54 protein-coding genes (2 of these 54 running past the window's edge) are annotated in these 57,671 nt (G+C 75.3%); 37 read left to right on the forward strand and 17 right to left on the reverse strand.

Annotated elements, in window-relative coordinates; genetic code table 11:
- Positions 1-428, reverse strand: the 5' portion of a protein-coding gene (gene corA / locus EV188_RS16230; protein WP_133827326.1) for a magnesium/cobalt transporter CorA. The gene continues 667 nt to the left of window position 1, outside the view; 428 of the gene's 1,095 nt are visible here — the first part of the coding sequence; its start codon is at positions 426-428; the stop codon falls past the left edge of the window.
- 303 nt (positions 429-731) lie between these two features.
- On the opposite strand from corA, the gene EV188_RS16235 reads away from it, so the two are divergent.
- Positions 732-1,247: a MaoC family dehydratase gene (locus EV188_RS16235; protein WP_133827327.1), complete on the forward strand. Its 516-nt coding sequence runs from the start codon at positions 732-734 to the stop codon at positions 1,245-1,247.
- On the opposite strand, the gene EV188_RS16240 is transcribed toward EV188_RS16235, so the two are convergent.
- Complete coding sequence (locus tag EV188_RS16240; RefSeq protein WP_133827328.1) at positions 1,204-1,698, reverse strand: NUDIX hydrolase; 495 nt, start codon at positions 1,696-1,698, stop codon at positions 1,204-1,206. The two genes, EV188_RS16235 and EV188_RS16240, sit on opposite strands and share 44 nt — an antisense overlap.
- A 108-nt stretch (positions 1,699-1,806) precedes the next feature.
- Between EV188_RS16240 and EV188_RS31630 the strand changes: the two genes are divergently transcribed.
- From EV188_RS31630 to EV188_RS16260, 5 genes are read left to right on the forward strand one after another with little or no spacing between them, the layout of a single operon-like run.
- Complete coding sequence (locus tag EV188_RS31630; RefSeq protein WP_166659921.1) at positions 1,807-1,965, forward strand: hypothetical protein; 159 nt, start codon at positions 1,807-1,809, stop codon at positions 1,963-1,965.
- 15 nt (positions 1,966-1,980) lie between these two features.
- Positions 1,981-2,532, forward strand: a complete 552-nt coding sequence (locus EV188_RS16245) for a PH domain-containing protein (RefSeq protein WP_133827329.1) — start codon at positions 1,981-1,983, stop codon at positions 2,530-2,532.
- A 10-nt stretch (positions 2,533-2,542) separates the two neighbouring features.
- A complete protein-coding gene (locus EV188_RS16250; RefSeq protein ID WP_133827330.1) occupies positions 2,543-3,400 on the forward strand; it encodes a PHP domain-containing protein in 858 nt (285 codons plus the stop codon).
- A gap of 29 nt (positions 3,401-3,429) precedes the next feature.
- Positions 3,430-4,296 carry a RecB family exonuclease gene (locus EV188_RS16255; protein WP_133827331.1) on the forward strand — a complete coding sequence of 289 codons (867 nt, stop codon included), beginning with the start codon at positions 3,430-3,432 and terminating at the stop codon, positions 4,294-4,296.
- Positions 4,293-4,826 carry a hypothetical protein gene (locus EV188_RS16260; RefSeq protein ID WP_133827332.1) on the forward strand — a complete coding sequence of 178 codons (534 nt, stop codon included), beginning with the start codon at positions 4,293-4,295 and terminating at the stop codon, positions 4,824-4,826. Before EV188_RS16255 ends, EV188_RS16260 begins: the two co-directional genes overlap by 4 nt.
- A 10-nt stretch (positions 4,827-4,836) precedes the next feature.
- On the opposite strand, the gene EV188_RS16265 is transcribed toward EV188_RS16260, so the two are convergent.
- From EV188_RS16265 to EV188_RS16280, 4 genes are read right to left on the reverse strand one after another with little or no spacing between them, the layout of a single operon-like run.
- Positions 4,837-5,667: an oxygenase MpaB family protein gene (locus EV188_RS16265; protein ID WP_133827333.1), complete on the reverse strand. Its 831-nt coding sequence runs from the start codon at positions 5,665-5,667 to the stop codon at positions 4,837-4,839.
- Complete coding sequence (locus EV188_RS16270; RefSeq protein WP_243741749.1) at positions 5,667-6,665, reverse strand: alpha/beta fold hydrolase; 999 nt, start codon at positions 6,663-6,665, stop codon at positions 5,667-5,669. The genes EV188_RS16265 and EV188_RS16270 overlap by 1 nt, the downstream gene beginning before the upstream one ends.
- A 45-nt stretch (positions 6,666-6,710) precedes the next feature.
- Entirely contained in the window at positions 6,711-8,048 is a 1,338-nt protein-coding gene (locus tag EV188_RS16275; protein ID WP_133827334.1) for an Rv3212 family protein, read from the reverse strand.
- A 10-nt stretch (positions 8,049-8,058) separates the two neighbouring features.
- Positions 8,059-9,801, reverse strand: a complete 1,743-nt coding sequence (locus EV188_RS16280) for a DEAD/DEAH box helicase (RefSeq protein WP_133827745.1) — start codon at positions 9,799-9,801, stop codon at positions 8,059-8,061.
- Between the two features lie 300 nt (positions 9,802-10,101).
- Here EV188_RS16280 and EV188_RS16285 point away from each other — a divergent pair, with 300 nt between their 5' ends.
- Together EV188_RS16285 and EV188_RS16290 are read left to right on the forward strand one after the other, a co-directional pair.
- A complete protein-coding gene (locus EV188_RS16285; RefSeq protein WP_133827335.1) occupies positions 10,102-10,782 on the forward strand; it encodes a ferritin-like fold-containing protein in 681 nt (226 codons plus the stop codon).
- A 70-nt stretch (positions 10,783-10,852) separates the two neighbouring features.
- Complete coding sequence (locus EV188_RS16290; RefSeq protein ID WP_133827336.1) at positions 10,853-11,083, forward strand: DUF3107 domain-containing protein; 231 nt, start codon at positions 10,853-10,855, stop codon at positions 11,081-11,083.
- 47 nt (positions 11,084-11,130) lie between these two features.
- On the opposite strand, the gene EV188_RS16295 is transcribed toward EV188_RS16290, so the two are convergent.
- On the reverse strand, positions 11,131-11,712 hold the full coding sequence (locus EV188_RS16295; RefSeq protein WP_133827337.1) for a TetR/AcrR family transcriptional regulator: 582 nt from the start codon (positions 11,710-11,712) through the stop codon (positions 11,131-11,133).
- 268 nt (positions 11,713-11,980) lie between these two features.
- Here EV188_RS16295 and EV188_RS16300 point away from each other — a divergent pair, with 268 nt between their 5' ends.
- The 3 genes from EV188_RS16300 to moeZ all read left to right on the forward strand — a co-directional run bounded on the left by EV188_RS16300 (position 11,981) and on the right by moeZ (position 15,487).
- Complete coding sequence (locus tag EV188_RS16300) at positions 11,981-13,141, forward strand: alpha/beta fold hydrolase (RefSeq protein WP_133827338.1); 1,161 nt, start codon at positions 11,981-11,983, stop codon at positions 13,139-13,141.
- 236 nt (positions 13,142-13,377) lie between these two features.
- Complete coding sequence (locus EV188_RS16305; RefSeq protein WP_133827339.1) at positions 13,378-14,217, forward strand: DUF3152 domain-containing protein; 840 nt, start codon at positions 13,378-13,380, stop codon at positions 14,215-14,217.
- A 94-nt stretch (positions 14,218-14,311) separates the two neighbouring features.
- On the forward strand, positions 14,312-15,487 hold the full coding sequence (gene moeZ / locus EV188_RS16310) for an adenylyltransferase/sulfurtransferase MoeZ (protein ID WP_133827340.1): 1,176 nt from the start codon (positions 14,312-14,314) through the stop codon (positions 15,485-15,487).
- 81 nt (positions 15,488-15,568) lie between these two features.
- Here the strand turns inward: moeZ and EV188_RS16315 are convergent, their stop codons facing one another.
- Positions 15,569-17,005, reverse strand: coding sequence for a cation:dicarboxylate symporter family transporter (locus EV188_RS16315; protein ID WP_133827341.1), 1,437 nt, complete (start codon positions 17,003-17,005; stop codon positions 15,569-15,571).
- A gap of 139 nt (positions 17,006-17,144) precedes the next feature.
- Between EV188_RS16315 and EV188_RS16320 the strand changes: the two genes are divergently transcribed.
- On the forward strand, positions 17,145-17,873 hold the full coding sequence (locus EV188_RS16320; protein ID WP_133827342.1) for a response regulator transcription factor: 729 nt from the start codon (positions 17,145-17,147) through the stop codon (positions 17,871-17,873).
- On the opposite strand, the gene EV188_RS16325 is transcribed toward EV188_RS16320, so the two are convergent.
- A complete protein-coding gene (locus tag EV188_RS16325; RefSeq protein ID WP_133827343.1) occupies positions 17,797-19,473 on the reverse strand; it encodes a sensor histidine kinase in 1,677 nt (558 codons plus the stop codon). The genes EV188_RS16320 and EV188_RS16325 overlap by 77 nt on opposite strands.
- Before the next feature lie 517 nt (positions 19,474-19,990).
- Between EV188_RS16325 and EV188_RS16330 the strand changes: the two genes are divergently transcribed.
- The 4 genes from EV188_RS16330 to EV188_RS16345 all read left to right on the forward strand — a co-directional run bounded on the left by EV188_RS16330 (position 19,991) and on the right by EV188_RS16345 (position 26,462).
- Positions 19,991-23,833 (forward strand): glycosyltransferase, encoded by a 3,843-nt coding sequence (locus EV188_RS16330; RefSeq protein ID WP_279536748.1) that lies wholly within the window; start codon positions 19,991-19,993, stop codon positions 23,831-23,833.
- A 120-nt stretch (positions 23,834-23,953) separates the two neighbouring features.
- Positions 23,954-24,598 (forward strand): GntR family transcriptional regulator, encoded by a 645-nt coding sequence (locus EV188_RS16335; protein WP_166659922.1) that lies wholly within the window; start codon positions 23,954-23,956, stop codon positions 24,596-24,598.
- A gap of 38 nt (positions 24,599-24,636) precedes the next feature.
- Complete coding sequence (locus EV188_RS16340) at positions 24,637-24,948, forward strand: hypothetical protein (protein ID WP_208114228.1); 312 nt, start codon at positions 24,637-24,639, stop codon at positions 24,946-24,948.
- Positions 24,945-26,462 (forward strand): sodium:solute symporter family protein, encoded by a 1,518-nt coding sequence (locus EV188_RS16345; RefSeq protein WP_133827345.1) that lies wholly within the window; start codon positions 24,945-24,947, stop codon positions 26,460-26,462. Before EV188_RS16340 ends, EV188_RS16345 begins: the two co-directional genes overlap by 4 nt.
- Positions 26,463-26,465: 3 nt before the next feature.
- Here the strand turns inward: EV188_RS16345 and EV188_RS16350 are convergent, their stop codons facing one another.
- Complete coding sequence (locus EV188_RS16350; protein ID WP_133827346.1) at positions 26,466-26,831, reverse strand: iron chaperone; 366 nt, start codon at positions 26,829-26,831, stop codon at positions 26,466-26,468.
- An 18-nt stretch (positions 26,832-26,849) separates the two neighbouring features.
- The gene (locus EV188_RS16355; protein WP_133827347.1) at positions 26,850-27,761 is read right to left on the reverse strand and encodes a 1,4-dihydroxy-2-naphthoyl-CoA synthase; all 912 of its coding nucleotides are present in this window, start codon (positions 27,759-27,761) and stop codon (positions 26,850-26,852) included.
- 97 nt (positions 27,762-27,858) lie between these two features.
- On the opposite strand from EV188_RS16355, the gene EV188_RS16360 reads away from it, so the two are divergent.
- Positions 27,859-29,310, forward strand: coding sequence for an HNH endonuclease signature motif containing protein (locus EV188_RS16360; protein WP_133827348.1), 1,452 nt, complete (start codon positions 27,859-27,861; stop codon positions 29,308-29,310).
- Positions 29,311-29,548: 238 nt separating this feature from the next.
- A complete protein-coding gene (locus EV188_RS16365; protein WP_133827349.1) occupies positions 29,549-29,878 on the forward strand; it encodes a TfoX/Sxy family protein in 330 nt (109 codons plus the stop codon).
- A gap of 9 nt (positions 29,879-29,887) precedes the next feature.
- Here the strand turns inward: EV188_RS16365 and EV188_RS16370 are convergent, their stop codons facing one another.
- Together EV188_RS16370 and menE are read right to left on the reverse strand one after the other, a co-directional pair.
- Positions 29,888-31,045: an FAD-dependent monooxygenase gene (locus EV188_RS16370; protein WP_133827350.1), complete on the reverse strand. Its 1,158-nt coding sequence runs from the start codon at positions 31,043-31,045 to the stop codon at positions 29,888-29,890.
- Positions 31,042-32,193, reverse strand: a complete 1,152-nt coding sequence (menE, locus tag EV188_RS16375) for an o-succinylbenzoate--CoA ligase (RefSeq protein ID WP_243741750.1) — start codon at positions 32,191-32,193, stop codon at positions 31,042-31,044. The genes EV188_RS16370 and menE overlap by 4 nt, the downstream gene beginning before the upstream one ends.
- 19 nt (positions 32,194-32,212) lie before the next feature.
- Here menE and EV188_RS16380 point away from each other — a divergent pair, with 19 nt between their 5' ends.
- From EV188_RS16380 to EV188_RS16425, 10 genes are all read left to right on the forward strand, one after another.
- Positions 32,213-33,163, forward strand: a complete 951-nt coding sequence (locus EV188_RS16380) for an o-succinylbenzoate synthase (protein WP_133827352.1) — start codon at positions 32,213-32,215, stop codon at positions 33,161-33,163.
- Positions 33,160-33,612: a cyanase gene (cynS, locus tag EV188_RS16385; RefSeq protein WP_133827353.1), complete on the forward strand. Its 453-nt coding sequence runs from the start codon at positions 33,160-33,162 to the stop codon at positions 33,610-33,612. Before EV188_RS16380 ends, cynS begins: the two co-directional genes overlap by 4 nt.
- Positions 33,613-33,770: 158 nt before the next feature.
- Positions 33,771-34,628, forward strand: a complete 858-nt coding sequence (locus EV188_RS16390) for a TIGR02569 family protein (protein WP_133827747.1) — start codon at positions 33,771-33,773, stop codon at positions 34,626-34,628.
- A 98-nt stretch (positions 34,629-34,726) separates the two neighbouring features.
- Complete coding sequence (locus EV188_RS16395) at positions 34,727-36,079, forward strand: nitrate/nitrite transporter (RefSeq protein WP_133827354.1); 1,353 nt, start codon at positions 34,727-34,729, stop codon at positions 36,077-36,079.
- Position 36,080: 1 nt separating this feature from the next.
- Positions 36,081-38,663 carry a nitrite reductase large subunit NirB gene (gene nirB, locus EV188_RS16400; RefSeq protein WP_133827355.1) on the forward strand — a complete coding sequence of 861 codons (2,583 nt, stop codon included), beginning with the start codon at positions 36,081-36,083 and terminating at the stop codon, positions 38,661-38,663.
- Positions 38,660-39,001, forward strand: a complete 342-nt coding sequence (gene nirD, locus EV188_RS16405; protein ID WP_133827356.1) for a nitrite reductase small subunit NirD — start codon at positions 38,660-38,662, stop codon at positions 38,999-39,001. The genes nirB and nirD overlap by 4 nt, the downstream gene beginning before the upstream one ends.
- A complete protein-coding gene (locus EV188_RS16410; RefSeq protein WP_133827357.1) occupies positions 38,998-39,825 on the forward strand; it encodes a uroporphyrinogen-III synthase in 828 nt (275 codons plus the stop codon). Before nirD ends, EV188_RS16410 begins: the two co-directional genes overlap by 4 nt.
- Positions 39,822-40,496 (forward strand): sirohydrochlorin chelatase, encoded by a 675-nt coding sequence (locus tag EV188_RS16415; protein ID WP_133827358.1) that lies wholly within the window; start codon positions 39,822-39,824, stop codon positions 40,494-40,496. Before EV188_RS16410 ends, EV188_RS16415 begins: the two co-directional genes overlap by 4 nt.
- Positions 40,493-40,855, forward strand: coding sequence for a hypothetical protein (locus EV188_RS16420; protein WP_133827359.1), 363 nt, complete (start codon positions 40,493-40,495; stop codon positions 40,853-40,855). Before EV188_RS16415 ends, EV188_RS16420 begins: the two co-directional genes overlap by 4 nt.
- Positions 40,856-40,904: 49 nt before the next feature.
- Complete coding sequence (locus EV188_RS16425) at positions 40,905-41,165, forward strand: hypothetical protein (protein ID WP_133827360.1); 261 nt, start codon at positions 40,905-40,907, stop codon at positions 41,163-41,165.
- 76 nt (positions 41,166-41,241) lie between these two features.
- Here EV188_RS16425 and EV188_RS16430 read toward each other — a convergent pair whose 3' ends face one another.
- On the reverse strand, positions 41,242-42,246 hold the full coding sequence (locus EV188_RS16430; protein WP_133827361.1) for a hypothetical protein: 1,005 nt from the start codon (positions 42,244-42,246) through the stop codon (positions 41,242-41,244).
- Between the two features lie 354 nt (positions 42,247-42,600).
- Between EV188_RS16430 and EV188_RS16435 the strand changes: the two genes are divergently transcribed.
- The 6 genes from EV188_RS16435 (at position 42,601) to EV188_RS16460 (ending at position 48,593) form a co-directional block, all read left to right on the forward strand.
- Positions 42,601-43,119: an MSMEG_0572/Sll0783 family nitrogen starvation response protein gene (locus tag EV188_RS16435; protein ID WP_133827362.1), complete on the forward strand. Its 519-nt coding sequence runs from the start codon at positions 42,601-42,603 to the stop codon at positions 43,117-43,119.
- Between the two features lie 73 nt (positions 43,120-43,192).
- Positions 43,193-44,290 carry an MSMEG_0568 family radical SAM protein gene (locus EV188_RS16440; protein WP_133827363.1) on the forward strand — a complete coding sequence of 366 codons (1,098 nt, stop codon included), beginning with the start codon at positions 43,193-43,195 and terminating at the stop codon, positions 44,288-44,290.
- A 5-nt stretch (positions 44,291-44,295) separates the two neighbouring features.
- Positions 44,296-45,768 carry an MSMEG_0567/sll0787 family protein gene (locus EV188_RS16445; protein ID WP_133827364.1) on the forward strand — a complete coding sequence of 491 codons (1,473 nt, stop codon included), beginning with the start codon at positions 44,296-44,298 and terminating at the stop codon, positions 45,766-45,768.
- Complete coding sequence (locus tag EV188_RS16450) at positions 45,765-46,649, forward strand: carbon-nitrogen hydrolase family protein (protein ID WP_133827365.1); 885 nt, start codon at positions 45,765-45,767, stop codon at positions 46,647-46,649. The genes EV188_RS16445 and EV188_RS16450 overlap by 4 nt, the downstream gene beginning before the upstream one ends.
- 8 nt (positions 46,650-46,657) lie before the next feature.
- Complete coding sequence (locus EV188_RS16455; protein ID WP_133827366.1) at positions 46,658-47,497, forward strand: carbon-nitrogen hydrolase family protein; 840 nt, start codon at positions 46,658-46,660, stop codon at positions 47,495-47,497.
- A 1-nt stretch (position 47,498) separates the two neighbouring features.
- Positions 47,499-48,593 (forward strand): MSMEG_0565 family glycosyltransferase, encoded by a 1,095-nt coding sequence (locus EV188_RS16460; RefSeq protein ID WP_133827367.1) that lies wholly within the window; start codon positions 47,499-47,501, stop codon positions 48,591-48,593.
- Positions 48,594-48,777: 184 nt separating this feature from the next.
- Here the strand turns inward: EV188_RS16460 and EV188_RS16465 are convergent, their stop codons facing one another.
- A complete protein-coding gene (locus EV188_RS16465) occupies positions 48,778-49,077 on the reverse strand; it encodes an MGMT family protein (RefSeq protein ID WP_208114229.1) in 300 nt (99 codons plus the stop codon).
- 256 nt (positions 49,078-49,333) lie between these two features.
- Between EV188_RS16465 and EV188_RS16470 the strand changes: the two genes are divergently transcribed.
- Genes EV188_RS16470 through EV188_RS16480 form a run of 3 tightly spaced genes read left to right on the forward strand, consistent with a single transcriptional unit; the run spans position 49,334 to position 57,067 of the window.
- Complete coding sequence (locus EV188_RS16470; protein ID WP_243741751.1) at positions 49,334-52,579, forward strand: ATP-dependent helicase; 3,246 nt, start codon at positions 49,334-49,336, stop codon at positions 52,577-52,579.
- The gene (locus tag EV188_RS16475) at positions 52,576-56,058 is read left to right on the forward strand and encodes an ATP-dependent helicase (RefSeq protein WP_243741752.1); all 3,483 of its coding nucleotides are present in this window, start codon (positions 52,576-52,578) and stop codon (positions 56,056-56,058) included. Before EV188_RS16470 ends, EV188_RS16475 begins: the two co-directional genes overlap by 4 nt.
- A 19-nt stretch (positions 56,059-56,077) precedes the next feature.
- Positions 56,078-57,067 carry a pirin family protein gene (locus EV188_RS16480; RefSeq protein WP_133827370.1) on the forward strand — a complete coding sequence of 330 codons (990 nt, stop codon included), beginning with the start codon at positions 56,078-56,080 and terminating at the stop codon, positions 57,065-57,067.
- A 146-nt stretch (positions 57,068-57,213) separates the two neighbouring features.
- On the opposite strand, the gene EV188_RS16485 is transcribed toward EV188_RS16480, so the two are convergent.
- Positions 57,214-57,579: a DoxX family protein gene (locus tag EV188_RS16485; protein ID WP_133827371.1), complete on the reverse strand. Its 366-nt coding sequence runs from the start codon at positions 57,577-57,579 to the stop codon at positions 57,214-57,216.
- A gap of 43 nt (positions 57,580-57,622) precedes the next feature.
- Positions 57,623-57,671 carry the end of a gamma-glutamyltransferase family protein gene (locus EV188_RS16490; protein ID WP_133827749.1) on the reverse strand. The gene runs 1,691 nt beyond the window's last position, so 49 of the gene's 1,740 nt are visible here — the last part of the coding sequence; its start codon lies off the right edge, out of view; it ends in the stop codon at positions 57,623-57,625.

Consider the following 57,671-nt stretch of genomic DNA (forward strand, 5'->3'; position numbering starts at 1 on the left):
ACCATGAGCTCGCCGGACTCGACGATCTCGTTCGCGGTGGTCGGCGACGCGTGCGCGACGTAGCGCATGGTCTTGAACACCGAGAACAGCATGTCGTCGTAGCGCTCGATCTTCGGGCGCTGGTGGGCGTGCACCGCGTCCTCGACGGCCAGCGGGTGCAGCCCGAACACCTCGGCGATGTCCTGGATCTGCTCGGCGTCCGGCTCGTGCAGCCCGATCCAGACGAAGCCCTCCTCGCGGCGGCGGACCTCGTCGATCGCGTCGCGGTGGGTCCAGCGGCCCTCGAGGCGCTTGCCGTCGATGTAGACCGCGCAGTCGACGACGAACGCCGCGAGCGGCACGTGGGGGACCCGCGGATCCTGCGTGCGCGGGCGGCCCGGGCGGATCACGCGGGCTCCGGCGTTGCGCAGCGTGGGCAGGGAAGGCATGACGACCTCCGGGGACCGGACGGTGTGACGGGGGCTCGAGGCGGTTCAGCCACCGCGTCCCTCCCGGAGTACCCAGCGGGCGCTCAGCGCCCGGTCGTCACCGGGAAGGGGACGCGGCCCGTACTCGGGGGCAGGGCGTCGGCCCTGGTGTAGGAGTCGTCCACGTCTCACCTCCCTGGTCTCGCGCGACACGACCTCGGACGATCCGCCATCCTAACGGCCGCCGTCGGCGCTGTCGGTCCCCGGCGTCACACGTCCCGGGCTCGGCGCCGACAAGACCACAGACGTTCAGGAGGCGGATCCGTGCAGTTCGGTCGGTACTTCGAGGAGTTCGAGGTCGGAGCGACGTACAAGCACTGGCCGGGCAAGACGGTCACCGAGTACGACGACCACCTCTTCTGCCTGATCACGATGAACCACCACCCGCTGCACCTCGACGCCCACTACGCCGAGGGCAGCCAGCAGGGGCGCAACGTCGTCGTCGGCAACTACGTGTACTCGCTGCTGCTCGGGATGTCGGTGCCCGACGTGTCGGGCAAGGCGATCGCGAACCTCGAGGTCGAGTCGCTGCGGCACGTCAAGCCGGTCTTCCACGGCGACACGATCTACGGCGAGTCGACGGTGCTGGACAAGAAGGAGTCGTCGTCGAAGAACGACCGGGGCGTCGTCCAGGTCGAGACGATCGGCTACAACCAGGACGGCGTCGTCGTGTGCATCTACCGGCGCAAGGTGATGGTGCCCAAGCGTCCGGCGGCCGAGGGCACGGATGAGGCCTTCACCGCCGAGCAGCCCCGCCGTCCTGTGCCCCAGAAGGACTAGGGAGACAGTCCCACCCGCGCAGCGCCACGGTGAGCCCGGAGACGAGCTCGCCGGCGGCGTCGAGCGCGGCGTAGGCGGCGCCGTCGACCCACCGGGCGTCGGCGGCGTCGTCACCGGCCCGGGGTGCGGCGGCGGGATCGAGCGGGCGGCAGCGGAAGTCGTGGATCGCGAACACCCGTCCGTCCGGCGCTGGCCGGCGCACGTGCCCGACCTCCTCGCCGACGGCGACCTCGAGGCCGGTCTCCTCGGCGACTTCACGGGCGGTCGCCGCGCGCACGGACTCGCCCGGCTCGACCTTCCCGCCCGGCAGCGACCAGCGTCCGGCCTCGGGGTCGTGGGCGCGGCGGATCAGCAGGAGTCGGCCATCCGGGTCGGTGACGATCCCCCCGACGCACGGGATGTCCCCGGACGTGTCCGGCGACGCGCCGCGACGCGCCCCAGGGTCACCCATCGTCACACGAGATCACACTAGTATCACCCGGGTCGCCCGCTGCCCGTCTCGGCACGGACGACCCATACTGCTCACGACCACGGCGACGACCACCGCGAGGGACACCTGGTGAACGCGAAGAAGATCGGCATCATCGCGGGCGTCGCGTTCGCGCTCTTCTTCGTCATCTCCCAACCCCAGGGTTCGGCCGATCTGGTGCTGAGCATCCTCACGATCCTGGGCGATGCGGCAGCATCGGTGGTGCAATTCATCCGCGCGCTGTTCTAGGTCCGGAGGCCCGACGTGCTGGCACCCCGCGAGGTCGACGAGTACGTCCTGCCCACCGAGCGGCGGGTGATCCGCTTCCGGCGCCACTGGGCGGTCATCGTCAGCGAGGTGCTGCAGGCCGTCATCCTGTTCGTCCTGCTCGCGCTCGGGGCGGCGTTCCTGCCGCAGAACGTCGTGCTGGACAACCTGTTCTGGTACGGCGCGCTGCTCGTGCTGCTCAAGACCAGCTACAAGGTCAGCGAGTGGTGGGTCGAGAAGGTCGTCGTCACCGACAAGCGCGTGATGCTGACCAAGGGGATCTTCACCCACCAGGTCGGCATGATGCCGCTGACCAAGGTCACCGACCTGACGTTCGAGCGCACGCTCAACGGCCGCATGCTCGGCTACGGGACGATGGTCATCGAGTCGGCCGGTCAGATCCAGGCGCTCAACCGCATCGACTTCCTCCCCGACCCCGAAGAGGTCTACGAGGCCATCTCCGAGCTGGTGTTCGGCGACAAGCGCCAGACCCGCTCGTACACGCTGCCGGGCTCGGGCTTCGGCGGCGCGCGCGCCCGCCGGCGCTGATACTCGCCGGGTGATCGACCTCCACACGCACTCGTCCGTCTCCGACGGCACCGAGAGCCCGACCGAGCTCGTGGCGACGGCCGCCGGCGCGGGCGTCACCGTGCTCGCGCTGACCGACCACGACACGACGGCGGGCTGGGCGGAGGCGGCCGCGGCGCGGCCACCGGCGTTGACGCTGGTCCGCGGCGCCGAGTTCTCCACCGAGAGCCCGGACGGCCGGGGCGGCACGGTCACCGCGCACCTCCTGGGCTACATCTTCGACCCGTCCGACCCCGCGATCGTCGCCGAGCAGGAGCGGGTGCGGGGCTCGCGGCGGGAGCGGGTGCGCGCGATGGGGGACCGCATGGCCGCGGGCGGGCTGCCGGTCGACGGCGAGGCGCTGCTGGCGCGGCTGCCCCGCGACTCGCCCGCCGGCCGTCCCCACATCGGACAGGCGCTCGTCGACGCGGGCGTCGTCGGGAGCGTCCCGGAGGCGTTCGAGGAGCTCCTGCGCAAGGACGGCCCCTACTACGTCGAGAAGTACAACACTCCGATCGCGACGGCGATCGCGCTGATCCGGGACGCGGGCGGGGTGGCGGTGTTCGCGCACCCGTTCGCGCGTCGGCGGGGCCCGTGCGTCGACGCGTCGGTGATCCGCGACCTCGCCGGGAAGGGCCTCGACGGGGTCGAGATCGACCACCCGGACCACGCCCCCGAGGACCGCGCGGCCCTGCGGGAGATCGCCGCGGGGACGGGGCTGCTGGTCACCGGCTCGAGCGATTACCACGGCACGAACAAGGCGACCGGGATCGCCGTGGAGACGACCGCGGCGGGGGAGCTCGAGAAGATCGTGGGGCGCGCGACGGGCGCCGAGGTGCTCGCGGGCTGAGCCCCCGCACCCGCCTAGGGTGGGGGGCGATGAGCATGCAGCTGGGTCTGGACGGCATGCCCGCCCGCCTGGTCCGCGTGACGCCGTCGCGTCTCGCCACGTGGCAGGACTGCCGGCGGCGGTACCGCCTGACCTACCTCGACCGCCCGGCGCCGCCGCGCGGCGGTCCGCGCGCCGCGAGCACGCTCGGGGCGGTGGTGCACAACGCGCTGCACGCGGTGTTCGGCGAGCCGTCCGCGCGGCGCACCGCGGCCCGCGCCGCCCTCGAGGTCGACCGCCACTGGTCCTCGGAGGGGTTCCGCGACGACGCCCAGGTCGCCACCTACCGCGAGCGCGCCCGGACCTGGGTCGCCGACTACGCCCTGCGCCACGCCGTCGACGGCGCACCGGAGCCGACGGGCGAGGTGGTGGGGCTCGAGCGCTGGCTGTCCGCGCCGGTGGGCGCCATGGTCGCCGAGGGCCGCGCCGACCGCCTCGACCAGCGCGACGGCTCCGCCGGACCCGAGGTCGTCGTCGTCGACTACAAGACCGGGCGCCACGTCCCCGACGCCGACGACGCCCGCCGCTCGCCCGCGCTGGCCCTCTACGTGCTCGCGGCCCGGCGCACCCTGCGGCGCCCGTGCCACCGCGTCGAGCTGCACCACCTGCCCAGCGCGACGATCGCCACCGCCGACCACGACGACGCGAGCCTCGCCGCCCACCGCGAGAGCGCGGAGGCCGCCGCCGTGGCGCTCGGCGCCGCCGCGGACGAGCTGGAGGCGGACCCGCGGCGCGCCGAGGACCTCTTCCCGCCCGCCCCCGGGCCCCGCTGCGGCGCCTGCGACGTCCGGCGGCACTGCCCCGAGGGCCGCGCCGCCGCCCCGGCCGACGCGGCGTGGGCGGGGCTCGCGCCGTGAGCTCGGCCGAGCGCGACCCGGGCCCGACGCCGCCCCACTCCTGGTCGCCCCACGCACCGACGCCGCCCCACGGCGACGAACAGCCCGGCGTGACCTCGACCGGCTCGTTCGTCCCGCCCGGGCGCTGGACCTCGCCGGCGGGCGTGCCCCGCGCCGCGACGCGCCGGGAGCGCTCGCGCGGCGCCGGGCGCCCGACCCCGCCCGGCGGGTTCGCGACGGGCTCGTTCCCCCGCCGACCCGAGCGCCCGGAGCGCCTCGTCGGCACCCGGCGCCGGCTCGTGGCCCTGGCGCGGGTGCTCGCGGGCGGGCTCGTGGTGCTCGCGGTGGTCGTCGTCGTGGCGCCGTGGTTCCTCGGCGGGCCGGGTCCGGGCGCGGACACGGTGATCGGGCACCTGGTCGGGGCCGCCGCCGCGGTCGCCGCGACCGCCGTCGCCGCCCACCGCCGCACCTCGCCCGTCGTGGCCGTCGTCGCCGCGGCGTCGGTGCCGGTGATCCTCTTCCTGGTCCTCGCGATCGTGTGGTGGCGGTAGCGGGGGTCGCTCAGGGCACGGCGACCGCGCGTTCGCGGGCCAGGGCGTCGCGGGCGATCGGGCCGTGGCGCCAGTGCTCGGGCAGGGCGAGGACGGCGGTGCGCAGGGCGCGCAGGGTCAGGGTGGCGCCGAGGTCGGTGGTCGGCACGGCCGGGACACCGTGCAGGCGGCGCGCCCAGCGGGGCTGGAGCGCGAAGCCGAGCGCGGCGACCGCGGTCCACGCCGGGCGGGCGGGGGTGGTCAGCGTGGTGCGCAGCGACATCGGCGGCACGAGCAGGCGCAGCACCGCAGCCCGGCTGACGGGGGAGGCGCGCAGGTCCCGCCGGACGTCGGCGACGTAGTCGGCGACCTCGGCGCTGCTCGCCGGGACGTCGCCCGCCCCGAGCAGCCGCGCGGCGACGACCTGCTCGGCGTAGAACGCGTCGGCCTCGGCGTCGCTGATCGACGCTCCGGCGCGGCGCACCGCCCCGAGGAACGAGCTGACCTCGGTGACGTGCACCCAGCGCAGCAGCTCCTCGTCGCCCGCGGCGTAGGGACGGCCGGTGACGGGGTCGGTGCCGCGCACGAACTCGTGGGCCCGGCGCACGCGCGCGGCGGCGGCGTCGACGCGCTCGCGGTCGGCGTAGGTCACCGTCATGACGTACTCGGCGGTGCGCTGCAGGCGCGGCCAGAAGGCGGTGTCGAAGTCCGAGTGCTCCGAGACCCCCGCCATCGCGAGCGGGTGCAGGGCCTGCAGGAAGAGCGCGGACACCCCGCCGACGCCGGCCGCCGGGTCGGCGAGCACCCGCCAGGTCATGCTGCCCGGACCGAAGTAGCCGTCGGCGGGGTCGGGCGGGAGCATCACCCGAGGATGTCGTCCCGCAGCCACGTCCGCCACGTCGGCACGAGGACGTCGAGCAGCGCCGCCGGGTTCTCGACGTTCGGGGCGTGCGCCGCGTGGGGGACGGCGGCGAACTCGGCCTCGAGCCGGTCGGCCATCGTGCGCTGCATGCTCACCGGCCACGCGTCGTCGTCGGTGCCGCACACGACGAGGCACGGCACGCGCCGCGACCGCACGGCGGCGACGAGCTCGGCGGTGCGGTCGTCCTCGGAGCGCAGCGCGTCGCCCATCCCGAGCAGGCCCGGGAGGGCGGAGCGCCGCAGCCGCTCGCGCAGCAGCTCGACGACGTGCGGGTGGGTCGACGACCAGTGCCCGCCGGCGTCGCGCAGCGCGATGACGGCGTCGACGCCGCGGCGGCGCAGCACGGGTTCGAGCACGTCGAGGTCGGTGCGCCGCCGGCCCATCGGCAGCTCGCCGGGCCCCGAGTCCATCAGCGTCAGCCCGCGCACCGGCGCCCCGACCAGGACGGCGGCGCGGGCGACGAGGCCGCCGTACGAGTGCCCGAGCAGCAGCACCCGCCGCCCCGCCTCGGACTCCTCGGCGACCACCCCGGCGATCACCGGACCGAGCGACGCCGGCCGGTACTCGTGCTCGGTGGCCGGGCCGGGCGACTCGTACTGGCCGGGCAGGTCGAGCGCGAGCACCCCGATCCCGGCCGCCGCGATCGGGTCGATCAGCGGCGCGAAGTCCTCCTTCGACCCGGAGTAGCCGGGCAGCAGGAGCGCGACCGCCGGCGGCCCGCCGACCGAGGCCGACTCGTCGGGGTCGGCGCGCAGTGCCGCGAGCGGCCCGAGCGACGACGCGACGGTGACGGGTCGGGCACCGTGGGGGTGGCGCTGGGCCTCCCCGGGGCCCGCGGACACCGTGACGGGCGTGGCGTCGGGCGGCGCGGTCGTGGCGGGCCGGGCGGCGCCCGACGACCCGGTGCCGTGGTCGGCGGGAGTCTCGGGGCGGCCCACCTCGGTGAGTCTGCCCCATCGGCGCCGGTCCGGGGGTGTGCGCGGTCAGCCCGGCGGCCGCAGCGCCACGACCGTCGAGCCGCGCAGCTCCACGAGCGTGGTGCCCGTCGCGGCGAGGGCGACCGGGGTGCCGGGCGCGAGGTCGCGCCGCACCGGGATGGTCGCGCCGCGCGGGGTGCCGGTGGCCGCGTCCAGCACCGCGAGCCCGTTCGGGACGGGCACGAACGCGACGGTGGCGGGCGCGCTCCCGGGCCACGCGGCGCCGGCCCCGAGCGTCCCGGGCAGCGTCCAGCGCGGCCGCAGGTCGCCGGCGTCGAGCCCGACGGTCGCCGTGCCCGTCCACCACAGCAGCACCGGTCCGACGGGGCGGACCGTGGCCGCGAGGTCGGGCGGGTCGGTGGTGGGGCCGGCCGCGGGGCCGAGGGGGAACACGGTCTCGGGGACGAGCGTCTCCGCGTCGGCCGAGGTGCCGACGACGTGCAGGGTCCCGTCCGGCGCCGCCCAGGCCGCCCGCTGGTCGGTCAGCGCGACGAGCCGGGCGCCGCGCACGCCGAGCAGCGTGCTGGAGCGCTCCTCGGGCTTCTCCGAGCTCTGCGGGTCGGCGTCGAGGACCGTGAGGCGGTCGGAGTCGTCGCCGGGGCAGCGCTGGATCATCCCGATGTTCCCGCCGCCGACGGCGATCGAGCCGTTGGTGCACGCGGCCCGCGGCTGCGCGTCGGGCGGCTGCACGGGCGTGGGGATGCGGCCGGCCTCGGTGGTGAGCACGAGGTCGGAGCGCCAGGCCTCGACGTGGTCGGCGCCGGTGCCGGTGACGTGGTCGCGGTCGGCGAGCAGCCGCGTGCCCTCGCGCAGGTCGGCGTTGCGCGACGGGCCGCGCGCGCCGGTGTCGGGCTCGAGGGCGGCCACGTCGGAGCACCAGGTGCCCAGCGCGCCGTCCGTGCGGTACACCGCGAGGACGTCGCCGAAGCCGGACCCGACGGTGCACGGCGCCTCGGGGCGGGCGTAGCGCCACGCCTCGCGGCCGGTCACCGGGTCGTGGCCGACGACCCCGTCCGGGCCGCCGGTGACGACGGCCGGGCCCACGGCCAGCGGCGCCGGCGTGGCCGGGCTCTCCGCCCGCCACGCCTCGGCGAGCGCCGTCGGCACCGGGCCGTCGGGCATCGGCTGCAACGGCGGGCCGTCGGACTGCAGCTCGGTGTCCTGCGCGTCCCCGGAGGCGAGGACGAGCAGGGTGCCCACCACCGCGGCGACCGCGAGCATCGCGATCGCCACGAGGTCGCCGCGGGTGCGGCGCTCGGGACGCGGCAGGCGGCGGCGTGACGGCCCGTCGTCCCCCGGGTCCGTGGACCCGGGAGACGGGCGGGCCGACGTCGGCGAGCTCACCGGCGGGGTGCTACTCGGTCGTCGATGCCGCGGGCGACGCCTCGACGGGCGTGTCCTTCGGGGCCTCGGCGCCGTCGGACCCGCGCGACGCGCCGGACCCGCGCCCGCCGCGGCGGCGACGACGGCGACGGCCGCCGTTCTCGCCGGCCTCGCCGTTCCCGGTCGACTCCTCGTGGCGCTCGGCGCCGGCGTCGGTGCTCTCGGCGGTGTCGGCCGAGTCGGTCGCGGCGTCGGTCGCGGTGTCCCCGGCGGCACCGTCCTCCGACCCGGAGACGACCTCGCCGTTGCGGCGCCGGGTGCGCGAGCGCGAGCGGCGCTTGCGGCCGCCGCCCTCGCCGCCCTCGTCGTCGGTGGCCTCGGAGGCGGACTCCGTGGCGGCCTCACCGTCGCCGCGGCCGCCCCGCGAGCGCCCGCGCGACCGGTCCCGGCCGCCGCTCTCGCGCTTCGGGCCGTCCTCGGCCTCCTCCTCGGCCGGCCGCCGGCGCCGCGCGACGCGGCCGGTGGCGCCCTCGGGGATGCCGAGGTCGGCGAAGAGGTGCGGCGAGCTGGAGTAGGTCTCCGGCGGCTCCGGGGCGCCGAGGCCCAGGTCGTCGGAGATCATCTTCCACTTGGGGAGATCGTCCCAGTCGACCAGCGTGACCGCGATGCCGGTGAGCCCCGCGCGGCCGGTGCGGCCGATGCGGTGGATGTAGGTCTTGGCGTCGTCCGGGCACTGGTAGTTGATGACGTGCGTGACGCCGGTGACGTCGATGCCGCGGGCGGCGACGTCGGTGCAGACCAGCACGTCGATGCGGCCGTCCCGGAAGGCCTTGAGCGCGTGCTCGCGGGCGCCCTGGCCGAGGTCGCCGTGGACGGCGCCGACGGCGAAGCCGCGCTCGGCGAGCTCCTCGGAGACCTTGCTCGCGGTGCGCTTGGTGCGCGTGAACACCATGGTCGGGCCGCGGTCGGTGGCCTGCAGGGTGCGGGCGAGCAGCTCGACCTTGTCCAGCGCGTGGGCGCGGTAGACGAACTGCGCGGTCTTCTCGCCGATCGCGCTGGCGTCGACCTGCTCGGCGCGGATGTGCGTCGGCTGCGTGAGGAACGTGCGGGCCAGCGTGATGATCGGCCCCGGCATGGTGGCCGAGAACAGCATCGTCTGGCGGCGCTCGGGCAGCATGCCGAGGATGCGCTCGACGTCGGGCAGGAAGCCCAGGTCGAGCATCTCGTCGGCCTCGTCGAGCACCAGCCCGCCGACCTTGGCGAGCACGAGGTGGCCCTGCTGGGCCAGGTCGAGCAGCCGGCCGGGCGTGCCGACGACGAAGTCGACGCCGCGCTGCAGCGCCGCGATCTGGCCCTCGTAGGGGCGTCCGCCGTAGATCGAGACGACGCGCGTGCCGAGGTTGGCCGAGGCGCCCTCGATGTCCTTCGCGACCTGGACGCAGAGCTCGCGGGTCGGGACCACGACGAGCGCCTTCGGCGTGCCGTCGCCCGGCGCGCCGAGGCGCTGCAGCAGCGGAACGCCGAAGCCCAGGGTCTTGCCGGTGCCCGTGCGGGCCTGGCCGATGACGTCCTCGCCGGCGAGCGCCAGCGGCAGGGTCAGCTCCTGGATCGCGAACGTGCGCTCGATCCCGGCCGTGGCCAGCGCGCTGACGATCGCGGGGTCGACGCCGAGCTCGGCGAAGGTGGGGGAGTCCTCGGTGACGGGGGCACCGGCCTTGAGCGGCTCGGCGACCGGTTCCTCGTCGGTGGGGTTGTCGGGAGTGATGGTGGTCAGGGGTCTGCCTCTCTCGCGTCTCGCGCGCGAGGCTTGACAGCTGCTCGACCACGTCCGGGGTCGGCGACGATGCACGGTTGGAGCCGGAGCCCGCTCCTTCGTCGGAGCGCTGCCCACCGTCACCGGACGCGGGAGAGCCGGCAGAGGCGCCCGCACGCTCGGGTGCGTCTCGCGGCGCACGACGGCGACCAGGCCGGTCGGCGACGGTGCATGCCACCGCGGGACACCGTGATGATACCGGGCGACCCTTCACCGCCGCGTCACCGCCGGGTGCCTGGGGTGCCCCTAGGGTGAGCGCCCGTGACCGAGCACGACAGCGGCCGCCCCGCCCCCACCGCGCCGACGGCCGCGCAGGACCCGCCCGTCGACCTGCTCGGAGCGGTCGCCTACGGCGCGCTGACCGCCTTCACCAGGCTCGCCGCGGACGCCGCGCTCGCCCCCGACCTCACCGGCCGCGCCGAGATGGCCGCGCTCGCCGCGGTCGAGATGGCGCACGTCGAGCGCATCCGCGAGCACCTCGACTCCCGTGGTGTGGACCTCGTCACGTCGATGGCGCCGTTCGCCCCCGTGCTCGACTCCTTCGCGGCCCGCACGGCGTCCCGCGACTGGGGCGAGGCGCTCGTCGGCGCCTACGTCGGGCGCACGCTCGCCGTCGACCTGGTGGCGGCCACCGGCGCCGCCGACGCCCCGGGCGGCGAGCTCCTGCGCGGCCCCGACGCGGGCCGGGAGGCCGGCGGCGAGAGCGGGTTCGACGCGTTCGCCGAGCGGGCGGTCCGCGAGGTCGCGGTCGACGACCAGACCCGCGGGCGGCTCGCGATGTGGGGCCGGCGGCTGCTGGGCGAGACCCTGGCCGCGGCCGCCGAGGTGCTCGACGAGCACCCGCAGGCCGCCGCGGCGCTGCTCGGCGGGACGGGGCGCGCGGTGGTGTTCAAGGCGCTGAAGTCCCGCCACACCAAGCGGCTCGCGGCGCTCGGGCTGTGACGGCGACCCTCGGCCGCCCGGTGGACTAACCTCGCGCGGGCACAGAGCACCGGTCCGAGCGGAGGAACGCGTGGAGGTCAAGATCGGCGTGGCGGAGAGCCCACGCGAGCTGGTGGTCGCGAGCGACCAGACGCCCGACGAGGTGCAGGGGCTCGTCGACACGGCGCTGGCCTCGAGCGGCGGCACCCTCGTGCTCTCCGACGACAAGGGCCGCCGGTACGTCGTCCCCGCCGCCCGCATCGCCTACGTGGAGATCGCGCCCTCCGAGGGCCGCCGCGTGGGGTTCGGGGTCGGGAGCTAGGGACACGGTCGGGCGCCGGGGCTGCTGGAACGACAGGGCCCCGGCGCTCACTCCTGGCGGGGAAAGCCGCCGATGCCGCGCCAGGCCAGCTGGGACATCAGGGTGATCGCGTCCTCGCGCGGCGGCGTGAGGCCCGCGTCGAGCCAGTAGCGCGCGGCGGTCGTCGACAGGCCGACGAGACCCACCGCGAGCAGGCGCGCCCGCTCGGGCTCGAGACCCGCGTCGGTGGTGACGGCCTCGGTGACGGCGTCGATGCAGTCCGACGTGGCGCGGTCGACGAGCCCGGCGATCTCCGGCGTCGCGCGCGTGTCGGTCTCGAACACCAGGCGCATCGCGCCGTCGCGGGACGACACGACGTCGAAGTAGGCCTGGATGGTGGCCTGGACGCGCGCCTTGTTGTCGGTGGTCGAGCGGATGGCCGCGCGCACCGTGCGGACCATGTCGTCCGCCGCGCCCTGCACGAGCGCCCGGTAGAGGTCGAGCTTGCCGGGGAAGTGCTGGTAGAGCACCGGCTTGCTGACGCCCGCCCGCTCGGCGATCTCGTCCATGGCCGCGGCGTGGTACCCGCGGGACCCGAACACCTCGCGGGCGGCCTCGAGCAGCTGCGCCCGGCGCGCGGACCGGGTCATGCGCGGCCGGCCCGCGGCGACGCCCGGGCTGTCCGGAAGGCGCGCCTGCCCGCTCAATGCCCCCGCCCCCAAGTCCGCATCACGTGGCGGCACCGGTCTCGGCCGCCTCGAACGCACGACCCTACCCATCGGGTGACATCCGTGCGGGTCGGCCACGCCGGATCTCTCCCGCCGCGGGGCCCGCGTCCGCCGCCACGGGTCCGGTGACGCCCGTCGTTCACCGGGGGGACACCGTGACGTCGTCCGCAGGACACCGCATCATGGACCGGTGATCGTCCGCCGCCCCGTGCCGTCCACCGGAGTGTTCCGGCCCGTCCGCCCCGACGACACCCGCACGTCGCCCGAGCCCCCGCTCGCGGACGTCACGGCGCTGGGCCCGACGGGTGACGCGAGTGCCCCGACGCCGTACTGGCCGGGGCGCGAGGTGGCGGTCGGTGACACCACCCTCCACGTCCGCGAGACCCCCGGGCCCGCCGGTGAGACGGCGGTCTACGTCCACGGTCTCGGCGGCTCGTCGAACAACTGGACCGAGCTCGCGGGCGCCCTGTCGGCGCGCTGCCGCGGGCTCGCCGTCGACCTGCCCGGCTTCGGGCGCACGCCGCCGCCGGCGTCCGGCGACTACCGGCCCGCGGCCCACGCCGCGACGCTCACCGCCTACCTCGAGGACCTGCGGCGCCGGGGCAGCGGGCCCGTGCACCTGCTCGGCAACTCGCTCGGCGGGGCGGTGTCGCTGCTGGCGGCCGCGCAGCGCCCCGACCTCGTGCGCACGCTCACCCTCGTCAGTCCGGCGATGCCCGACTTCCGCCCGCTGCCCTCGCGTCTCGGCGGGCGGCGCGCGGCGCTGGCCCTGCTGCCGCTGCTGGGCGCCGGTGCCCGTGCCGAGCAGGACGCCCGCACGCCCCGCGAGCGCCTCGCCCGCACGATGGCGCTCTGCCACGCCGACCCGAGGCGCGTCGGCGACCGCGCCTTCGCCATGGCCGCGGAGGAGGCCGAGGAGCGCGCCGGGCTCGCCTGGGCCCCCGAGGCCCTGCACCACTCGTTCCTGGGGCTCCTGGGGACCTGGCTCACGCCCCGGTCCGGCTCGCCCCGGTCGCTCTGGACGGCCGCCGCGCGGGTCACCGTCCCGACGCTGGTCGTGTGGGGCGAGCTCGACCGCCTCGTCGGCGTGTACCGCGCCGCCCAGACCGCGGCCGCGCTGCCCGCCGGACGTCTGCTGCGGCTGCCCGACGTGGGCCACGTCGCCCAGATCGAGCGCCCGCAGACCGTCGCCCGCGCGGTGCTGGGCCTCCTCGACGCGGCCGCCGACGGGTCGTGGCCCGCGGCCGAGCCCGCGGTCCGGACGATCACCGCGGACCGCGCCCGCGCCTGGACACACCGCCTGCCGCTGGGCGTGGTCCGGCCCGGGGCGTATGGCACAGTGCCCGTGTGACCCGGCCGGCCAGGCGCCCCGCCGACGGGGAGGAGGCACCGGCCGACTCCTCCTCCGACGCGTCGCCGGCGGGCGGCGAGGGTCGGGCGAAACGTCCCGGACGTCCCGATTCGACGACGGCGCTCCGGGACCGGCCCCGGTCCTCCTCCCGCAGCGGCCCGACGCGGGCGCGCAGCGCGCCCGGGCCCGGGTGGGGCCGGTCGCGGCCCCCGGGCGGGCGCGGTCCCGGCTCGTCGGTGCTGCGGTCGTGGCGCACGTGGGTGATCCCGGCGCTCGTCGTGCTCACCGTGCTCGCCGTCGTCGAGGCGGTCTCGCCCGACGGTGACGCGGGCTCGGCCTCGCCCCTGCTCGCGCCCCCGTCCGCGAGCCCCTCGCCGGTCGTCACCGAGGCCCCGCGCGGCGCCGGGCAGAACGTCGACATCCCGTCGGCGGAGCTGCCCGCGGGCGGCGCCTTCCCGGTGACCGGCAGCGGCTCCTGGCACGTCGTCCCGGGCACGACGCCGCAGGCCGGGACGGGGCGCGTCTACACGTACACCGTCGAGGTCGAGGACGGGATCGTCGTCCCCGAGGGCGAGCAGGCCTACGCCACCGCCGTCGACGCGACCCTGACCGACCCGCGCAGCTGGATCGGGTCGGGGCAGATCGCGGTCCGGCGCATCGACGCCGGCGTCCCCGACTTCCGCGTCAGCCTCTCGGCCCAGCTGACCATCCGCGGGCAGTGCGGCTACTCGCTGCGCTACGAGGCCTCGTGCTGGAAGTCCGACATCGGGCGTGTGCTCATCAACGGGTCGCGCTGGGTGCGCGGCGCCGCGGCGTTCGAGGGCCAGCTCGGCCTGTACCGCCAGTACGCCATCAACCACGAGGTCGGGCACGTCTTCGACAACCCGCACGTGCCGTGCCCCGAGACCGGCGGCCTCGCGCCGATCATGATGCAGCAGAGCTTCGGGACGGCGAACGACTACCTCGCGCAGCTCACCGAGGAGAACCCGCAGGGCACCCAGATCCCGCGCGACGGCAAGGTCTGCCGGCCGAACGCGTGGCCCTATCCACAGGGTGCCGTGACGCCCGCCGGCTGACGCGCGCGTCACCGGCAGGGAACATGGTGGGTGCCGCGGCGGTTGCACGTCGTGAGGACCCGACGAACGAAGTGATAGGGAGTTGAGTGCCGTCATGGCATCCCTGCCGCCCCTGGTGGAGCCGGCCGCGGAGCTGACCAAGGACGAGGTCGCCCGCTACAGCCGCCACCTGATCATCCCCGACGTCGGTGTCGACGGGCAGAAGCGCCTGAAGAACGCCAAGGTGCTCGTCGTCGGCGCGGGCGGACTCGGCAGCCCGGCGCTGCTGTACCTGGCCGCCGCCGGCGTGGGCACCCTCGGGGTCGTCGACTTCGACGTCGTCGACGAGTCGAACCTGCAGCGCCAGGTCATCCACGGCCAGTCGGACGTCGGGAAGTCGAAGGCGCAGTCGGCCAAGGAGTCGGTCGCCGAGATCAACCCGTTCGTCACGGTGAACCTGCACGAGACGCCGCTGGACTCGTCGAACGCGCTGGACATCTTCCGCGACTACGACCTGATCCTCGACGGCACCGACAACTTCGCCACGCGCTACCTCGTCAACGACGCGGCCGTGCTGCTGGGCAAGCCGTACGTCTGGGGTTCGATCTTCCGGTTCGAGGGCCAGGTGTCGGTGTTCTGGGAGGACGCCCCGAACGGGCAGGGCCTGAACTACCGGCACCTCTACCCCGAGCCCCCGCCGCCGGGCATGGTCCCGTCGTGCGCCGAGGGCGGCGTGCTGGGCGTGCTGTGCGCGTCGATCGGTTCGATCATGGTCACCGAGGCCATCAAGCTCATCTGCGGCATCGGCGACACGCTGCTGGGCCGCCTCAAGGTCTACGACGCCCTCGACATGGAGTACCGCGAGGTCAAGATCCGGCGCGACCCGAACGCCGCCGAGATCACCGAGCTGATCGACTACGAGGCCTTCTGCGGCACCGTGTCCGACGAGGCCCACTCCGCCGCGGCCGGTCACACCATCACGGCGGTGGAGCTCAAGGAGAAGATCGACGCGGGCGACAAGTTCGAGCTCATCGACGTCCGCGAGCCGCACGAGTGGGAGATCGTCCGGATCCCCGGCGCCAAGCTGATCCCCAAGGACAAGATCCTCTCGGGCGAGGCGTTCGCCGAGATCCCGCAGGACCGCCAGACGATCCTGTACTGCAAGTCGGGCGTGCGCTCGGCCGAGGCGCTCTCGGCGCTGCACAACGCCGGGTTCTCGAACGCGGTCCACGTCGGTGGCGGTGTCACCGGCTGGGCGCAGCAGGTCGACACCACGCTGCCGACCTACTGAGCGACCCCCGCACGGAACGAACGCGCCGTTCGCTGCGCTAGAAGCAGCGAACGGCGCGTTCGTTCGTTCCGGGGCGGGTGCCTAGTGCGCGCCGGCCGTGGCCGGGGTGCGGTCGGCCGAGGTGTCGTCCTCCTCGTCGTCCCCGCGGTGGGTCTCCTGCTCGATCGCGTCGCGGACGAGCGACGGGTCGTCGAGCGCCGCGTGGAAGCGCTCGTCGTCGCGCTCGCCGCACCAGCCCGCGACGACCATCGTCGCCACGGAGTTGCCGATGACGTTGGTCAGCGCGCGGCCCTCGCTCATGATGCGGTCGATGCCGGCGATGATCGCGATGCCGATGGCGATCGACTCCGTCGTGTAGAACTCGCCGCCGAACGCCTGCAGCGAGGCGGCGAGGGTGACGAGCCCGGCGCCGGACACGCCCGCCGCGCCCTTCGACGTGAGCAGCATCAGCGCCACGAGGCCGAGCTGGACCCCCCAGGGCAGGTCCTGCCCGCCGGCCTGGGCGATGAACAGCGCCGCCATCGTCAGGTAGATGCAGGTGCCGTCGAGGTTGAACGAGTACCCGGTGGGCAGCACCATGCTGACCGTGGAGCGGGACGCGCCCGCCGACTCGAGCTTGGCCAGCAGCCGCGGCAGGACGGTCTCCGACGAGGACGTGCCCACGATGATGAGGATCTCGTCCTTGATCATCCGGATCAGCTTGAACACGTTGAACCCGGAGAGCGCGCAGACGGCGCCGAGCACCACCACCACGAACAGCGCGCACGTGCCCCAGAACGTCAGCATCAGCGCCAGCAGGTTGCCGAGGCTCTCGCCGCCGAGGGCGCCGACCGTGTACGCGATGCCGCCGAACGCCGCGATCGGCGCGAGGAACATGATCAGGCGGATCATGCCGAAGATGACCTTGGCGAACAGGTCGATGCCGCCGACGACGCGCTTGCGCAGCGCCGGGGCCAGCATCGACGTCGCCGCGGCCACGAGGATCGCCAGCACGAGCACGCGCAGGATCTCGTTCTCGACGAACGGGCCGACGAAGCTGTCGGGCAGCAGGGTGTTCTCGATGAACTCGAGCGCGCCCCCGCCCTGGGAGCCGCTGGCGACGTCCGCCTGGGCCTCGGCGAGCGTCTCCGGGTCGGGCGGGATCGGCGGGAAGCCGGCACCCGGCTTGACGATGTTGACCACGATCAGCCCGAGGCCGAGCGCGACCAGCGTCATCAGCAGGAAGTACGCCAGCGCGCGGGCCGCGATGCCGCCGGCGGCCGCGAGGCTCCCGATCGAGGCGATCCCGACGATCACGGTGCAGAAGATGACCGGCGCCGTGATCATCTTGATGAGCTGGATGAAGATGTCGGGCAGGAACTTGAGCTCGGAGGCGAAGTCGGGGGCGGCGAGCCCGACCACGACGCCCGCGGCGATCCCGATCACCACCCAGAACCACAGCTGGGTCCACACCGCGCTCCGCTTCGGTGCGGCACCGCCGCCCCCGGGTGGGGGAGCGGTCGCTTCCTGGGTCGACATCGATGTCTCCTTCCGGCCCGCGGTTCCCCGCCATGGGGTGGCGTGGGTCTCACCTGGGCGGTGAGGTTAAGCGCGCATCACCCTCCGTGCGAGATCGATGGCGGGGAGTTGGGGATGACTTGAGGAAAGGAGGGACGGCGTGAAGGTGGTCCTCGTCGAGGACAGCGAGGCGGTGCGCGACGCGCTGGGCGCGGCGCTGCGCGCGGCGGGCTACCGCGTCACCCCCGTCGGGACCGGCGCCGCCGCCCTGGAGGCCGTCACGGGTCCCGACGCCGTCGCCGACCCGCCGGACATCGTGCTGCTCGACCTCGGGCTGCCCGACCTCGACGGCGTCGAGGTGTGCCGTCGCCTGCGGGCCCGCTCGACGGTGCCGATCATCGCCGTCACCGCGCGCGGCCACCAGCAGGCCCGGGTGCTCGGCCTGCGCAGCGGCGCCGACGACTACGTCGTCAAGCCCTTCGCGATCGACGAGCTGACCGCCCGCATCGAGGCCGTGCTGCGCCGCAGCGCCGGGCACGTCGTCGCCCCGGTGGTCGAGGTCGGCCCGCTGCGCATCGACCTGTCGCGCCGCGTCGTCGAGGTCTCCGGGCGCGAGGTGGGCCTGCGGCGCAAGGAGTTCGACCTGCTCGCCGCGCTGGCCCGCCGCGACGGTGCCGTCGTCTCGCGCGCCGACCTCCTCGACGACGTCTGGGGGCTCGCGCCCGACGACCCCGGGCTCGACGCGGGGCTGCACTCGCTCGAGGTCCACGTCGCCGCCCTGCGCAGCAAGCTCGACGCGCCCGGCGCGGTGGTCACCGTGCGCGGGGTGGGCTACCGGCTGGCGAGCGCTGATCCTCCGGGGACGGGACCGGCGGCAGCGTCACCGTGAACACGGTCCCGCGGCCCTCGGCGCCCGGGACGACCTCGACGGTGCCCCCTCGCCGGTCGACCACGCGGCGCACGAGCGCCAGCCCGAGCCCCCGCTCGCCCGACCCGCGGGCCTTCGTCGACCAGCCGGGCTCGAACGCCGCGTCCGGGTCCGCGAGCCCGGGACCGTCGTCGGCGACCCGGATGACCTCGGCCCCCGCGACGGCGTGCACGTCGAGCTCCGCCACCCCGCCCCGACCCGCGTGCGCGCTCTCCAGGGCGGCGTCGAGGGCGTTGTCGACGAGGTTGCCGACGACCGTGACGCGGTCGGTCGAGGCCTGCTCGTCGCCGACCTCGGCCTCGGTGAGCGCCGTGCCCTCGCCGACGCGCAGCTCGAGGCCCCGGTCGCGGGCGTCCGCGGCCTTGTCGAGCACGAGCGCCGCGAGCGCGGGGTCGGCGAGCCGGTCGCGCAGCTCGTCGTCGCCGGTGGCGAGCAGATCGCGGGTCCAGCGCTGGGCGAGCTCGCGGGCATCGTCCTGGGCGCCGAGCTCGATGAGCGTCGACACCGCCTGCAGGTGGTTCGCGTGCTCGTGCGCGGCGAACCGCAGCGCGCGGGTGACCGAGCGGGCGTCGTCGAGCTCGCGGGTCATCGCCTCGAGCTCGGTGCGGTCGCGCAGGGTCAGGACGATGTCGGGGGCGGGTCCCTCCAGCTCCGTCCTGTTGAGCAGCAGCAGGCGCTCGCCGACGAGCATCGTCTCGTCGGTGACGGGGGAGCGGTCGGCGAGGCGCTCGCGCAGGGCGGGGTCGACGCCGAGCTCGTCGAGGGTCGGTCCGGCGGCGCGCGACGGCTCCAGGGCCGCGGGCAGGCCGAGCAGCCGTGCGGCCTCGGCGTTGAGCACGACGACCCGCCCCGAGTCGGCGTCGAGCACCAGCAGGCCCTCGCGCATCGCGGCCATGACGGCCTGGTGGTGGCGGTGCAGCGCGGTGATCTCGCGCGGCTCGAGGCCCAGGGTGTCACGCTTGACCCGGTTGGCGGCCACCATCGCGAGCCCCACCCCGAGCGCGATCGCCACGGCGGCCGCGAGCGCGAGGATGCCGAGCTCGCGGGCGATCCGGTCGGCGACCTGCACCCGCAGCTGCCCGGCGGCGACCATGCCGACGACGGTCCCGCCCGCGTCCCGGACCGGCACGATCGCGCGCACCGAGAGCCCGAGGGTGCCCGGGAACGTCTCGACCAGCGTCTCGCCGGCGGCCGCGGGCAGGAAGGTGCCCTGGTAGGTCTCGCCGATCCGCGCGGGCTCGGGGTGGCTCAGCCGCGTGCCGGCCGGGTCCATGACCGTCACGAACGAGACCGCGGTGCCGGCCCGCGTGGTCTCGGCCGCCGCCTGGACGCGCGGGACGTCGCGCGTGGCCACCGCGTCGGCGAGACCGGGCGACGACGCCAGCGTCACGGCCACCGCGACCATCTTGTCGGCGGCGTCGTGCTCGATCGTCTCGCGCGTGTTCCAGGCGCTCACCCCGCCCGCGATCACCGCGGCGAGGACCACCGTCGCGATCTCCAGCGCGAGCAGCCTGCGCACGAGGGACGAGCCGCGGCGGGTCCCGGGCAGCGGAGAGCTCACCCGCTGACCGTCGCGTCCGCGGTCGCGGGGCGCAAGCGAGCCCTCGATCCGGTCGCGGAGCGCGACGATCCCTGCTGATCACGCTCCGCCACCGTCGAGAGGGCGCGGAGAGCGCTCCTCGGCGGGCCGCGACCGCTCCCGGACGGCGTGTCGCGGGGCGGCTCCCGGAGCCTCCACCGCGGCGGACGCCCGGGCGGCGTGGGGCACCGGTGTGGTCATCGCCTCCCTGCTCAGGGTCCGTACGACGCAGGGGTGGCGGAGGAGCCGGGGACGAACCGGACACCGCGGGACGAGGCGGCACGGAAGGGCCTGCCCGAGGGCGGTGACGGGGGTCGCGAGGTACCCACGGCGCGTGACCAGAAGGGCGCCGGAGATATCGTCTGACACACGACGAGGTGACGGCCAGGACACGGTCGCACCGCCGTGGGTGGGGAGGGGGCAACGCACGGTGACGACTACGGGCACGTCGGCGAGCACGCGGACGAGTCGGCCGCCCCGCCGCTGGGGCATCTGGACGATGACCGTCGTCCTCGCGGTCATGGTGCTGACGGTGCTCACCGTGTCGGGCCTCGTGAACTCCGGCATCGGCAACGACGCGCACGCCCGCCCGCCCGAGGGGCACGACGGCGTGCCGGCGGCGATCAGCGCCGGCGGCCCGATCATCGACGCGCGCACCGACCCCGTGCGCTCGGCGCGGCTCCCGGACCGCACGGTCGCCCTCACGTTCGACGACGGCCCCGACCCGACGTGGACCCCCGAGGTCCTCGAGGTCCTCGCGCGCCACCGCGTGCCGGGCACGTTCTTCGTCGTCGGCTCGATGGTCGCCCGGCACCCTGACATGGCGCAGCGCGTCGTCGCGGCGGGCTCCGAGATCGGCGTCCACACGTTCACCCACCCCGACCTCGCCGGCGTCTCGCAGTGGCGCCGCGACCGCGAGATCGCCGACACCGAGCTGGCGATCGCCGGCGCGACCGGCATCTCGACCCACCTCGTGCGCCCGCCGTTCTCGTCCACCTCCGACGCCCTCGACGACCCGGGCTACGGCACCGTCGTGGCCGCGGGCCGCGCCGGCTACGTCACGGTGCTCACCGACGTCGACGGCGAGGACTGGCAGCGCCCCGGCGTCGACGCGATCGTGCGCAACGCGACCCCGCAGAACGGCGCCGGCGCGACCGTCCTGCTGCACGACGCCGGCGGTGACCGCGCCCAGACCGTCGCCGCGCTCGACAAGCTGATCCCGCAGCTCCAGGCCCAGGGCTACCGGTTCACGACCGTCAGCGACGCCGCGGGCCTCGGCCCCCACGGCCAGCCCGCGCCCCCGCGCGACCGCATGGTCGGGCAGGCGCTGCTCGCGACCGTCGGTGTCGCCCAGGGCCTCGTGACCCTCATGCAGATCGCGCTGATCGGCGTCGGCGGGCTGGTCATCCTCCGCCTGATCGTCATGGTCGTCGTGGCCCGCCGCCACGCCCGGCGACGCCAGGACCCGGCGTTCTCGTGGGGCAGGCCGGTGACCGAGCCGGTGTCGGTGGTCGTGCCCGCCTACAACGAGGCCGAGAACATCGAGGCGACCGTGCGGTCGATCCTCGCCAACGACCACCCGCTCGAGGTCGTGGTCGTCGACGACGGCTCCACCGACGGCACCGCCGACCTGCTCGAGGACCTCGCCCTGCCGCGGGTGCGCGTCGTCCGGCAGGCCAACGCGGGCAAGTCGGCGGCGCTCAACCGCGGCGTCGCGGCGGCGAAGAACGACCTCATCGTCATGATCGACGGTGACACGATCTTCCAGCCCGACACCGTCGCGCAGCTGGTCGCGCCGTTCGCCGACCCGGACACCGGCGCCGTCGCCGGCAACGTGAAGATCGCCAACCGCGACCGGCTGATCCCGCGGATGCAGCACCTCGAGTACGTGGTCGGCTTCAACGTCGACCGGCGCGTGCAGGACTCGTGGGGCTCGATCTCGACGATCCCCGGCGCCGCGGGCGCGTTCCGCCGCGAGGCCGTGCAGGAGGTCGGCGGGCTGTCGTCGGACACCCTCGCCGAGGACACCGACCTCACCATCGCGCTCGGCCGCGCGGGCTGGCGCGTCGTCTACAACGAGCGCGCGCTCGCGTGGACCGAGGCGCCGGTGAGCGCCGGGCAGCTCTGGCGCCAGCGGTTCCGGTGGAGCTACGGGACGATGCAGGCGCTCTGGAAGCACCGCCGCGCCCTGCGCGAGCGCGGCGCGTCCGGGCGCATGGGGCGCCTCGGCCTGGCCCACATCGGCGTCTTCCACGTCGCCCTGCCGCTGGCCGCGCCCCTGGTCGACCTGCTGTTCGTCTACGGCCTGCTCTTCGGCGACCCCGCGGTGGCGCTGATGCTGTGGGGCTCGATGCTGCTGCTCCAGCTGATCGCGGGCGTGCTCGCGTTCCGGATGGACGGCGAGCCGCTCGCCCCGCTCTGGGCGCTGCCGGTGCAGCAGCTGATGTACCGCCAGCTCATGTACGTCGTGCTCGTGCAGGCGGTGATCAGCGCGCTGACCGGTGCCGGCGTGCGCTGGCAGAAGCTGCAGCGCGTCGGGGCCGTGGCCGAGCACCTCCAGGCCCCGAAGGCCGACGGCCGCTCCCGCCCGGCCGCCGACCGGCTGCCCGCACCCGCGGTGACGCGCGGCCCGGCGCCCGACGACGCCCCGTCGTCCGAGATCCCGGTCGCTCCCGTGGCCGAGTCCGAGAAACCGAAGGGCGGCGGCCGCGAGCGCTGGCTCGACCTCCTGCGGGCGATCGCCCTGCTGCGCGTCGTCACCTACCACGCGTTCGGCGGCGGCTGGATGAGCATGGTGTTCCCGTCGATGGGCGTGATGTTCGCGCTCGGCGGGTCGCTCATGGTCCAGTCGCTGCGCCGCGGCGAGGCCCTCGACGTGATCGGGCACCGCCTGCGCCGCCTGCTGCCGCCGCTGTGGTTCTTCGGGCTGCTGGCCGTGCCGGTGATGCTCTGGCACGGGTGGGCCGGGCAGGACGCCGACGGGACGGTCGCGTCGCCGCTGGTGTGGTCGGACCTCCTGTACTGGCTCTTCCCGCTGGTCGATCCGCCGGGCAGCGACTGGGGCGCCGACGCCGTCGTCGGCCTCTGGTACATCCGCGCCTACCTGTGGTTCGTGCTGCTCACCCCGGTGATGCTGTGGGCGTTCCGTCGCCGTCCGGCGGTGGCGCTGGCGGTGCCGCTGGTGGTCGTCGGTCTCGACGCCTTCCTCGGGTCGCCGCTGGGCGAGTGGGGCGCGATCGGCCCGGTCCTCGTCGACGGCGCGACGTTCGCGGCGTGCTGGATGCTCGGCTTCGCCCACCGCGACGGCACGCTGCGCCGCATCCCGGTGCTCGCGGCGTGGGGCGCGGCGGCGGTGCTCGTCGCGGGCGGCCTGTACTGGGCGTTCAGCCACCCCGCCGGCGACGACGGCGTCGACCTCAACGACATCCCGTTCGCCCAGGCGCTCGTGTCGTTCGGCGCGGTGCTGCTCGTGCTGCGCCTGAACCCGCAGGTCGCGTGGCTGGAACGGGTGCCGCTGCTCGGGCGCCTCGTGACCGTGGTCAACGCGCGGGCGATCACGATCTACCTCTGGCACAACGTGGCGATCGCGTTCGCGCCGTCGATCGGTGACATGTTCGGCTGGGACTCCGAGGGCCAGCACTTCCTCATCGCCGTCTGGCTGATCATCGTGGCGGTGCTCGCGTTCGGCTGGGTCGAGGACCTGGCCGCGGGCCGCTCGCTCTCGCTGCTGCCCGACGGCCGCGGCAAGGCCCGTCCGGCCAAGCGGGTCGTCGAGGGCCCGAAGCCGCCGGTGATCCCCACCGACGTCGAGAACGGCGAGACCTCGGCGCTCTCGCAGGGCTCGCTGCGCGCGCGGTTCGCCCGCTTCACCGGCCAGGCGCCGGTGCCCGGTCCGGCGCGCGACCGCGTCGCGGCCGTGGTCCCGCCGCGCCCGACGCCGACCGGCGGCGTGCCCCGCAGCCGGCCACCGATGCCGACCTCGCCGCCGGCCGGGGTGCCGGTGGCCCCCGGCACCGGCCGCTACTCGCGCGTCCCGGCCGGCGCCGCGCCCGGGGGGCGTCCGGGTGGACCCGCCGGTGGCCCGGCCCGGGGGTCGGCGACCGGTCCGGCGACCGGGACCTGGGCCGGGCGACCGGCGCCGTCGTCCGGTCCCGCGCCGGTCCCCGCGCCGCCGCCCCCGCTGCCCTCACCCACCCCGACGCCGCCGCGCCCGGCCCGGTCCGCGCAGCAGGCCCGGCCGCCGGCGCCGCCGCGGCCACCGGACGAGCCCGTCCTGTCGTTCGCCGAGGGTCCCTCGCGGCCGACCGGCCGCCACCACCGCGCGGGCGACGACCGGCGCTGACGCCGTCGACGCGCCTCGTCTTGTACACAAGAATCGGCCGACCACGCCGACTTCTTGCGCTTCGGCCTTGTTCGTCCGGTTCCCCTTGCCTACTTTGTGCACAGGCGAGGGAGGTGCCCGGTGTCACAGACGGCGACGCGCGTGTACGACGAGCTGCGGGGAGAGATCCTCGGCGGCCGCTGCACCCCCGGCGCCCGCCTGCGCGAGGAGGAGCTCGCCGAGCGCTTCGGCGTCAGCCGGACGCCGGTCCGTGAGGCCCTGCGGCGCCTGGAGGCCGACGGGCTGGCCGTCGTCACCCCGCGGCGCGGCGCCGAGGTCGTGCGCTGGCGGGACGAGGACATCGCCGAGCTCGTCGAGCTGCGGGCGCTGCTCGAGGGGCAGGCGGCGCGACGCGCCGCGACCGGCGGCGGGGTCGACCTCGTCGCGCTGACCGAGCTGTGCGACCGCATGGAGGAGCACGCCGGCGCCGAGGGTCGGGCGGCCGACGAGATCACCCGTCTGAACCTGGAGCTGCACCGCGCCGTGCACCGGGCCTCCGGGCGCCTCCTGCCCGACCTGCTCGTGCGGCTCATCGACGTCCCCGTCGTGCGCCGCACCTTCCACGCCTACTCCGAGACCGAGCTGCGCCGCAGCTTCGCCCAGCACCGCGAGCTCATCGAGGCCATCGCCACCGGTGACGGCGACTGGGCGGCGGCGGTCATGCACGCCCACATCCGGGCGGCCGGGGCCACCCTGCGCGCGGGGCGCGAGCCCGACCCGCGCTGACCGCCGCCCGGCAGAACCACCGCACGACGGGAGCACCGATGGACCAGCGACGATCCGACGAACCCGGGACCGCCGAGGTGCCGCCGGCGGGCGCGCGCCTGCGCGAACCGATCCGCACCCCGTGGCTCTGGGTCGCCATCGGCGTCGTCGTCCTCGTCGGCGTCCCCTGGTACCTGCCGACGGGGGCCATCGAGCCGCTGGTCGGCGGGATCCCGTTCTGGCTGCTCATCAGCGTCGGCGCCACGCTCGCGTTCAGCGCCCTCACGTGCTGGGCCTGCCTGCGCGACTGGAACCTCGCCGAGCCCGCCGAGGAGGCGGCCCGCGAGCGGGACGTGGAGGTGCCGTCGTGAACACGCTGACGTTCTCCGGGGTGAGCGGGGTGCTGGTCCTCGCCGCCTACGCAGTGATCATGCTGGCGATCGGGTGGTGGGCCGGGCGCGGCACGACGTCGACCTCCGCGCGCAGCTACTACCTGTCCGGCAGCGGGCTGGGCTTCGTCGCCCTGTTCTTCACGCTCTACGCCACGCAGTACAGCGGCAACTCGATCGTCGGCTACGCGCCGGAGGCGTACCGGTCGGGCTTCAGCTGGTGGCAGTCGGTGCCGTTCATGGTCGCGGTGATCGCCGCGTACCTGCTGTTCGCGCCGCGGCTCTACGTGGTCGCGAAGCGGGAGGGGTTCATCACGCCGACCGACTGGGTCCGGCACCGCTTCGGCTCCGGGAAGCTGACGATCCTCGTCGCCGTGCTGATGCTCTGGGGCCTGGCGAACTACCTGCTCGAGCAGCTCGTCGCCATGGGGCAGGGCATCGCCGGGCTCACCGGCACGACGGTGCCCTACGAGATCGGCGTCATCGCGTTCGTGCTCGTCATGCTCGCGTACTCGTGGTCCGGCGGGATGCGCGCGGTCGCGCTCACCGACGTCATGCAGGGCATCGCCCTGCTCGTCGGCATCGCCGTGCTGCTCTTCGGCGCGCTGTACCTTGTCGGCGGCGACGTCACCGGCGTCACGACGGCCCTCGCCGAGACCGACCCGGAGAAGGTCGCCGTCCCGGAGGCCGCGACGTCGGTCGAGTGGCTCTCGATGATCGTGATGATCGGTCTCGGCGCGGCCGTGTACCCCCACGCGATCCAGCGGATCTACGCGGCGCGCAGCGAGCGGACGCTCAAGCGCTCGCTCGCCGTGATGGCGTGGATGCCGCTGCTGACCACCGCCGTCGTGTTCGTGGTCGGCATCGTCGGCACCCAGCTCTTCCCGGGGCTCTCCGAGGACGACTCCGAACAGCTGGTCGGGATGATCGCCAACCAGGTCGCGGGCATCAACGTCGTCTTCTACCTCATGATGATCCTGCTGTTCGGGGGTGTCGTCGCGGCGATCGTCTCGACCGCCGACTCGGCCCTGCTGGCGTTCTCGTCCGTCGTGTCCCGGGACATCTATGGGCGCCACGTCAACCCGGACGCCCCGGAGAAGCGCCAGGTGCTCGTCGGGAAGATCGCCGGCGTGGTCGCCGTCGCGATCCTGCTCGTCCTCGCGTGGAACCCGCCCGGCACGCTCTACGAGATCTTCGTCCTGAAGTTCGAGCTGATCGTGCAGCTCGCGCCGGTGTTCATGCTCGGGCTCTACTGGCGGCGGATGGCCTCGGGGCCGGCGTTCTGGGGGATGCTGGCGGGCGCCCTGATCGCCGGCGGTCTCACGGTCGTGGGCCTCGACGACTTCGGCGGCGTGCCCGGCGGCCTGCTCGGCCTGGCGGTGAACGTGGCGATCTGCGTGTTCGGGTCGCTCCTCGTCGGGCGTCCCGACGACGGTCCGGACGAGGACCCGATGTCGCCGGAACCGGCGGCGGCCGGGGCCGGCAGGTCGAGCTGAGGGTCACGCCTGCCGGGGCGTCGCCGTCTCGGTGAGCATCGTGCGCACGAGGTCGTGGTCGATCTGCTCGACGCGCCGGTACCGGATGCACGACCGGCCGACGTCCAGGTGGGCGAGCTCGTCGCGGTGGCGGTCGAGCACGTCCTCGCGCTGGACGTAGAGCGAGAGGTGCTGCTTCTGGCTCGCGAAGGACAGCTCCGGCTCGCCGTCGCGGACGTAGGTCGGCATGCCGTGGCGGATCTCCTCGGTGAACCCGGGCAGGAGGTCGAGGCAGTCCCGGCGGATCGCCCGCAGGGCCTCCTGGCGGCCCGGGGCCGCGGCGGCGATGTAGGCGTCGACGTCCTCGTGCGTGGCCACGGCGGTGGTCATACCAGGGCTCTGAAGAGATCAGTAGTACCAGGGGAACGGGCTCCAGTCGGGGGCGCGCTTCTGCAGGAAGGCGTCCTTGCCCTCGACGGCCTCGTCGGTCATGTAGGCCAGCCGGGTCGTCTCGCCGGCGAAGAGCTGCTGGCCCACCAGACCGTCGTCGGGGAGGTTGAACGCGTACTTCAGCATCCGCTGCGCCTGCGGCGACTTCCCGAGGATCTCGCGCGCCCACTGGATCGCGGTGGTCTCGAGCTCGGCGTGCGGGACGGCCTCGTTCACCGCGCCCATGTGGTGCATCTGCTCGGCGGTGTAGGTCCGGCCCAGGAAGAAGATCTCGCGCGCGAACTTCTGGCCGACCGCCCGGGCGAGGTACGCCGAGCCGAACGCGGCGTCGAAGCTCCCGACGTCGGCGTCGGTCTGCTTGAAGCGGGCGTGCTCGGCGCTCGCGAGGGTCAGGTCGGCCACCGCGTGCAGGGAGTGCCCGCCGCCCGCCGCCCAGCCGTTGACCACGGCGATGACGACCTTCGGCATGAACCGGATCAGCCGCTGGCACTCGAGGATGTGCAGGCGCCCCGCGCGCCCCTTCTCGTCGGCCGACACCTCGGTCTCCGACTCCGCGTACTGGTAGCCCGTGCGCCCGCGGATGCGCTGGTCGCCGCCGGAGCAGAACGCGTGCCCGCCGTCCTTCGCCGACGGACCGTTGCCCGTGAGGAGCACGACGCCGACGTCGGCGCTGGTCCGGGCGTGCTCGAGCGCGGTGGCGAGCTCGTCGACGGTGTGCGGCCGGAAGGCGTTGCGGACCTCGGGGCGGTCGAACGCGATCCGCACGCAGCCGAGCTCGACGTGGCGGTGGTAGGTGATGTCGGTGAACGCGAAGCCGCTCACCTCCTGCCACGCGGACGGATCGAACAGCGGGGCGTCGGCGTCGACCATGCTCGGCACCTTAAGAGGATGCCGGTCGCGGAGTTTGCTGAGGCGGTATCAGTGAAGCGGCCCGGCGTTGTCGGGGGTCGGGTCTACATTCGAACACATGAGCGAAGACGTGGTAGGGGCGGCGGAGCGCGACGCGCTCGGCCGTGCCTCGGCCAGCGTGCTCGCACAACGGCGTGCCTACTTCGAGCGCCTCGAGAGCATCGCCGCGCTCGCCGATCTCGGGATCGCGGTGTCGGTGGGGTATCGGTCCACCGAGTCGCTGCTCGCCGACCGGGACAACCTCGACCACCCCGACGCGAAACGCCTCGTCGCCGAAGCCGCCGACCTGTGTGCCCGCCCGTCGTTGCTGGGCGAGAAGCTCTCGGCCCGGCTGCCGTGCACCGGCGAGGCGCTGTCGGCCGGACTCATCGACCCGGCACACGTGAAGATCATCCGGGAGACGATGGCCCACCTGTCCGGGCTGAAGGTCCCGCCGCCGCCCGATGAGTGGGCCGGGGTGGAGAAGGCCCTCGCCGAGTATGCGCAGGGGTTCCCGCCGCGGGTGCTGCGCCGGCTCGCGAAGGCGTTCATCGACGGCTACGACCCCGACGGCGCCGCCCCACCCGACGGGGAGGCGTGCCGGGATGAGATGCATCTGCTGCGGCGCAGGGACGGGTCGCTGGTGTTCAAGGGCACCCTGCACGACCCGCTGGATGCCGAAGCCGCGGTCGAGGTGTTCGGGGTCCTGTCCGAGCGGGCCGGCGCCGACGACGAACGCACGCTCGAGCGCCGCCAGGCCGACGCGTTCAAAGACCTCACCCAGGACGCCCGCGGCCCGCGAGGCCTGGCCACCGACGCCCGCAAAGAACAAGACCACACCGACGCTGCCGACGACTCCGCGGAGGCCGGCAGCGGCGCGGCCGGCAGCGGCGAGGCGGAAGACGGCCCGGCGGACGGTGTTGATCGGCCCGGCGCCGAGCCGGGCAACGGCGAGGCACCGGGCCAGGCGCCGCTGGCGTTGATCCCCGAACCCCGCCGCGCCACCACCGGGAGGAACGGCTGGACCGAGCGCCCCGGCCGCGCCCTGCTCACCATCACCATCGACCACCGCTGGCTCTGCGAGGCGCTGAAGGGCAAGGGCGGCTACGGCACGCTGGACTCCGGACACAAGGTCGACGCCGCCACCGTCCGCCGGTGGGCCTGCGACGCCGAGATCATCCCGATGGTCCTCGGCGCCAAGTCCGAACCTCTCGACGTCGGCCGCGCCCAGCGCACCGCGCCCGACGCGATCCGACGGGCCCTCAACCACCGTGACGGAGGCTGCGCATTCCCCGGCTGCACCCGACGACCACGACGTTGCGAAGCCCACCACGTCGAAGAGTGGCTCCAGCACCGCGGCGCGACCGCGCTCGACAACATGTGCCTGCTCTGCCGCCACCACCACCAGCTGCTCCACCACGGCCACTGGACCATCCAGATGATCAACGGGCGGCCGTGGTTCACCCCGCCCTGGTTCATCGACACCGAACAACGACCCCGACCCGGCGGACGACCACGCGCGCCGACCTGACCGGCGCAGATGCTTCGGAAACCGAAGCGTTCCCACGAAAGAGCTCGCGACCGAGCGAGCCCGGGCGTCCGACCGACGCCGACCCGGCCTTCGCTCGTACGTCGGTCGCCCGCGCGACGAGCATCGGGGACCCGCCGACACCCGGGACGGCGACCGCCGGGCGACGGTGCGCGGCCCGCGCGGACCGGTCCTTCCGATCGCCCACCTCCGCGACACCTGACCGCGACATACTCCTGACGTGCCCTACGACGAGGAGCTGGCCGAGCGTCTGCGGGAGACCCTGGACGGGCGCGACGGGATCACCGAGAAGCGCATGTTCGGCGGGCTCGCATTCCTGCTGCACGGCAACATGGCTGTCTGCGCCGGCAGCGGCGGTCAGCTGATGGTCCGCATCGACCCGTTGCGGGCGGACACGTTGCTGGCGCAGGACGGCGTCGAGCGCATGGTGATGCGCGGGCGCCCGATGAAGGGCTGGCTGCTCGTCGACCGCGCCGTCCTGGACGACGACAGCCTGCCCGGCTGGGTCGAGGAGGGCCTGTCGTTCGTCGAGTCGCTCCCGGTCGAGTAGGCGGCTCGGTCAGGACGCGCGGAGCCGCGCAGCCGCGGCACGTCCCGCCGCGGGCGCGTCGTAGCCGTAGACCCAGGACAGGTCCTCGGTCGGCGCGCTGTCGTCCCCGGACGTGAGGTCGCGGGCGCGGGAGAAGCGTTCGCCGTTGCGGCGGGACTGCCGCTGGATCCGGTCGGTGCGCGGCTTGCGCGTGGCCTCGTAGGTGGCGAGGCGCTCGGTCACGTCGGCGGCCCCTTCGGCCTCGGCGAGCAGGGCCGCGAGGATCGCGCCGTCCTCGATCGCCTGGTTGGCGCCCTGTCCCATGTGGGGCAGCATCGGGTGCGCGGCGTCGCCGAGCAGGACCACACCGGCCCGGGTCCAGGGCGCGAAGGGATCCCGGTCGGCGAGGTCGTAGCGGTACACCTCGCTCGCCCTGTCGAGGATCGCTCCGGCGTCGTCGTCCCACCCCGCGTACGCGTCGCGCACCACCTCGGGGTCGACGCGGAACGACCACTCGTCGGCGCTCCCGGCGGGCCGAGGGACGAACGCGGCGAAGTTCAGCGTCCCGTGCCGGTCGACGGGATAGCAGAGCAGGTGGCGGTCGGGGCCCAGCCAGGCATTCTGGCCGGTGGCCAGGTGCTCGGGCAGGCCGTCGGCGCTGACGAAGCCGCGCAGCGCCGACGTCCCCGCGGGGCGCAACGCCGGCGGTGCCGCGACGACCGGCGCGCACCGGGAGCGGAGACCGTCGGCGACCACGACGACGTCGGCCGCCGCGCAGGACCCGTCCCCGAACCGGACGACGGGCGGACCGGTGTCGACCTCCACGGCGACGCACTCCCGGCCGTGGTGCACCACGCTCGGCCCGACGCCGTCGAGGACGATGCGGATCAGGTCCGCCCGGCGCATCCCGAGCAGGCGGCCGGTGTCGTAGTGCGCGACCTCGGTGCCGTCCGCGCTGAGCATGCGCATCGTCGCGAGGGGCGCACCCGTGCCGTCGAGAGCGGGCCCGAGTCCGAGGTCTTCCAGGACCCGGTAGCCGTTGCCGGCGAGGCCGAGTCCTGAGCCCACCGGCGGCACGGAGTCCCGCCGCTCGTACACCGCGACGTCGACGCCGTGGCGCTCGAGCGCGAGGGCGACGGTGGCGCCGCCGATCCCGCCGCCGACGACGGCCACGCGCAACCCTGTCACGACGTCGCCCGGTCGGAGGCGGTCGGCCCGTCGGCGAGCAGGGCGCGCACCGCGGCGCGGTCCGGCTTGCCGATCCCGCGCAGCGGCAGCGCGTCGAGCACCGTGACGGCGCGCGGCGCGGCCCGCCCGAGACCGGGCGCCACGGCCGCCCGCAGCGCCTCGGCGTCGAGACCGTCGCCGACCACCGCCGCGACGACCCGCGCGCCCCACTCGGGGTCGGGCACTCCGACGACACACGCCTCCCGCACGCCGGAGAGAGCCAGCAGCGCCCGCTCGACCGTCGCCGGCGCGACCTTCTCCCCGCCGGTGACGATGACGTCGTCGGCGCGGCCGAGCACCTCGAGGCGCCCGTCGGCGCTCCAGGCGCCGAGGTCGTTGGTCCGGAACCCGTCCGGGAGGAAGGCCGCCGTGTCGGCCGCCGACACCGCCCCTCGGTACCCCGCCGCCACCGTCGCCCCGCCGAGCCGGATGCGCCCGTCGTCCTCGAGCGTCACCGTGACCCCGTCGAGCGGGCGGCCGTCGTAGACGCAGCCGCCGCAGGTCTCGCTCATGCCGTACGTCGTCACCACCGGCACGCCCTCTGCCGCCGCGCGGGCCAGCAGCGAGGCGTCGGCCGCGGCGCCACCGAGCAGCACGGCCGTGACGCCGCGCAGGGCGTCGAGCGCCGCGCCGCCCGCGTCGAGCAGGCGCACGAGCTGGGTGGGGACGAGCGAGGTGTAGGCGACGCCGGGCGCGAGAGCCGCGAACGCGTCGGGACGAAAACCCGAGCGCAGATCCATCACCACCGCCGGCGACCCCGCCCGCGCCGAGCGCAGCAGCACCTGCAGTCCCGCGATGTGGTGGGCGGGCAGCGCGAGCAGCCAGCGCCCCGGCGGTCCGAGGCGCGCGTACGTCGCGTCGGCGGAGGCGATCAGCGCCGCGGCCGGCAGCAGGACCGCCTTCGGCGCGCCGGTCGAGCCGGTCGTCGTGACCACCGCGGCGACGTCGTCGTCGACCGGCGCGAGCAGGTCCGGGCCCGGCGCCGGATCGCCCGGCCCGATCGGCAGGACGGCGGGCCCGCGACCCTCGAGCGCCGCCAGCGCCGCGTCGCCCAGCGCGGTCGCCGCCGCGGGGCTCCCGTCGGTCGGGACCGTCCGTACTCCGCGCACCCGATCTAGGCTAGGCGCGATGGCTGACGTGTCGGTCGTGGCGCTGCCCCTGCGCACCCGTTTCCGCGGCATCACCGTGCGCGAGACCGCGCTGGTGGAGGGCCCGGCCGGGTGGGGGGAGTTCTGCCCGTTCCCCGAGTACGACGACGCCGAGGCGCTCGCGTGGTGGCGCTGTGCCCGCGAGGCCGCCCACGACGGGTGGCCCGCGCCGGTGCGCGACCGCGTCGAGGTCAACGTCACGGTCCCGGCCGTCGACCCGGTGCACGCGCACCGCATCGTCACCGACTCCGCGGCGCGCACCGCGAAGGTCAAGGTCGCCGAGAAGGGCCGGGACCCGGGCGAGGACCTCGCGCGTCTCGAGGCGGTCCGCGACGCGCTCGGGCCGACCGGGCGGGTGCGCGTCGACGCCAACGGCGGCTGGGACGTCGACGGCGCCGTCGCCGCGATCGGCGCGCTGGCCCGGGCCGCCGGCGGGCTGGAGTACGTCGAGCAGCCGTGCGCCTCGGTCGAGGAGCTCGCCGCGGTGCGCCGCCGCGTCGACGTGCCGATCGCCGCCGACGAGTCGATCCGCCGCGCCGGGGACCCGTTGCGCGTCGTGCGCGCCGAGGCCGCCGACGTCGCGGTGCTCAAGGTGGCGCCGCTGGGCGGGGTCCGCGCGGCGCTGCGCATCGCGGAGGCGATCGGCCTGCCGTGCGTGGTGTCGTCGGCGGTCGAGAGCTCGGTCGGCCTGGCCGCGGGGCTGGCGCTCGCCGCCACGCTGCCGGAGCTGCCGTACGCCTGCGGGCTCGGCACCGCGGACCTGCTCGCCGCCGACGTCGTCGCCGCGCCGCTGCACCCCGTCGCCGGGTTCCTCGACGTGCCCCGTCACGCTCCGCGCCCGGACCGCGCGCTGCTCGAGCGGTACGCGGCGGAGCCCGCGACCCGCGACTGGTGGACCGCGCGCCTGGCCTGGGTACAGGGCCTGGCATGAGCGACAAGGACGACCGCCTCGAAGCCGGACGCGAGATCGTGCGCGCCAAGGAGGCCCACGGCGTCACGTGGGCCGAGCTCGCGAAGGCCCTCGACCGTTCCCTGGTGTGGACGACGTCGGCCCTGCTCGGCCAGCAGCCGCTGGACGCCGAGCAGGCCGGGACGGTCGGGTCGCTGCTCGACCTCGACGAGGAGACCGTCGAGGCGCTGACGTTCCCGCCGGTCCGCGGCGACGCCGCCCTCGACCCGACCGAGCCGGTCACGTACCGCCTGCAGGAGGCCCTGCAGGTCTACGGCTCGAGCCTCCACGAGCTCATCCGCGAGGAGTTCGGCGACGGCATCATGAGCGCCATCGACTTCACGCTGGACTTCGAGCGCGTCGAGGACCCGAAGGGCGACCGGGTGAAGCTGACCTTCAACGGCAAGTTCCTGCCGTACAAGGTGTGGTGACAGGACGCGGAGCGCAGCGGAGCCGGACCGTGTGGAACGCGAGACACGCCGGTCGCGGCTGAGGGGGTCGCTCCCTGCGCGCGAGTAGCGTGCGCAGCGTGACCGCCGCGCCCACGCAGAAGACGGCGCCCTCGCCCGATCCGTCGGCCGAGGACGCTGTGGCAGGCGCGGAGTCGGCCGGCCCGGACCCCCGCCTCGAGCACGGTCCGCCCGAGCACGTCCGCACGGCGTTCGGCGTCCGCGAGTCGGTGCCGCGCCCGCGCCCCGACCTCCCCGGCCCCGCCTGGCGCTGCGACGGGCTCGTGCTGCGCCCGGTCGCCGACACCGTGCTCGCCGCGTGGTCGGCCGGCGCGATCGAGGAGCTCGCGACCATCGGCGTCGACGGCCTGCGCCTCGCGCGGCCGGTGCGCGCCAGCGACGGCCGCCGCGTGGTGGCCGGCTGGGCCGCGAGCCACGACGTCGCCGGCCGCGTCGAGCCTCGTCACGACGACGTCGTCGCCGCGTCGCTGCGGCTGCACCGCGCGACGGCCCGCCTGGAGCGCCCGCGCCTCGTCGACGACCGCGACGACCTGCTCGCCCGCGCCGACCGGGCCGCGTTCGGCGAGCGCACGGTCGCGCTCGACGCCGAGACCGGCGGGACCCTGTTCACCGAGCTCGCGCGCCGTCGCCGCCCGCTGGAGCGGCCGTCGCAGCTCGTGCACGGCGACCTGTTCGGCACCGTGCTGTTCGACCCGTCCGACCCCTCCGCGGCGCCGGCCGTGCTCGACCTCGTGCCGTTCTGGCGGCCCGTCGAGTGGGGTGCGGCGGTCGTCGTCATCGACGCGCTGGCCTGGGGCGGCGCGGACCCCGGCATCATCACGCGGTGGGCGCACCTCGCGGCGTGGCCGCAGATGCTGCTGCACGCCCTGCTGTTCCGCCTCGCCGTGCACGCGCAGCACCCGTCGTGCACGCGCGAGTCGCTGCAGGGCCTCGAGCACGCCGCGCGGCTCGTCGGCAGCCTGCTGCCCGCGTACTGATCCGCGGGCGCGGAGCGTGACGCGTCCCGCACCCACGGTTCGCGTCCCCGCAACACGCGGTCATCCGGGCGTAACACACGGTTCCTAACGTCCGCCGCGTGCGCGGACACTGGATCGACGACTGGCGCCCCGAGGACGAGTCCTTCTGGCGAAGCACGGGCAAGAAGATCGCCAACCGCAACCTGTGGTTCTCGGTGTTCTCCGAGCACATCGGGTTCTCGATCTGGACACTGTTCTCGGTCCTCGTGCTGTTCATGGGGCCCGCGTACAACATCGACGCGGCCGGCAAGTTCCTGCTGGTCTCGGTGGCGACGCTCGTCGGGGCGGCGCTGCGCCTGCCCTACAGCCTCGCCGTCGCGGTGGTCGGCGGGCGGAACTGGACCATCGTCAGCGCCGGCCTGCTGCTCGTGCCGACGGTGCTGCTCGCCGTGTTCATGGAGCCCGGGACGTCGTTCACGACGTTCGTCGTCCTCTCGGCGCTCGTCGGCGTCGGCGGCGGCAACTTCGCGTCGTCGATGACGAACATCAATGCCTTCTTCCCGGACCGCTACAAGGGCGCCGCGCTGGGCATCAACGCCGGCGGCGGCAACCTGGGCGTGGCGGTCATCCAGCTGGTCGGCCTGCTCATCATCGCGACGGCGGGGCCGGGCTCGCCGCGCATCCTGCTCGCGGTCTACATCCCGCTCATCGTGCTGTCCCTGCTGGGCGCCGCCCTGTTCATGGACAACATCTCCTCGGTGCGCAACGACGCCGGCGCCCTCAAGGAGGCCGCCCGCGACGCGCAGACGTGGGTGATGTCGTTCCTCTACATCGGGACCTTCGGGTCGTTCATCGGCTACAGCTTCGCCTTCGGGCTCGTGCTGCAGAACCAGTTCGGCCGCACGCCGCTGCAGGCCGCCGCCGTGACGTTCATCGGCCCGCTGCTCGGCTCGCTGATCCGCCCGGTGGGCGGGTGGCTCTCCGACCGGGTCGGGGGCGTCAAGGTCACCTTCTGGAACTTCGCCGGGATGGCCGTCGCCACCCTGGTCTGCATCGGCGCCTCGGCCATCGACTCGCTGGCGCTCTTCACGGCCGGGTTCGTGCTGCTGTTCATCACCTCGGGGATCGGCAACGGCTCGACCTACAAGATGATCCCGTCGATCTTCCGGACGAAGGCGCTCGCCGCGCAGGCGGAGCGCGGGTGGGGCCGCGACGAGGCGCTGCTCTGGGCCCGCCGCATCTCGGGGGCGGCGATCGGGATCACCGCGGCCGTCGGCGCCTTCGGCGGCCTGCTGATCAACCTCGCCTTCCGGTCCTCGTTCCAGGCCACCGGGTCCGGCGCGCCGGCGTTCTGGGCGTTCCTCGCGTTCTACGCCGCGTGCATGGCCGTGACCGCCGGCGTCTACATGCGCCGCACGAAGGCCCCCACCGATCCGGCGACGGGCACCCGGCTCTCGTACGCGGAGGTGTGACGTGCGGACCGTCGTCGTGGTCGGCCACGGGATGGTTGGCCACCGGTTCGTCGAGAGCCTGCGCCGGCGTGACGACGTCGGTGACTGGCGCGTCGTCGTGCTCGCCGAGGAGTCCCGGCCCGCCTACGACCGGGTGGCGCTCTCGTCGTACCTGAGCACGGCCTCCGCGGCCGACCTGGCGCTCGCCGACGAGGAGTTCCTCGCCGACGACCTCGTCGACCTGCACCTCGACGACCGCGCCGTCGCCCTCGACCGCGACGCCCGGGTCGTGACGACGGCGGGCGGGCGGCGCGTGTCGTACGACGAGCTCGTGCTCGCCACCGGCTCGGTGCCGTTCGTGCCGCCGGTGCCCGGGCACGACCTCGACGACGTCTTCGTCTACCGGACCCTCGACGACCTCGACGCCCTGCGCGAGGCCGCCGGGCACGCGACCGCCCGGGCGGGGGCCGGGCGGCGCGCGGGCGTCGTCGTCGGCGGCGGGCTGCTCGGGCTGGAGGCGGCCGACGCGCTGCGCACGCTCGGGCTCGTGCCGCACGTGGTGGAGATGGCGCCGCGGCTGATGCCCGTGCAGGTCGACGAGGGCGGGGGAGCGCTGCTGCGCCGGCTCGTCGGCGAGCTCGGGCTGCGCGTGCACACCGGCGTCTCGACGTCCTCGATCGCGCGGGACCACCGCGGCGGGCTCACCGTCACGCTCTCCGACGGCAGCGAGCTCGACGCGTCGGTCGTCGTGTTCTCCGCGGGCATCCGGCCCGCCGACGGGCTGGCCCGCGAGATCGGGCTCCCGGTGGCCGAGCGCGGCGGGGTGCTCGTCGATGGCCGGTGCCGGACGCAGGACGAGCACATCTGGGCGATCGGGGAGGTCGCGGCCGTGGAGGGCCGCACCTACGGGCTCGTGGCGCCCGGGTACGCGATGGCCGAGGTCGTCGCCGACCGCCTGACCGGCGGTGACGCCCGGTTCACCGAGGCCGACATGTCGACCAAGCTCAAGCTGCTCGGCGTCGACGTGGCGTCGTTCGGGGACGCGCACGCCGTCAGTGCCGGTGCCCTGGAGGTCCGCCTCGACGACCCGGTGGCGGGCGCGTACTCGAAGCTCGTCGTCACCGACGACGGACGGACGCTGCTCGGCGGCGTGCTCGTCGGCGACGCGTCGGGCTACGAGATCCTGCGCGGGTTCCTCGGCGAGACGCTGCCCGGCGACCCGATGGCGCTCATCGCGCCGGCCGGGGACGGGGTCGCGGCCGTCGGGATCGAGGCGCTGCCCGACTCCGCGCAGATCTGCTCGTGCAACGCGGTGACCAAGGGCGTGCTCGTCGAGGCGATCCGCTCCGGCGAGGCGTCGACGGTGCCCGAGCTCAAGGCCTGCACGCGGGCCGGGGCGACGTGTGGGTCGTGCGTGCCGACGCTGGGCAAGGTGCTCACGGCGTGCGGGGTGGAGGTCTCGACGGCCCTGTGCGAGCACTTCGCCCAGTCGCGCGCCGAGCTCTACGAGATCGTCATGGCGACGGGCCTGCGGACGTTCTCCGCGATCGTCGAGTCGTACGGGCGCGGCCGCGGGTGCGACGTCTGCAAGCCCGCCGTCGCCTCGATGCTGGCGACGCTGGCCGGCGGGCACGTCCTGGACGGCGAGCAGGCCACGCTGCAGGACACCAACGACCACTTCCTCGCGAATCTGCAGCGCAACGGCACGTACTCGGTCGTGCCGCGACTGCCCGGGGGCGAGGTCAGCGGCGAGGGCCTCATCGTCATCGGCGAGATCGCGCGCGACTTCGGGCTCTACACGAAGATCACCGGCGGGCAGCGGATCGACATGTTCGGCGCGCGCGTCGAGCAGCTCCCGGCGATCTGGCGCCGGCTCGTCGACGCCGGCTTCGAGTCGGGGCACGCGTACGGGAAGTCGCTGCGCACGGTGAAGTCGTGCGTCGGGACCGACTGGTGCCGCTATGGCGTGCAGGACTCGGTGTCGCTCGCGGTGGCGCTGGAGCTCCGGTACCGGGGTCTGCGGTCGCCGCACAAGCTCAAGAGCGGGGTCTCCGGCTGCGCCCGGGAGTGCGCCGAGGCCCGGTCGAAGGACTTCGGGGTGATCGCCACCGAGACCGGCTGGAACCTCTACGTCGGCGGCAACGGGGGCTTCACCCCGCGGCACGCCGAGCTGCTCGCGTCCGACCTCGACACCGTGACGCTGGTGCGCACGATCGACCGGTTCCTCATGTTCTACGTGCGCACCGCCGACCGGCTGCAGCGCACGGCGCCGTGGGTCGAGTCGCTCGAGGGCGGCCTCGACCACCTCCGCGAGGTGATCATGGAGGACTCGCTGGGCATCTGCGCCTCGCTCGACGAGCAGATGGCGCGGCACGTCGCCGACTACGCCGACGAGTGGGCCGCGGTGCTCGAGGACCCGGCGAAGCTGGAGCGCTTCACCTCGTTCGTCAACGCGCCCGGCGCCCCGGACCCGAGCGTCGAGTTCGTCGACCACCGCGGCCACCGCGTCCCGGCCGGGATGAAGGACGGCCAGCCGACGTCCGTGGCGGAGCTGGGCTTCGGGCCGCGGATCCCCCTCCGATCCGAGCTGGAGGTGGGCGTGTGACCGAGCTGGCCGACCGGACCTGGACCGCCGTGTGCCCGCTGGAGCGCATCCAGCGCGAGCGGCCCGTCGGGGCGCTGGTGGCGGGGGAGCCCGTCGCCGTCGTCCGCACGCACGACGACCGGGTGTTCGCGCTGCACAACGTCGACCCGTTCTCGGGGGCGTCGGTGCTCGCCCGCGGGATCGTCGGTGACGTCGGCGGACGGCCCGTGATCGCGTCGCCGCTGTTCAAGCAGCACTTCGCGCTGGAGGACGGGCGCTGTCTCGAGGACGCCGACGTCGCCGTGGCGACCTATCCTGTGCGGGTGGTGGACGGCGTCGTACAGATCGGGTCGCAGTGACCGCCCCTCTGGCGGGGTGGCGGATCGGGGTGACCGCCGACCGGCGCGCCGACGACCAGGTCGACCTGCTGCGGCGCAAGGGCGCCGAGGTGGTGCACGGCCCCACGATGCGGATCGTGCCGCTGGAGGACGACGCGCAGCTCGCCGAGATCACCCGCGGGCTGCTCGCCGACCCGCCCGCGGTCGTCGTCGCCACCACCGGGCAGGGCTTCCGGGGGTGGCTGGAGGTGGCGGCGTCGTGGGGGCTGGCTGCTGAGCTGCACGAGGTGCTCGGTGCCGCCACGCTGCTGGCGCGCGGGCCCAAGGCGCGCGGGGCGATCCGCGGCGCGGGGCTGCGCGAGGCGTGGTCGGCCGACGAGACCGAGTCGTCGCCGGAGGTGCTGGCGCACCTGCTGGCGTCGGGCGTCGACGGCGTGCGGATCGCGGTCCAGCTGCACGGCGACCCGATGACCGACTTCCTCGGCGCGCTGCGGGGCGCGGGCGCCGACGTCGTCACGGTGCCCGTCTACCGGTGGGAGCCGCCGCCGGACCTGCCCGCGGTCGACGCGCTGATCGACGCGATCGTCGAGCGCGACGTCGACACCGTGACCTTCACCAGCGCGCCCTCGGTCGAGGGGCTCGTGCATCGGGCGGCGGCGCGGGGGCTGCGCGAGGAGGTCGTGGAGGCGTTGCGCTCGGGCGACGTGCTGGCGTGCTGCGTGGGGCCGGTGACCGCGGCGCCGCTCGAGCGCCTCGGCGTCGTCGGGATCGCGCCGGAGCGCTTCCGGCTCGGGGCGATGGTGCGCCGGCTCGAGGAGCACGCTCGCTCGCTGGCGGGCGCGTGAGCGTTCCGGCCCTGGTGCTGCTCGCGCACGGCACGAACGACGCCGCGGGGTGGGCGACGATCTCGCGGCTGCACGCCGCGGTCGCCCGCGCGCTGCCCGCGGTGGACGTGCGGCTCGGGTACGCGGGGGTCGTGGGGCCCTCGCTGGCCGAGGTGCTGGCCGCGCTCCCGGGCCCCGTGGTGGTCGTCCCCGCGTTCCTGGCGTCCGGGTACCACGTGCGCGTCGACGTGCCCGAGCAGATCGCGGCGGTCGGGCGGTCCGACGTCGTCGTCGCCGAGCCGCTGGGACCGGCCCCGGAGCTGATCTCGGCGCTGGTCGACCGGCTCGCCGAGGCCGGCTCGGAGCCGGGGGACACGGTGGTGCTCGCCGCGGCCGGCTCCACCGACCCGGCGGCCCAGGCGGACCTGCGCACCGCCGCCGCGCTGCTGACCGCGCGGGTCGGGCACGAGGTGCCGGTCGGCTACATCGCGGGCGGCGAGCCGCGCGTGGCGTCGGTGGTGGCGTCGACGTCGGCGCGCGGGCCCCGGGTGGTGCTCGCGACCTGGCTCCTCGCGCCCGGCGCGTTCCACCGGTGGCTCGCCGACGCGGGGGCGTCCGTCGTCGCCGAGCCGCTGGGTGACCACCCGGACGTCGTCGCCGTCGTCGTCGAGCGGTACCTGGCGGCGGCGTGAGCGTGCCCGCGGGGATGGCGGTCCACCTCTACGCGTCCGACGGGCGGTGGATCGCCTGGTATAGGCCGGGGCTGCCGTACCTGTGGAGCACGCGCGACCGCTGGATCGGCTGGTTCCCGTGGTCCCGCGAGCCGACGCCGGAACCGCGCGACGACGTCCTCGATCCTTCCGATGCGTACCTGGGCACGGTCGTCGGCGACCGTCTGCTCGCCCGCGTGGTGCGTCTCCCGCGGGCGTTCTCGGCGCGGGTCCCGGAGCCGCAGCGACCGGTGGGTCCGCCGGACGTAGACCGTGCGCAGGCAGTCGCTGCCCCGATCGGGTTCGTCGACGTCGATGCAGCACGGCTGTTCAGCGACTGAGCGCCACCCCGGTGTTTACCACGCGTCACAACAGGGTGATGCTGTCACCATGCTCGCCCGCGTGATCGGCACGATCGTGATCATCCTTGTGCTGTTCGCGATCATCTCGAACCCCCAGCAGTCCGCTGCGACCACCCGCAACGGTGTGGAGACGCTCGGCGACGTCGGCACCTCGATCACGGTGTTCCTGACGAGCGTGGTGAACAACCTCGCTGTGAGCACGGGCTCGCGTCCGGTGGGGACGACGTACACGACCACGCCGACCGGCGGTGTGGAGACGGGCGACGGCTCGACCCCGACCGTCCGCTGACCTTCCCCTCGGCGTGTTCCCGGGCGGGGCGAGCGCACGGGGTGTGTCAGCGTGGCGGCCACGCTGACGTTGAACGTCAGGAAATCCCCCATCTCGATCCCGGTTGGTCTTGGCTCATCTGAGGAGCCGCGTACAGCGCCCGTGCCGGTGGGAGCGCCGCGGCGACCGCCAGCCCGTCACGGACGTCCTGGAGGACGCCGTCCGGGTCGTCACGTCGCTGGGACGGCCGCGTGCTCACGAGGTGCAGACCGACGGCGCGCAGCGCTCGCGCCCGCCGTGCCGTGGCCTCGACCTGGGCGGGCGTCGCGAAGTGCTGCTCGACGGAGTCGATCTCCCAGGCGAACCCCAGCTCCTCGACGAGGACGTCGACGATGCCGATCGGTCGGCCCGACAGGTCGAACACGCGGACGTTGAAGCGTGCGGGCGGCAGGTTCGGCTGGGCGAGCCACCACGCGCGAGCGTCGAACTCCGCGCCCGACCACACGCCGTCCAGCAGGGCACGGAGCACGGCCCGTGGCGCGGCGGTGCCCTTCCGGCAGCCGGCGTCGAGCTCCTCGAGCAGCTCCTGCGGGGTGACCAGGTAACGGCGCACGGCCTCTGCGAACAGTTCGGCGATCGCCGTCGGGTCGGTCATGAGCCGGGCCTCGTCCGTGAGCGTGCGGGTCAGCGGCGCGACCGGTAGTCCGCAGCGCTCCTCGGGATGCGGCATGCGTGACGTCCGCTCGACGTGGAAGGGCCCCCAACTGCGGACCTGGCGGGAGTGGGCGACGAGCAGGTGGACCTGCTCGGGCTCCGGGCCGCTCCGCATGCCGTGGAGCCGCAGTGCCGCCCGGCCCGTGATCATCGAGTAGTCGCCGGCGTGGAGCAGCCCGGCGATCATCGTCTGGCGCCAGGTCGGCTCGCCGTTGTGCAGGGCGATGATGCCCGGACCGAGCCGCTGCCACGGCTCGCCGTCGCGGCAGCGGCGATAGGCGGTGCCCTCGGGGACGCCGAGGAGCTCGAGCTCCCTGACCGCGATCACGCCCTCGCGGCTCGCCGCCCACAACAGCTCCGGCGCGACCGCCCACTCACCCCTGCGCATGTCGCCACGGTGCGCGACGTCGAGCCGGGAGCGTGAATCGTCGCCCCGAACCCTGTGGACGCATTCGGAGGATGTGGACAACCCCTGTTCCTACGAGCTGGTGGATTTCCTGACGTTGAACGTCAGCGTGGCCGCCACGCTGGAACACCCCGGGCCTCGAGAGCGAGTCACGGCGGCGCAACACGGGGCGGAGGACGACCCGCCGTCGTAGTCACGAGGAAACACTTCGGAAATCGGTGGTTGGTGTGCTCAACACCAGCGCGAGGTCGGCGAGGACCCCGCTGCTTCCCCCGCATCCCGGCCGTCGCGCCGGTCGCCGCCATCGATGACGAACAGCACTCGAGGAGATCCAGCATGACGAGCACCGAGCTCTCCGACGTCGAGAAGAAGAGCCTCGAGGAGATCCCGCACCCCTCGCTGCCCGAGGGCTCGAGCATCTACGGCGGGACGAAGGTCTTCCCCGACCTGCAGGCCGAGAACGGCGAGTCCTACTTCACGCTCGTGCACGGCATCGCGCACGAGTCGTCGGTCAGCTTCGTCGCCGTCCTCCAGGCCACGCGCGCCCTGCGCAAGGGCTTCGAGTCGGCGATGTACTTCTACGGCCCCGGCTCGCTGAACTGCCTGGCCACGCGCGGCTTCCCCACCACGGGCACCTCGGCGTTCCCCGGCGAGCACAACATCAACGACCAGCTCAAGACGTTCATGGGCGAGGGCGGCAAGGTCTACTGCTGCCGCTTCGGCCTCTCGCTGCACGGTGCGCGCGAGGAGGACCTCATCGAGGGCGTCATCCCCACGCACCCGCTCGACGTCCAGGACGCGCTCATCCACTACGCCCGCAAGGGCGCGATCATCAACTCGACCTACCAGCTCTGACGTGCCGCGGCCGGCGCGGGGCGACCCGCGCCGGGCCGTGTCCCCTCATGTCGAGAGCTCTGGAGGTCCGCACGTGTCGTCCGATCCCGGGCTGTCCGCCCGCTCCGAACTGGCCGTCCGCGGCGTCGCGGTCGACCTCGGCCCCTCCATCCCGCTGCGCCGCCCCGGCGGCGCCGGCCCGTCCGCCGACGGCCACGTCCTCGTCGACGGACTCAAGACCACGATCCCGATCAATCCGGCGAGCCCCTACCGCCTGAAGGACGGGCGCCTGGTCCGCACCGGCCCCGACGGCGGCGTCACCGACCTCGGCGTCGACGTCGACACCGTCGCCCGCCCCGCGTTCTACGACCTCACCACCGCCGACGGCGTGCCCTACGAGAAGATCGCCCGCCTGCACGGCAACGACGTGCTCGCGACGACCGTCGTGCAGACCTGTGTCCGCTACGACGAGCCGGACCGCTGCCGCTTTTGCGCCATCGAGCAGTCGCTGCGCACCGGCGCGACCACGGCGGTGAAGACGCCCGAGCAGCTCGCGGAGGTCGCCGAGGCCGCGGTCCGCCTCGACGGCGTCAGGCAGATGGTGCTGACGACGGGCACGTCGAACGGCCGTGACCGCGGCGCCCGCCACCTCGCCCGCTGCGTGCGGGCGATCAAGGCCGCGGTGCCCGGCCTGCCCATTCAGGTCCAGTGCGAGCCGCCCGCCCCGTCGGACCTCGGGGCCATCGCCGACCTCCACGACGCCGGCGCCGACGCGATCGGCATCCACGTCGAGTCCCTCGACGACGCCGTCCGCGCACGCTGGATGCCCGGCAAGGCGAGCGTCCCGCTCTCCCAGTACTGGCTCGCCTGGGACGAGAGCGTGCGCCTGTTCGGCCCGAACGCCGTGTCGACCTACCTCATCGTCGGCCTCGGTGAGGACCCCGACGAGCTCGTCGCCGGCGCCGCCCAGCTCGTCGACCGCGGCGTCTACCCCTTCGTCGTCCCCTACCGCCCGATCCCCGGCACGCTCGCGTTCGCCGACGGCGACCCCGCGCCCGACCCGGAGCTGCTCGCCGAGGTCACCGCGCGCGTCGCCAAGGTCCTGGTGGCCGCCGGCATGCGCGGCGCCGACCAGGCCGCCGGGTGCGCGGCGTGCGGCGCGTGCTCGGCGCTGTCCGCGGCGGGGGGCTGAGGACGATGTCGATCCTCGACGACCTGGGCGCCGCCGACGAGATCCTCGGCGGACGGACTCGCCGGCCCGCCCGGGACATCACGATCGCCGAGGCGCCCGCGATCGACGGGCGCCACCCCGACGTCGTCGCCCACCGCGCCCTGCGCCGCGCGGTCTTCGTCGACGAGCAGGGCCTGTTCCGCGACGACGTCACCGGCGACCTCGACGAGCACGACCACGACCCGCGCGCCGTCGTCCTCGTCGCCCGCGACGGCGCCGGCGAGGTGCTCGGCGGCGTCCGGCTCGCACCCGCCGACCCGGACGCCGCGCGCCCCGACCTCGGCTGGTGGACGGGCAGCCGGCTCGTCGTCGCCCCGACGGCCCGGCGTCGCACCGGCGCCCGGGTGGGCGCGGCACTGATCCGCGCCGCCTGCGCCCGCGCCGAGGCCGCCGGCGTCCTGCGGTTCGAGGCCGACGTGCAGGCCGCCAACGAGACCCTCTTCCGGCGTCTCGGCTGGCAGCGGGTCCGCGACACGACGATCAAGGGCCGCCCGCACGTGCACATGCGGTGGCCGGTCGGGCGCTTCGCCGACCTCGTCGCCGCGACCAAGGCCCCGCTCGGCGAGCTCGTCGCCGGGCTGGCCGGGTCGGGGCTCCACGTCGGCGACGACGGGGCGCCGGTGCCGGGCAGCGATGTCGTCGCGGCCTGCGACGCGATCCTCCCGGCGATGGTCGAGCGCGATCCGGAGTGGGCCGGGTGGTGCGGGGTGCTCGTCAACGTCAACGACCTCGCGGCCATGGGTGCCGCGCCGACCGCGCTGCTCGACGCCGTCGGCGCGCGCGACGCCTCGTTCGCCCACCGCGTGCTCACCGGCCTGCGCGCTGCCGCCGCCGCGTACGGCGTCCCGGTGATCGGCGGGCACACCCAGCTCGAGGTGCCCGCCTCGCTCGCCGTCACGGCGCTGGGCCGCACGTCCTCGCCCGTCCCCGCCGCGGGCGGGCGGGCGGGCATGGCGGTGCGGCTCACCGCCGACCTCGGCGGCACCTGGCGACCCGGCTACACCGGCCGGCAGTGGGACTCGACGTCGACGCGCGCGCCCGCCGACCTGCGGGCGATGGTCGCGGCGCTCGGGCCCGACGCGCCCCACCGCCCGGCGGCGGCCAAGGACGTCTCGATGGCCGGGGTCGTCGGCACGCTCGGGATGCTCGCCGAGGCGTCGGGCACCGGCGCGGTGCTCGACGTCGCCGCCGTGCCCCGTCCGGCCGGCGCGACCGTCGCCGACTGGCTGACCTGCTTCCCCGGCTTCGCGCTGCTCACCGCCGACGACTCGGGCGCCCCCGCCCCGGCCGCGGGACCGGCGACGAGCGCCGTGTGCGGGGAGCTGACCGAGAGCCCCGGGGTGGCCCTGCGCTGGCCCGACGGCGAGCTGACCGAGGCCGTCGCGGGCGGCGTCACGGGACTGGGCCGGGCCGCGACCGACGAAGGGAACCACCCATGACCGTCAGGACGTTCGCGGCCGCGGCCGCCGGCTTCGGCCGCGACCTCGACGAGGACTTCGCGACGATCGCCACGCTGCTCGGGCAGGCGCGGGCCGCGGGCGCCGACCTGCTCGCGCTGCCCGAGGCCGCGCTCGGCGGGTACCTGTCCTCGTTGCACGACTCGGGCGGGCGGGGTGAACCCGTGGACGTCCCCCCGGAGCTGGAGGTCGACGGCCCCGAGGTGCGGCGGCTGATCGCGCTGGCCGGCGACACCGTCGTCACCGCGGGCTTCTGCGAGCGCGGCGACGAGGCGTCGGGCGGGCGGCCGTACAACAGCTGCGTCGCGGTGACCGGCGACGGCGTGCTCGGGCACCACCGCAAGGTCCACCAGCCGCTGAACGAGAACACCTCGTACGCCGCCGGTGACCGCTTCGCCGCCTTCGACACGCCGATCGGGCGGCTCGGCATGATGATCTGTTACGACAAGGCGTTCCCCGAGGCGGCCCGGGCGCTGGCGGTCGACGGGGCGCGGGTCGTGGTGTGCATGTCGGCGTGGCCGGCAGCGCGGACCGACCCGGCGCCGGTGCTCGCCGACGACCGCTGGACCCGGCGCTTCGACCTCTTCGACCGCGCGCGGGCGTTGGAGAACCAGATCGTCTGGGTCTCGGCGAACCAGGCCGGGACGTTCGGCGACATGCGGCTGGTGGCGAGCGCGAAGATCGTCGACCCCGGCGGGGAGGTGCTCGACACCACGGGCACCGAGGCCGGTCTGGCCGTCGCGTCGGTCGACGTCGACGACGCCGTGGACGCCGCGCGGCGCTTCATGGGGCACCTGCGGGACCGTCGCCCGCGGTCGTACTCGCGGCCGTCGACGCCCCTCGTCCCGGCGCGGGCCGGCTAGGCCGGAGGGTGGTCCGCCTCGCCGCTGCCGCGGCCCACTTCACGCGCGACGTCGGGTTCGACCTCGACCGCATCAAGATGATCGTCTCGCACGCGCGGGACGCCGGGGTGGCGCTGCTCGCGCTGCCCGACGGGGCGCTCGGCGGGTACCTCACCGACCTGCGCCGTCCCGACGAGGAGTGCCTGCCGCCGCTGCTCGAGCCGAACGGCGACGAGGTGCGGTCGGTGATCGACATCGCGGGCGAGATGGTGGTGTGCCTGGGGTACAGCGAGCTGGGCTCCGACGAGGGTGCTGCTCCGGTGCGCTACGACGCGGCCGTGTGCCTGTCGGGCGACGGCATCCTCGGCCGGCACCGCAAGGTGCACATCCCGGCCGGTGTGGCGCCGCTGTTCCAGCCCGGCGACGGGTTCGCGGCGTTCGACACCCCGCTCGGGCGGATGGGCCTGCTCATCGACCACGACAAGACGTTCCCGGAGGCGGCGCGGACGCTCGCGGTCGACGGCGCCGAGACCATCGCCTGCCTGTCCGCGTGGCCGACGTCGCTGACGAACCGGGCGCCGCGGATGGCGCAGGACCGCCAGGCGCGGCTGTTCGACCTCTACGACCAGGCGCGGGCGGCGGAGAACCAGGTGGTCTGGCTGTCGTCGAACCAGAGCGGGCGGCACGGGGCGCTGCACTTCCTGGGGCGCGCGAAGATCGTCGGGCCGGGCGGGGAGATCCTCGCGCGGACGTGGTCGAAGGGCGGGCTGGCGGTGGCGGAGGTGGACCTGCCGGGCATCGTCGGCGCGGCGCGCTCGGTGCTGCACCACCTGTCGGAGCGCCGGCCTTCCACCTACGGGCCGTGGTGACGTGCGGATCGCCCTGCTGACGTACTCGACGAAGCCGCGCGGGGGCGTGGTGCACACGCTCGCGCTGGCCGAGGCGTTCGCGCGGGCGGGGCACTCGGTGACGGTCTGGGCGTTGGCCCGGGGTGGCGACACCGGGTTCTTCCGGTCGGTGTCCGACGGGGTGAGCGTGCGGCTGGTGCCGGTGCCGGAGATCGACGGCGAGTCGGTGGGGGAGCGGATCCTGCGGTCGATCGCGCTGCTGGCTTCCGAGTTCTCCGGGGAGTACGACGTCGTGCACGCGCAGGACTGCCTGACGGCGAACGCGGTGGGTCGTGCCCGGGGCTACGGCTCGCTGTGGCGCACGGTGCACCACCTGGACCAGTTCACGACGCCGGAGCTCGCGGCGTGCCACGAGCGGGCCCTCGTGGAGCCGGCCTCGCTGGTGTGCGTGTCGGAGGCGGTGGCGGGCGAGGTGCGCGCCGGGTGGGGGAGGGCGCCGGCGGTGATCGGGAACGGGGTGGACTCCGCGCGGTTCGCGTCGGCGGCGTCCTCGGGTGCGGGCGAGCCGTGGCGGGCGCGGTACGGGCGCTACGTGCTCGCCGTCGGGGGGATCGAGCCGCGCAAGGGGACGGTGGAGCTGGTGTCGGCGATGGCGCGGCTTCCCGGTGCACCGCTGGTGATCGCGGGCGGGGACACGCTGTTCGACTACCGGTCCTACCGCGAGGAGGTCTTCGCGCGGGCGGCGGAGCTGGGCGTGGAGCCGGTGGTGCTGGGGCCGGTGCCCGACGAGGAGCTCCCAGGGCTCGTCGCGGGCGCGGCGGTGTTCGCGTTCCCGTCGACGAAGGAGGGCTTCGGGCTCGCGGCGATGGAGGCGCTGGCGGCCGGGGTCCCGCTCGTGACGCGCGATCTCCCGGTGCTGAGCGAGGTGTTCGCGGGCGCGGCGCGCTTCGCCGACGGGCCGGAGGGCTTCGCGCGCGAGATCGCCGCGGTGCTCGAGGGGTCGGACGTCGACGCGGCCCACGCGACCGTCGGCCGCGCCCTCGCCGCGGCGCACACGTGGGACGCGGCGGCCGACGCGCACCTGGCCCTCTACCGCCGTGGTGCTCCGAGCGACTGAAACGGCCGAGGCCCGGTGCGAGCGATGCGGCTTTGCTGGCGTCTGACGCCAGGATCGCCACATGCTCGCTCGCGCGACACGCCGGGGAGCGCGCCGAGGCCCGGGGTGTGTCAGCGTGGCGGCCACCCGCGGCACGAAGCGAAGCGGAGCTGCCGCGCCGGAGGCGGAACACGGCCGCTGAACGTCAGAAAATCCACCCGCTCGCGACGCGATGGTTCGCGAGGACGACGCGACCGTCGCGGATCTCGACACCTTCGGCGCGCAGGCGGGCGTGCTGCTCGTCGAGGATCTGCGGGGCGCTGGACCCGTTGGCGCGCAGGACGCGGTGCCACGGCAGGTCCGAGCCGTCCTCGCTCAGCACGCGGCCGACCAGGCGCGCCGACGCCTCGCCCACCTCGGCAGCGACGTCGCCGTACGTCGCCACGCACCCCTCGGGGATCGCGGCCACCGCCGCGCGGATCCGCTCGTGCCGGTCCTCGTCCACGCCGCTGAGTCCAGCACGAGCGACACCCGGTCCGGGAGCCGGGAGCGCGGTGATCGTGGCGGCTTTTCTGACGTTCAACGTCAGCATGGCCGCCACGCTGAAACACCCTCGGCTCGCTCCACGGCGTGTCGCGCGAGCGAGGATGTGGCGATTCTGGTTCCAGACGCCAGCGATGCCGCATCGCTCGCACACCCCGTGTGCGCCGCCGCCACCCACCTCCACGCCCTTGTCGGGGGGACGTGGTGGAGTGGTGAGCGTGACCGCCTCGCCGAGTGCCGACCGCGCGCCCGAGCTCCGCCGCGCCGCGGCGTGGGTGCCGGGCGAGCTGGTGCTCGACGACGCCGCGCGGCGGGTCCTCGAGCACGACGCGGGCTTCCTGCGCGTGCTCGGCGGGCCCGGCACCGGCAAGACGACGCTGCTCGCCGAGCGGGTCGCGCGCCTGCTCCACGCCCAGCCCGACGCCCGTCCCCTCGTGCTCGTCGGCGACCGGCGCGCGGCCGCCGCCCTCCGCGAGCGGATCGCCGCGCGGCGACGGGCCCTCGACGACGCCGACCGGCCGGCGGGCGCGGTCGCCGAGCCCCTGGTGCGCAGCGTCCACTCGTACGCGTTCGCGGTCCTGCGCCGCCACGCCGAGCGCCGGGGCGAGGCGCCGCCGCGCCTGCTGCCCGGTGCCCAGCAGGACGCGATGGTGCGCGAGCTGCTCGGCGGCGAGGTCGCGGGCGCCGGCGTCCCGTCGGGCTGGCCTCTGCGCATGCAGCCCGCCCTGGAGGCGCCCGCGTTCGCCGGCGAGGTGCGCGACCTGCTCCTGCGCGCCGCCGAGCGCGGCCTCGGGCCCAAGGAGCTCGCCGACCTCGGCAAGCGCCACGGCGTGCCCGCCTGGATCGCGGCCGGGCGCTTCTACCGCACGTACGAGGAGGTCACGCTGCTGCGCGCGGCCGCGGGCTCCGCCAACCCCCTCGCGAGCGCCCCGCCTCTCGACGCGGCCGAGCTCGTCGCCGCCGTCCTCGACGCCTTCGTCACCGACCCCGACCTCCTCGAGGCCGAGCGCGCCGCGGTCCGCCACCTCGTCGTCGACGACGTCCAGGACATGGACCCCCAGCAGATCGAGCTCGCCCGCGCGCTCGGTGCCGCCGCCGACGACTGGGTGCTCGCCGGCGACCCCGACTCGTCGGTCCTCGGCTTCCGCGGCGCCGACCCGGCCCTGCTGCGCGACGCCGACCCCGGCGGCCTCGCCACCGTCGTCCTGCCCGTCGACCACCGCAGCCGCCCCGCGCTGCGCGACGCCGTCGCCCGCGTCGTCGCCGCGCTGCCCGGCGCCGGCCCGGGACGCACCCGGCGCGCCCCGCAGGAGGAGGACGACGAGGACGGCCGCGTCACCGTCGACGTGTACGCCACCGCCGGGCGCCAGGCGGCCGCGGTCGCCGACCGACTGCGCCGCGCCCACCTCACCGACGGCGTGCCCTGGTCGCGCATGGCTGTCCTCGTGCGCAGCGTGTCGCTGTCCCTGCCGCCGCTGCGCCGCGCGCTGCTCGCCGCCGGCGTCCCGCTCGCCGTGCCGGCCGACGACACCCCGCTCGCCGCGCTGCCCGCCGTCGCCCCGCTGCTCACCGTTCTGCGCTGCGCCGCCGACCCCCAGCGCCTCGACGCCGACACCGCGCTCACCCTGCTCGCCTCCCCGCTCGGCGGGGCCGACCCGCTGGCCGTGCGCCGGCTGCGCCGCGGGCTGCTGCGCCGCCACGAGGCCGGCGGCGGCGCGGCCGACACCCCGAGCGATGCGCTCATCGTCGACGCCCTGCTCGACCACGTGCACCGGGAGAAGAACCCCCTCGCGCTGCTCAGCCCGTCGGAGGCCGCGCCGCTGGGCCGGGTCGGCGAGCTCCTCACGGCCGCCGCGACGGCCATCGACGCCGGCGCCTCGGTGCCCGACGTGCTCTGGGCGGTGTGGGAGCGCAGCGGCCTGCAACGGCGCTGGGTGGCGGCCAGCGAGCGCGGCGGGGTCACCGGCGCGCAGGCCGACCGCGACCTCGACGCCGTCGTCGCCCTCGTCGAGCGCGCCGCCCGGTTCGTCGAGGACCTGCCCGGCGGCACCGTCGCCGGCTTCGTCGCGCAGGCCGACGACCAGCGGATCCGCGCCGACACGCTCGCCCCCCGCGCCCCCGACGGCGAGGCCGTCGCGGTGCTCACCGCCCACGCCGCGCGCGGGCGCGAGTGGGACGTGGTCGTCGTCCCCGACGTGCAGGAGGGCACCTGGCCCGACCTGCGACGCCGCGGCACGCTGCTCGGGGTCGAGCGGCTCGTCGACGTCCTCGCCGGCGTCCCCGACGACCCGGCCGTCTCCGCGCAGGCGCCCCTGCTCGCCGAGGAGCGCCGGCTCTTCGCGGTGGCGCTCTCGCGGGCGCGGCGCGCGGTGCACGTCAGCGCCGTCGAGGCCGAGGACATCACGCCGTCGCGCTTCCTCGACGACGTCGACGGCGGGCCCGCCACCGACGACCCGGCGGAGGCCAACCGCCCGCGCAGCCGCCCCGGGCGCGCGCTGGTGCTCGCCGAGCTGGTCGGCGAGCTGCGCCGGGCCGTCACCGATCCCGACGCCGACCCCGCGCAGCGCGAGCGCGCCGCCGACGGCCTCGCCCGCCTCGCCGACGCCGGCGTCCCGGGCGCCGATCCCGACGAGTGGTACGGCCTGCTCGCGCCGTCCACCGAAGCGCCGCTGCGCCCGCCGGGTCCGGTCGCGGTCAGCCCCAGCGCCGTCGAGACGATCCTGACCTGCCCGCTGCGCTGGGCGCTGCAGACCCATGGCGGCGACGACACCGACTCGCTGGCCTCGGTCACCGGCTCGCTCGTCCACGCCCTGGTCCAGCGCGCCGCCGAGGGCGCCGAGGCCCGCGAGCTCGAGGAGGCGCTCGACGTCGCGTGGGCGTCGGTCGACGCGGGCGCCCCGTGGTTCTCGCGCCGCGAGCTCGCCAACACCCGCCGCATGCTGGGCAGCTTCCTGACCTGGCGGGAGCAGACGCGCGCCCAGCTCACCGAGGCCGCGGTCGAGCGCGCCCTGGAGGTCGACGTGGCCGAGGGCGTCCGCGTGCGCGGGCGGGTCGACCGGCTCGAGATCGACACCCGCGGCCGCCCGGTCATCATCGACGTGAAGACGGGCAAGACCCCGATCTCCAAGGCCGACGCCGAGGCCCACCCGCAGCTCGCGGTCTACCAGCTCGCCACCGCCCTCGGCGCGTTCGCCGAGACCCTCGCCGGTCCCGACCACACCGCGGCGCGCACCGCGCCGGGCGGCGCACGGCTCGTCTACCTCTCCCGCGCCGGCACCGCGGCCAAGGAGCGCGCCCAGGAACCGCTCGACGACGAGGGCCTGGCCGAGTGGCGCGACCACGTCCGCGCCGCCGCCCGCGCCACCGAGGGCCCGCTGTTCGTCGGCCGCGAGAACGACGCCTGCCCGCGCTGCCCGGTGCGCACCGCCTGCCCGGTGCACGTCTCGGGGAGGCAGGTCCCGTGACGATCGTGGCGCCCCCGGAGCTCATCGACCCCGTCGAGCTCGCCGAACGCCTCGGCCTGCGCCGACCCACTGAGGAGCAGGCCGCCGTGATCGGCGCGCGGTGGGAGCCCGCGCTGGTCACCGCCGGGGCCGGGTCCGGCAAGACCGAGACGATGGCCGCGCGCGTGGTGTGGCTGGTGGCCAACGGCCTGGTGCGCCCCGAGCAGGTCCTGGGCCTGACCTTCACCCGCAAGGCCGCCGGGCAGCTCGCCGACCGGGTGCGGCGCCGGTTGCGCGTGCTCGGCGCGTCCACGCTGCTCGACGAGCTCGACCCCTCCGGCGACCGGCGCCTCGCCGCCCGCGCCGGCGAGCCCACGATCTCGACCTACCACGCCTACGCGGGCCGCCTGCTCACCGAGCACGGGCTGCGCCTGCCCGTCGACCCCGGCGCGCGCCTGCTCTCGCCCACCGCGTCCTGGCAGCTCGCCCACCGCATCGTGTCCACCTGGGCCGCCGACCTCGACACCGACCGCGTGCCCGCCACCGTCACGGCGCTGGTCCAGGCCCTGGCCGGCGAGCTCGGCGAGCACCTCGCCGACGCCGAGGTCCTGCGGGTCCACGCCGAGCGCTTCGCCCGCGCGGTCGAGGACGCGCCCCGCGCGAAAGGCCAGAAGGCGGCGCTCCCCCAGACCCTCGTCACCAAGGTCGCCGCCCAGCGCTTCCGGGCGGCGCTGCTGCCGCTGGTCGAGGAGCTGGCCGCGCGCAAGCGCGCCGAGCGCTGCCTCGACTTCGCCGACCAGATGGCCGCGGCCGCGCGCCTCGCCGAGGGACACGAGGAGGTCGGGGCCGCCGAGCGCGAGGCGTTCCGCGCGGTGCTGCTCGACGAGTACCAGGACACCGGGCACGCCCAGCGGGTCCTGCTGCGCTCGCTGTTCGCGGGCGAGGAGGACACCACGGTCACCGCGGTCGGCGACCCCTTCCAGTCGATCTACGGCTGGCGCGGGGCGAGCGCGGCCAACCTCCCGCGCTTCGTCACCGACTTCCCCCGCGTGGACGGGAGCGGCGACTGGGTGGCCGCCGCCCGCCACGGCCTGCTGACCAGCTTTCGCAACCCACCCGAGGTGCTCGCGCTGGCCAACGGGATCGCCGAGCCGCTGCGCGCGACCGGTGTCCCGGTCGACGAGCTGCGGCCCCGGCCCGGCGCGCCCGCGGGCGACGTCCGGGTCGCGCTGCACCCCGACGTCGAGGTCGAGCGCGCGTGGATCGCCGACGCCGTCGCCGACCGCTGGCGCGCCGCCGCCGACGCGGGCGTCGAGCCGCCCACCTCCGCGGTGCTGGTCCGCCGCCGCGCCGACATGAGCGCGCTCGCCGCCGCGCTGCGCGCCCGCGACCTGCCCGTCGAGGTCGTCGGGCTGGGCGGGCTGCTCGACGAGCCCGAGGTCCGCGACGTGGTGTCGGCGCTGCGCCTGGTGGTCGACCCGCTGGCCGGCGGGGCGGCGATCCGCCTGCTCACGGGCGCGCGCTGGCGCATCGGCGGCGCCGACCTCGCCGCGCTGTGGCGCCGGGCGCGCGAACTGGCCGCCCCCGCCGAGCACCCCGCGACCGTCAGCGACGCCGTGCCCGACCCGGTCGCCGCCGCCCTGCCCGGCGAGCACGCCGAGCGGGCGGGCCTGGTCGACGCGCTCGACGACCCCGGCCCGGCCGCGCGCTACTCGGCCGCCGGCTTCGAGCGCCTCCAGCACCTCGCGCGCGAGCTCGCGATGCTGCGGCGCCGGGTCACCGCGCCGCTGGTCGACCTCGTCGCCGACGTGGAGCGCGTGCTCCTGCTCGACGTCGAGACCGCGGCGCGCCCCGGGCCGACCGGGCGCGCGCACCTCGACGCGTTCGCCGAGGTCGTCGCCGACTTCTCCTCCGGCGCCGCGGCATCCGGCGGCGGGACGGCGACGGCCGCCCTGCTCGCCTACCTCGACGCGGCCGAGGACGCCGAGGACGGCCTGACGCCCGGCGAGGTCGACGTCGCCGACCCGGCGACCGGCGGCACCCGCGTGCAGGTGCTCACCGTCCACGCCGCCAAGGGCCTCGAGTGGGAGCTCGTGGCGCTGCCGCACGTCGTCGACAAGGTGTTCCCGGCGTCCAAGCGCTCGGGGTCGTGGCTGACGTCGGTCGCGTCGCTGCCCGTCCACCTGCGCGGCGACCGGCCCGACCTCCCCGAGCTCGACCTCGACGGCGCCGCCGACCGCAAGGAGATCCAGGAGCGCCTCGACGGCCACGAGCGCGCGTTCGACGACCGCCGACTCGTCGAGGAACGCCGCCTGTTCTACGTGGCGCTGACCCGTTCCGAGCGCACGCTGCTGGTCTCCGGGCACTGGTGGGGCGACACCGGCGACACCCCGCGCGGCCCGTCCGAGCTGCTCACGGAGGTGGGCGAGCTGGTCGCGGCGGGACGCGGCGGGGTCGTCGACGTCTGGACCGAGCCGCCCGAGGAGGGCGAGGCCAACCCGATGGCCGCCGCCGTCCACGAGGCGGCCTGGCCGATCGACCCGCTCGGCCACCGGCGCGCGGCGGTCGACGACGGCGCGGCGCTGGTGCGCGCCGCGCGGCGGAGACGGCACGCCGAGCCGGCCGAGACCGCCGCGCCGGCAGAGACCGCGACATCGGCCGGGACAGAGGACACCGCCGAGACCGCCGACCCCGAGGGCTGGGCCGCCGACATCGAGGTCCTGCTCGCCGAGCGCGCCGCGGCCCGCGACCGGCACGCGCGCGTGCTGCTGCCCCCGCAGCTCTCGGTCAGCCAGCTCGTCGACCTCGCCGCCGACCCGGCCGCGCTGGCCCGCCGCCTGCGCCGGCCGGTGCCCCGCGCGCCCGATCCTCGCGCCCGGCGCGGCACCGAGTTCCACGCCTGGCTGGAGCGCTGGTTCTCGGCCACCGAGCTGCTGGAGTTCGACGAGCTGCCCGGCGCCGCCGACGAGGACGCCGACGCCGCGGCCGACCCCGCCGGCGCGGCGGACGCCGCCGAGCTGCGCGAACGGTTCACCGCGAGCCGCTGGGCGAACCGCACGCCGGTCGCGGTCGAGGTGCCGTTCGAGACCGAGGTCGCGGGCACGCTCGTCCGCGGCCGCATCGACGCCGTCTTCGCCGACCCCGACGGGGGCGCCACCGTCGTCGACTGGAAGACCGGCGGGCTGCCGCGCGACGAGGCGCTCCCGGCGCTCGCGGTGCAGCTCGCGGCCTACCGGCTGGCGTGGTCGTCGCTGTCCGGGATCCCGATCGAGAAGGTCCGGGCGGCGCTGCACTACGTCCGGTTCGACGAGACGAAGGCCCCGGCCGACCTGCTCGACGCCGCCGGCCTGCGCGCCCTCGTCGCCGCCGTGCCCGAGGAGGAGCGGGTGCCCGAGGGCGACCCGGAGCCGCCGCCGCTCGGCGCCTCCCCGGACGACGACGACGTCGATCCCGACCGCGACGACGGCCCGCCCCCGGACGTCGACCTCGACCCGCGGTGAGCAGGCGCAGAATCGAGGAGTGAGCAACACGGAGACGGCGCCGCGCGAGGTCGCCTGCACGCCCGGCGGCACCGACACCGCCGTCGAGGTCCTGACGCCGCGCGAGGTGCCGCTCGGCGGCCCGCGGGCGATGACCGTGCGCCGCACGCTGCCGCAGCGCCGGCGCTCGCTGATCGGCGCCTGGTGCTTCGTCGACCACTACGGCCCCGACGACACGGTCGCCTCGGGCGGGATGGACGTCCCGCCGCACCCGCACACGGGGCTCGCCACGGTGAGCTGGCTGTTCACCGGCGAGGTCGAGCACCGCGACAGCCTCGGGGTGCACGCGCGGGTGCGCCCCGGCGAGCTCAACCTCATGACGGCGGGCCGCGGCATCGCGCACTCCGAGGTCAGCACCCCGGACACCACCGTCCTGCACGGGGTGCAGCTCTGGGTCGCGCTGCCCGAGGACGCCCGCGACGGGCCGCGCGACTTCGCCCACCACGCCCCCGAGCCGGTGACGATCGACGGCGGCGGCACGGCCCGCGTCTTCCTCGGCACGCTCGCCGGGTCGACGTCCCCGGTGGCCACGGCGACGCCGCTGCTCGGGGCGGAGATCCTGCTCGAGCCCGGCGCGCGGGTGGCGCTCGCCGTCGACCAGGCCTTCGAGCACGGCCTGCTCGTCGACCGGGGGCGGGTGACCCTGCAGGGCCAGGAGCTCGAGCCCGGCGAGCTGGGGTGCCTCCCGCCGGGCCCGACGACGATCGAGATCACCGCCGGTGCCGAGCCCGCCCGCCTCGTCCTGCTGGGCGGCCCGCCGTTCGGCGAGCAGATCGTCATGTGGTGGAACTTCGTCGGCCGCACCCACGACGAGATCGCCGCGTTCCGCGCCGCGTGGGAGGCCCGCAGCGAGCAGTTCGGCGAGGTCGGCGGCTACGTGGGCCGCGAGGGCCGGACCGGCGCGGACGCCCGCCTGCCGGCGCCGGCCCTGCCGCAGGCGACCATCCGGCCCCGCGGCAACCCGACTTAAGTGCACCGAGAGTGACGATCCGACCACGTGAGTCGCTCTTGTTGCACTCTCGGTAGCTGGCTACCGTCGAAGCAAGCCACGCGGCCAGGGGTGCCGGGACGCGGGGGGCTGGGGGGAGTCGGGGTGGGTGCCCGCGGGGCCGGCGTTCAGCCGGCCTCGCGGTGCACCTGGAGCGCCTGCGCGATCATCGGCGCCTGCAGGGGCAGGCGCCCGAAGGCCACCGCGCGCCACGGCCAGGCGCGCCGCCGCCAGTCCCAGGCCATCTGCACGTTCGCCGGGAACACCGCGACGAACAATCCCGCGGCGGCCAGCGCCCCGAGGCGCCGGGTCTTCGGCACCGCGACCGCCGCGCCGACCGCGAGCTCGGCGACGCCGCTCGCGTAGGTCCAGAACCGCGCCGACCCCGGCAGCCACGGCGGGACGATCGTGTCGAACGGCGCCGGCGCGACGCCGTGCAGCACGCCCATGGTCACCAGGCCACCCGCCAGCACGGCCGGACGCGTAGGGATCATGGTCCGCACCCTGACAGAGCAGCGTGATCACCGCCGGGCCGGGTCACCGCCCGACCGCGTACCCCTGGATCCCCCGCGGGTTCGCCGCGGCC

The sequence above is a fragment of the Actinomycetospora succinea genome (assembly GCF_004363095.1).
Classification (GTDB): domain Bacteria; phylum Actinomycetota; class Actinomycetes; order Mycobacteriales; family Pseudonocardiaceae; genus Actinomycetospora; species Actinomycetospora succinea.

Excerpts from the sequence above, each read along its gene's own strand:
- EV188_RS16240 (WP_133827328.1), bottom strand. The coding sequence starts at position 1,698 with ATGGGTGACCCTGGGGCGCGTCGCGGCGCGTCGCCGGACACGTCCGGG.
- EV188_RS16255 (WP_133827331.1), top strand. The coding sequence starts at position 3,430 with ATGAGCATGCAGCTGGGTCTGGACGGCATGCCCGCCCGCCTGGTCCGC.
- EV188_RS16265 (WP_133827333.1), bottom strand. The coding sequence starts at position 5,667 with ATGCTCCCGCCCGACCCCGCCGACGGCTACTTCGGTCCGGGCAGCATG.
- EV188_RS16295 (WP_133827337.1), bottom strand. The coding sequence starts at position 11,712 with ATGACCCGGTCCGCGCGCCGGGCGCAGCTGCTCGAGGCCGCCCGCGAG.
- moeZ (WP_133827340.1), top strand. The coding sequence starts at position 14,312 with ATGGCATCCCTGCCGCCCCTGGTGGAGCCGGCCGCGGAGCTGACCAAG.
- EV188_RS16315 (WP_133827341.1), bottom strand. The coding sequence starts at position 17,005 with ATGTCGACCCAGGAAGCGACCGCTCCCCCACCCGGGGGCGGCGGTGCC.
- EV188_RS16330 (WP_279536748.1), top strand. The coding sequence starts at position 19,991 with ATGACCGTCGTCCTCGCGGTCATGGTGCTGACGGTGCTCACCGTGTCG.
- EV188_RS16340 (WP_208114228.1), top strand. The coding sequence starts at position 24,637 with ATGGACCAGCGACGATCCGACGAACCCGGGACCGCCGAGGTGCCGCCG.
- EV188_RS16350 (WP_133827346.1), bottom strand. The coding sequence starts at position 26,831 with ATGACCACCGCCGTGGCCACGCACGAGGACGTCGACGCCTACATCGCC.
- EV188_RS16355 (WP_133827347.1), bottom strand. The coding sequence starts at position 27,761 with ATGGTCGACGCCGACGCCCCGCTGTTCGATCCGTCCGCGTGGCAGGAG.
- EV188_RS16360 (WP_133827348.1), top strand. The coding sequence starts at position 27,859 with ATGAGCGAAGACGTGGTAGGGGCGGCGGAGCGCGACGCGCTCGGCCGT.
- EV188_RS16380 (WP_133827352.1), top strand. The coding sequence starts at position 32,213 with ATGGCTGACGTGTCGGTCGTGGCGCTGCCCCTGCGCACCCGTTTCCGC.
- cynS (WP_133827353.1), top strand. The coding sequence starts at position 33,160 with ATGAGCGACAAGGACGACCGCCTCGAAGCCGGACGCGAGATCGTGCGC.
- EV188_RS16425 (WP_133827360.1), top strand. The coding sequence starts at position 40,905 with ATGCTCGCCCGCGTGATCGGCACGATCGTGATCATCCTTGTGCTGTTC.
- EV188_RS16430 (WP_133827361.1), bottom strand. The coding sequence starts at position 42,246 with ATGCGCAGGGGTGAGTGGGCGGTCGCGCCGGAGCTGTTGTGGGCGGCG.
- EV188_RS16435 (WP_133827362.1), top strand. The coding sequence starts at position 42,601 with ATGACGAGCACCGAGCTCTCCGACGTCGAGAAGAAGAGCCTCGAGGAG.
- EV188_RS16445 (WP_133827364.1), top strand. The coding sequence starts at position 44,296 with ATGTCGATCCTCGACGACCTGGGCGCCGCCGACGAGATCCTCGGCGGA.
- EV188_RS16450 (WP_133827365.1), top strand. The coding sequence starts at position 45,765 with ATGACCGTCAGGACGTTCGCGGCCGCGGCCGCCGGCTTCGGCCGCGAC.
- EV188_RS16485 (WP_133827371.1), bottom strand. The coding sequence starts at position 57,579 with ATGATCCCTACGCGTCCGGCCGTGCTGGCGGGTGGCCTGGTGACCATG.